This window comes from Paenibacillus sp. FSL H7-0357 (assembly GCF_000758525.1).
In the GTDB taxonomy this organism is placed as follows: domain Bacteria; phylum Bacillota; class Bacilli; order Paenibacillales; family Paenibacillaceae; genus Paenibacillus_AQ.
On the sequence record NZ_CP009241.1, the window covers coordinates 6,919,370 to 6,975,159 of the forward strand.

General features: G+C 47.5%; 71 protein-coding genes, 1 pseudogene and 1 other annotated feature (2 of these 73 running past the window's edge). Of the genes and pseudogenes, 4 read left to right on the forward strand and 68 right to left on the reverse strand.

The window, feature by feature from the left end; genetic code table 11:
• The 3 genes in view from H70357_RS30555 to H70357_RS30565 are tightly spaced (at most 58 nt apart) and all read right to left on the reverse strand, a layout consistent with a single transcriptional unit that may run on beyond the window.
• Window positions 1-849 carry the 5' portion of an ABC transporter substrate-binding protein gene (locus H70357_RS30555; protein ID WP_038597027.1) on the reverse strand. It extends 675 nt beyond the left edge of the window, so only the first 849 of its 1,524 coding nucleotides appear in the window; it begins with the start codon at window positions 847-849; its stop codon lies beyond the left edge, outside the window.
• Window positions 850-907: 58 nt separating this feature from the next.
• Entirely contained in the window at window positions 908-1,792 is an 885-nt protein-coding gene (locus tag H70357_RS30560) for a carbohydrate ABC transporter permease (protein WP_038597029.1), read from the reverse strand.
• Window positions 1,793-1,803: 11 nt separating this feature from the next.
• Window positions 1,804-2,715: an ABC transporter permease gene (locus H70357_RS30565; RefSeq protein WP_231578342.1), complete on the reverse strand. Its 912-nt coding sequence runs from the start codon at window positions 2,713-2,715 to the stop codon at window positions 1,804-1,806.
• Between the two features lie 371 nt (window positions 2,716-3,086).
• On the opposite strand from H70357_RS30565, the pseudogene H70357_RS36820 reads away from it, so the two are divergent.
• Window positions 3,087-3,236: pseudogene (locus tag H70357_RS36820) on the forward strand (IS701 family transposase); the annotation flags it as partial.
• Window positions 3,237-3,487: 251 nt separating this feature from the next.
• Here the strand turns inward: H70357_RS36820 and H70357_RS30570 are convergent.
• The 37 genes from H70357_RS30570 to H70357_RS30745 all read right to left on the reverse strand — a co-directional run bounded on the left by H70357_RS30570 (window position 3,488) and on the right by H70357_RS30745 (window position 24,360).
• Window positions 3,488-4,207 (reverse strand): Pr6Pr family membrane protein, encoded by a 720-nt coding sequence (locus tag H70357_RS30570; RefSeq protein WP_038597034.1) that lies wholly within the window; start codon window positions 4,205-4,207, stop codon window positions 3,488-3,490.
• A gap of 500 nt (window positions 4,208-4,707) precedes the next feature.
• On the reverse strand, window positions 4,708-5,100 hold the full coding sequence (rpsI, locus tag H70357_RS30575) for a 30S ribosomal protein S9 (RefSeq protein WP_025706574.1): 393 nt from the start codon (window positions 5,098-5,100) through the stop codon (window positions 4,708-4,710).
• Window positions 5,101-5,120: 20 nt separating this feature from the next.
• A complete protein-coding gene (rplM, locus tag H70357_RS30580) occupies window positions 5,121-5,558 on the reverse strand; it encodes a 50S ribosomal protein L13 (protein ID WP_038597038.1) in 438 nt (145 codons plus the stop codon).
• Window positions 5,559-5,794: 236 nt separating this feature from the next.
• On the reverse strand, window positions 5,795-6,574 hold the full coding sequence (truA, locus tag H70357_RS30585) for a tRNA pseudouridine(38-40) synthase TruA (protein ID WP_038597040.1): 780 nt from the start codon (window positions 6,572-6,574) through the stop codon (window positions 5,795-5,797).
• A 206-nt stretch (window positions 6,575-6,780) separates the two neighbouring features.
• Window positions 6,781-7,146, reverse strand: coding sequence for a 50S ribosomal protein L17 (rplQ, locus tag H70357_RS30590; protein WP_019908254.1), 366 nt, complete (start codon window positions 7,144-7,146; stop codon window positions 6,781-6,783).
• 42 nt (window positions 7,147-7,188) lie between these two features.
• Window positions 7,189-8,133 (reverse strand): DNA-directed RNA polymerase subunit alpha, encoded by a 945-nt coding sequence (locus H70357_RS30595; protein ID WP_036680585.1) that lies wholly within the window; start codon window positions 8,131-8,133, stop codon window positions 7,189-7,191.
• Between the two features lie 131 nt (window positions 8,134-8,264).
• The gene (gene rpsK, locus H70357_RS30600) at window positions 8,265-8,660 is read right to left on the reverse strand and encodes a 30S ribosomal protein S11 (protein ID WP_020427052.1); all 396 of its coding nucleotides are present in this window, start codon (window positions 8,658-8,660) and stop codon (window positions 8,265-8,267) included.
• Window positions 8,661-8,679: 19 nt separating this feature from the next.
• Entirely contained in the window at window positions 8,680-9,048 is a 369-nt protein-coding gene (gene rpsM, locus H70357_RS30605; protein ID WP_020427053.1) for a 30S ribosomal protein S13, read from the reverse strand.
• Window positions 9,049-9,067: 19 nt separating this feature from the next.
• On the reverse strand, window positions 9,068-9,181 hold the full coding sequence (gene rpmJ, locus H70357_RS30610; RefSeq protein WP_003322638.1) for a 50S ribosomal protein L36: 114 nt from the start codon (window positions 9,179-9,181) through the stop codon (window positions 9,068-9,070).
• A 53-nt stretch (window positions 9,182-9,234) separates the two neighbouring features.
• Window positions 9,235-9,450 (reverse strand): translation initiation factor IF-1, encoded by a 216-nt coding sequence (gene infA, locus H70357_RS30615; RefSeq protein ID WP_018753971.1) that lies wholly within the window; start codon window positions 9,448-9,450, stop codon window positions 9,235-9,237.
• A gap of 2 nt (window positions 9,451-9,452) precedes the next feature.
• Window positions 9,453-9,761 carry a KOW domain-containing RNA-binding protein gene (locus H70357_RS30620; RefSeq protein ID WP_038597045.1) on the reverse strand — a complete coding sequence of 103 codons (309 nt, stop codon included), beginning with the start codon at window positions 9,759-9,761 and terminating at the stop codon, window positions 9,453-9,455.
• A 9-nt stretch (window positions 9,762-9,770) separates the two neighbouring features.
• Complete coding sequence (gene map, locus H70357_RS30625; RefSeq protein ID WP_038597047.1) at window positions 9,771-10,523, reverse strand: type I methionyl aminopeptidase; 753 nt, start codon at window positions 10,521-10,523, stop codon at window positions 9,771-9,773.
• 4 nt (window positions 10,524-10,527) lie between these two features.
• Complete coding sequence (locus tag H70357_RS30630; RefSeq protein WP_038597049.1) at window positions 10,528-11,172, reverse strand: adenylate kinase; 645 nt, start codon at window positions 11,170-11,172, stop codon at window positions 10,528-10,530.
• 97 nt (window positions 11,173-11,269) lie between these two features.
• Window positions 11,270-12,568 (reverse strand): preprotein translocase subunit SecY, encoded by a 1,299-nt coding sequence (gene secY, locus H70357_RS30635; RefSeq protein ID WP_038597052.1) that lies wholly within the window; start codon window positions 12,566-12,568, stop codon window positions 11,270-11,272.
• Window positions 12,568-13,008: a 50S ribosomal protein L15 gene (rplO, locus tag H70357_RS30640; protein WP_020427058.1), complete on the reverse strand. Its 441-nt coding sequence runs from the start codon at window positions 13,006-13,008 to the stop codon at window positions 12,568-12,570. The genes secY and rplO overlap by 1 nt, the downstream gene beginning before the upstream one ends.
• A gap of 40 nt (window positions 13,009-13,048) precedes the next feature.
• Window positions 13,049-13,234 (reverse strand): 50S ribosomal protein L30, encoded by a 186-nt coding sequence (gene rpmD / locus H70357_RS30645; RefSeq protein WP_019908243.1) that lies wholly within the window; start codon window positions 13,232-13,234, stop codon window positions 13,049-13,051.
• A 14-nt stretch (window positions 13,235-13,248) separates the two neighbouring features.
• On the reverse strand, window positions 13,249-13,746 hold the full coding sequence (rpsE, locus tag H70357_RS30650; protein WP_036652980.1) for a 30S ribosomal protein S5: 498 nt from the start codon (window positions 13,744-13,746) through the stop codon (window positions 13,249-13,251).
• 27 nt (window positions 13,747-13,773) lie between these two features.
• Window positions 13,774-14,142, reverse strand: coding sequence for a 50S ribosomal protein L18 (rplR, locus tag H70357_RS30655; protein WP_038597055.1), 369 nt, complete (start codon window positions 14,140-14,142; stop codon window positions 13,774-13,776).
• Between the two features lie 84 nt (window positions 14,143-14,226).
• Window positions 14,227-14,769 (reverse strand): 50S ribosomal protein L6, encoded by a 543-nt coding sequence (gene rplF / locus H70357_RS30660; RefSeq protein ID WP_038597058.1) that lies wholly within the window; start codon window positions 14,767-14,769, stop codon window positions 14,227-14,229.
• Window positions 14,770-14,799: 30 nt separating this feature from the next.
• Window positions 14,800-15,198, reverse strand: a complete 399-nt coding sequence (gene rpsH / locus H70357_RS30665; RefSeq protein ID WP_019908239.1) for a 30S ribosomal protein S8 — start codon at window positions 15,196-15,198, stop codon at window positions 14,800-14,802.
• Window positions 15,199-15,230: 32 nt separating this feature from the next.
• A complete protein-coding gene (locus tag H70357_RS35550) occupies window positions 15,231-15,416 on the reverse strand; it encodes a type Z 30S ribosomal protein S14 (RefSeq protein WP_036589425.1) in 186 nt (61 codons plus the stop codon).
• Window positions 15,417-15,461: 45 nt separating this feature from the next.
• On the reverse strand, window positions 15,462-16,004 hold the full coding sequence (gene rplE, locus H70357_RS30670; RefSeq protein WP_038597061.1) for a 50S ribosomal protein L5: 543 nt from the start codon (window positions 16,002-16,004) through the stop codon (window positions 15,462-15,464).
• A gap of 30 nt (window positions 16,005-16,034) precedes the next feature.
• The gene (gene rplX / locus H70357_RS30675; protein WP_019908235.1) at window positions 16,035-16,388 is read right to left on the reverse strand and encodes a 50S ribosomal protein L24; all 354 of its coding nucleotides are present in this window, start codon (window positions 16,386-16,388) and stop codon (window positions 16,035-16,037) included.
• A gap of 60 nt (window positions 16,389-16,448) precedes the next feature.
• Window positions 16,449-16,817, reverse strand: coding sequence for a 50S ribosomal protein L14 (gene rplN, locus H70357_RS30680; RefSeq protein ID WP_019908234.1), 369 nt, complete (start codon window positions 16,815-16,817; stop codon window positions 16,449-16,451).
• Between the two features lie 39 nt (window positions 16,818-16,856).
• Window positions 16,857-17,123 carry a 30S ribosomal protein S17 gene (rpsQ, locus tag H70357_RS30685; RefSeq protein WP_038597064.1) on the reverse strand — a complete coding sequence of 89 codons (267 nt, stop codon included), beginning with the start codon at window positions 17,121-17,123 and terminating at the stop codon, window positions 16,857-16,859.
• Between the two features lie 43 nt (window positions 17,124-17,166).
• On the reverse strand, window positions 17,167-17,364 hold the full coding sequence (gene rpmC, locus H70357_RS30690) for a 50S ribosomal protein L29 (RefSeq protein WP_019908232.1): 198 nt from the start codon (window positions 17,362-17,364) through the stop codon (window positions 17,167-17,169).
• Complete coding sequence (gene rplP, locus H70357_RS30695) at window positions 17,354-17,788, reverse strand: 50S ribosomal protein L16 (RefSeq protein WP_036652954.1); 435 nt, start codon at window positions 17,786-17,788, stop codon at window positions 17,354-17,356. The genes rpmC and rplP overlap by 11 nt, the downstream gene beginning before the upstream one ends.
• A 2-nt stretch (window positions 17,789-17,790) precedes the next feature.
• On the reverse strand, window positions 17,791-18,456 hold the full coding sequence (rpsC, locus tag H70357_RS30700) for a 30S ribosomal protein S3 (RefSeq protein ID WP_038597067.1): 666 nt from the start codon (window positions 18,454-18,456) through the stop codon (window positions 17,791-17,793).
• Between the two features lie 13 nt (window positions 18,457-18,469).
• Window positions 18,470-18,802 carry a 50S ribosomal protein L22 gene (gene rplV, locus H70357_RS30705; RefSeq protein ID WP_019908228.1) on the reverse strand — a complete coding sequence of 111 codons (333 nt, stop codon included), beginning with the start codon at window positions 18,800-18,802 and terminating at the stop codon, window positions 18,470-18,472.
• Between the two features lie 31 nt (window positions 18,803-18,833).
• Complete coding sequence (gene rpsS / locus H70357_RS30710) at window positions 18,834-19,112, reverse strand: 30S ribosomal protein S19 (RefSeq protein WP_038597069.1); 279 nt, start codon at window positions 19,110-19,112, stop codon at window positions 18,834-18,836.
• Between the two features lie 76 nt (window positions 19,113-19,188).
• Window positions 19,189-20,019 (reverse strand): 50S ribosomal protein L2, encoded by an 831-nt coding sequence (rplB, locus tag H70357_RS30715; protein ID WP_038597071.1) that lies wholly within the window; start codon window positions 20,017-20,019, stop codon window positions 19,189-19,191.
• Window positions 20,020-20,046: 27 nt separating this feature from the next.
• Window positions 20,047-20,340, reverse strand: a complete 294-nt coding sequence (gene rplW / locus H70357_RS30720) for a 50S ribosomal protein L23 (RefSeq protein ID WP_019908225.1) — start codon at window positions 20,338-20,340, stop codon at window positions 20,047-20,049.
• A complete protein-coding gene (gene rplD / locus H70357_RS30725) occupies window positions 20,340-20,963 on the reverse strand; it encodes a 50S ribosomal protein L4 (protein ID WP_038597074.1) in 624 nt (207 codons plus the stop codon). Before rplD ends, rplW begins: the two co-directional genes overlap by 1 nt.
• A 25-nt stretch (window positions 20,964-20,988) precedes the next feature.
• The gene (gene rplC / locus H70357_RS30730) at window positions 20,989-21,612 is read right to left on the reverse strand and encodes a 50S ribosomal protein L3 (protein WP_038597077.1); all 624 of its coding nucleotides are present in this window, start codon (window positions 21,610-21,612) and stop codon (window positions 20,989-20,991) included.
• Between the two features lie 44 nt (window positions 21,613-21,656).
• The gene (gene rpsJ / locus H70357_RS30735) at window positions 21,657-21,965 is read right to left on the reverse strand and encodes a 30S ribosomal protein S10 (protein WP_017692074.1); all 309 of its coding nucleotides are present in this window, start codon (window positions 21,963-21,965) and stop codon (window positions 21,657-21,659) included.
• Window positions 21,966-22,212: 247 nt separating this feature from the next.
• Window positions 22,213-23,484, reverse strand: a complete 1,272-nt coding sequence (locus tag H70357_RS30740) for a globin-coupled sensor protein (protein ID WP_197073631.1) — start codon at window positions 23,482-23,484, stop codon at window positions 22,213-22,215.
• Between the two features lie 243 nt (window positions 23,485-23,727).
• Window positions 23,728-24,360: a Crp/Fnr family transcriptional regulator gene (locus H70357_RS30745; protein ID WP_197073632.1), complete on the reverse strand. Its 633-nt coding sequence runs from the start codon at window positions 24,358-24,360 to the stop codon at window positions 23,728-23,730.
• Window positions 24,361-24,606: 246 nt separating this feature from the next.
• Here H70357_RS30745 and H70357_RS30750 point away from each other — a divergent pair, with 246 nt between their 5' ends.
• Both H70357_RS30750 and H70357_RS30755 read left to right on the forward strand, forming a co-directional pair.
• Window positions 24,607-25,056: a V4R domain-containing protein gene (locus H70357_RS30750; RefSeq protein ID WP_038597084.1), complete on the forward strand. Its 450-nt coding sequence runs from the start codon at window positions 24,607-24,609 to the stop codon at window positions 25,054-25,056.
• A gap of 29 nt (window positions 25,057-25,085) precedes the next feature.
• A complete protein-coding gene (locus tag H70357_RS30755) occupies window positions 25,086-25,433 on the forward strand; it encodes a cupin domain-containing protein (RefSeq protein ID WP_231578343.1) in 348 nt (115 codons plus the stop codon).
• A 137-nt stretch (window positions 25,434-25,570) separates the two neighbouring features.
• Here H70357_RS30755 and tuf read toward each other — a convergent pair whose 3' ends face one another.
• The 25 genes from tuf to H70357_RS30875 all read right to left on the reverse strand — a co-directional run bounded on the left by tuf (window position 25,571) and on the right by H70357_RS30875 (window position 51,870).
• Complete coding sequence (gene tuf, locus H70357_RS30760; protein ID WP_038597087.1) at window positions 25,571-26,761, reverse strand: elongation factor Tu; 1,191 nt, start codon at window positions 26,759-26,761, stop codon at window positions 25,571-25,573.
• 109 nt (window positions 26,762-26,870) lie between these two features.
• Complete coding sequence (gene fusA, locus H70357_RS30765) at window positions 26,871-28,949, reverse strand: elongation factor G (protein WP_038597089.1); 2,079 nt, start codon at window positions 28,947-28,949, stop codon at window positions 26,871-26,873.
• Window positions 28,950-28,997: 48 nt separating this feature from the next.
• Complete coding sequence (gene rpsG / locus H70357_RS30770; protein ID WP_036652908.1) at window positions 28,998-29,468, reverse strand: 30S ribosomal protein S7; 471 nt, start codon at window positions 29,466-29,468, stop codon at window positions 28,998-29,000.
• A 44-nt stretch (window positions 29,469-29,512) separates the two neighbouring features.
• On the reverse strand, window positions 29,513-29,932 hold the full coding sequence (gene rpsL, locus H70357_RS30775) for a 30S ribosomal protein S12 (protein WP_038597092.1): 420 nt from the start codon (window positions 29,930-29,932) through the stop codon (window positions 29,513-29,515).
• Window positions 29,933-30,065: 133 nt separating this feature from the next.
• Entirely contained in the window at window positions 30,066-30,317 is a 252-nt protein-coding gene (locus H70357_RS30780; protein WP_038597095.1) for a ribosomal L7Ae/L30e/S12e/Gadd45 family protein, read from the reverse strand.
• 182 nt (window positions 30,318-30,499) lie between these two features.
• Window positions 30,500-34,111 (reverse strand): DNA-directed RNA polymerase subunit beta', encoded by a 3,612-nt coding sequence (gene rpoC / locus H70357_RS30785; protein ID WP_038597098.1) that lies wholly within the window; start codon window positions 34,109-34,111, stop codon window positions 30,500-30,502.
• A 112-nt stretch (window positions 34,112-34,223) separates the two neighbouring features.
• Window positions 34,224-37,769: a DNA-directed RNA polymerase subunit beta gene (gene rpoB, locus H70357_RS30790; RefSeq protein ID WP_038597100.1), complete on the reverse strand. Its 3,546-nt coding sequence runs from the start codon at window positions 37,767-37,769 to the stop codon at window positions 34,224-34,226.
• A gap of 418 nt (window positions 37,770-38,187) precedes the next feature.
• Window positions 38,188-38,790, reverse strand: a complete 603-nt coding sequence (locus H70357_RS30795; RefSeq protein ID WP_038597103.1) for a class I SAM-dependent methyltransferase — start codon at window positions 38,788-38,790, stop codon at window positions 38,188-38,190.
• 122 nt (window positions 38,791-38,912) lie between these two features.
• Window positions 38,913-39,272, reverse strand: a complete 360-nt coding sequence (gene rplL, locus H70357_RS30800; RefSeq protein WP_038597106.1) for a 50S ribosomal protein L7/L12 — start codon at window positions 39,270-39,272, stop codon at window positions 38,913-38,915.
• A 65-nt stretch (window positions 39,273-39,337) separates the two neighbouring features.
• Window positions 39,338-39,841, reverse strand: coding sequence for a 50S ribosomal protein L10 (rplJ, locus tag H70357_RS30805; RefSeq protein ID WP_038597109.1), 504 nt, complete (start codon window positions 39,839-39,841; stop codon window positions 39,338-39,340).
• Window positions 39,842-39,905: 64 nt separating this feature from the next.
• Window positions 39,906-40,060, reverse strand: a sequence feature (ribosomal protein L10 leader region).
• A gap of 67 nt (window positions 40,061-40,127) precedes the next feature.
• Window positions 40,128-40,820, reverse strand: coding sequence for a 50S ribosomal protein L1 (rplA, locus tag H70357_RS30810; protein WP_038597112.1), 693 nt, complete (start codon window positions 40,818-40,820; stop codon window positions 40,128-40,130).
• An 81-nt stretch (window positions 40,821-40,901) separates the two neighbouring features.
• The gene (gene rplK, locus H70357_RS30815; RefSeq protein WP_020427083.1) at window positions 40,902-41,327 is read right to left on the reverse strand and encodes a 50S ribosomal protein L11; all 426 of its coding nucleotides are present in this window, start codon (window positions 41,325-41,327) and stop codon (window positions 40,902-40,904) included.
• 74 nt (window positions 41,328-41,401) lie between these two features.
• Window positions 41,402-41,935, reverse strand: a complete 534-nt coding sequence (gene nusG, locus H70357_RS30820) for a transcription termination/antitermination protein NusG (protein WP_020427084.1) — start codon at window positions 41,933-41,935, stop codon at window positions 41,402-41,404.
• A 20-nt stretch (window positions 41,936-41,955) separates the two neighbouring features.
• The gene (gene secE, locus H70357_RS30825) at window positions 41,956-42,147 is read right to left on the reverse strand and encodes a preprotein translocase subunit SecE (RefSeq protein WP_038597114.1); all 192 of its coding nucleotides are present in this window, start codon (window positions 42,145-42,147) and stop codon (window positions 41,956-41,958) included.
• A gap of 20 nt (window positions 42,148-42,167) precedes the next feature.
• Window positions 42,168-42,317, reverse strand: a complete 150-nt coding sequence (gene rpmG, locus H70357_RS35555; RefSeq protein ID WP_074086515.1) for a 50S ribosomal protein L33 — start codon at window positions 42,315-42,317, stop codon at window positions 42,168-42,170.
• A 425-nt stretch (window positions 42,318-42,742) separates the two neighbouring features.
• Window positions 42,743-43,387 (reverse strand): RNA polymerase sporulation sigma factor SigH, encoded by a 645-nt coding sequence (gene sigH, locus H70357_RS30830; RefSeq protein WP_020427086.1) that lies wholly within the window; start codon window positions 43,385-43,387, stop codon window positions 42,743-42,745.
• 162 nt (window positions 43,388-43,549) lie between these two features.
• Complete coding sequence (locus tag H70357_RS30835) at window positions 43,550-44,071, reverse strand: NYN domain-containing protein (RefSeq protein ID WP_038597117.1); 522 nt, start codon at window positions 44,069-44,071, stop codon at window positions 43,550-43,552.
• A 2-nt stretch (window positions 44,072-44,073) separates the two neighbouring features.
• Entirely contained in the window at window positions 44,074-44,838 is a 765-nt protein-coding gene (gene rlmB, locus H70357_RS30840) for a 23S rRNA (guanosine(2251)-2'-O)-methyltransferase RlmB (protein ID WP_038597120.1), read from the reverse strand.
• Between the two features lie 33 nt (window positions 44,839-44,871).
• Window positions 44,872-45,309: a Mini-ribonuclease 3 gene (locus H70357_RS30845; RefSeq protein ID WP_038597122.1), complete on the reverse strand. Its 438-nt coding sequence runs from the start codon at window positions 45,307-45,309 to the stop codon at window positions 44,872-44,874.
• Entirely contained in the window at window positions 45,306-46,712 is a 1,407-nt protein-coding gene (gene cysS / locus H70357_RS30850; RefSeq protein WP_038600927.1) for a cysteine--tRNA ligase, read from the reverse strand. Before cysS ends, H70357_RS30845 begins: the two co-directional genes overlap by 4 nt.
• A gap of 52 nt (window positions 46,713-46,764) precedes the next feature.
• Window positions 46,765-47,457: a serine O-acetyltransferase gene (cysE, locus tag H70357_RS30855; RefSeq protein ID WP_038597125.1), complete on the reverse strand. Its 693-nt coding sequence runs from the start codon at window positions 47,455-47,457 to the stop codon at window positions 46,765-46,767.
• A gap of 533 nt (window positions 47,458-47,990) precedes the next feature.
• On the reverse strand, window positions 47,991-49,454 hold the full coding sequence (gene gltX / locus H70357_RS30860) for a glutamate--tRNA ligase (protein WP_038597127.1): 1,464 nt from the start codon (window positions 49,452-49,454) through the stop codon (window positions 47,991-47,993).
• A 50-nt stretch (window positions 49,455-49,504) separates the two neighbouring features.
• Entirely contained in the window at window positions 49,505-49,993 is a 489-nt protein-coding gene (gene ispF, locus H70357_RS30865) for a 2-C-methyl-D-erythritol 2,4-cyclodiphosphate synthase (RefSeq protein ID WP_038597129.1), read from the reverse strand.
• A 2-nt stretch (window positions 49,994-49,995) separates the two neighbouring features.
• Entirely contained in the window at window positions 49,996-50,688 is a 693-nt protein-coding gene (gene ispD, locus H70357_RS30870) for a 2-C-methyl-D-erythritol 4-phosphate cytidylyltransferase (RefSeq protein WP_038597131.1), read from the reverse strand.
• Window positions 50,689-50,781: 93 nt separating this feature from the next.
• Window positions 50,782-51,870 carry a PIN/TRAM domain-containing protein gene (locus tag H70357_RS30875; RefSeq protein ID WP_038597133.1) on the reverse strand — a complete coding sequence of 363 codons (1,089 nt, stop codon included), beginning with the start codon at window positions 51,868-51,870 and terminating at the stop codon, window positions 50,782-50,784.
• Window positions 51,871-52,082: 212 nt separating this feature from the next.
• On the opposite strand from H70357_RS30875, the gene H70357_RS30880 reads away from it, so the two are divergent.
• A complete protein-coding gene (locus tag H70357_RS30880; protein WP_038597135.1) occupies window positions 52,083-52,478 on the forward strand; it encodes a nucleoside triphosphate pyrophosphohydrolase family protein in 396 nt (131 codons plus the stop codon).
• Between the two features lie 137 nt (window positions 52,479-52,615).
• On the opposite strand, the gene pssA is transcribed toward H70357_RS30880, so the two are convergent.
• From pssA to radA, 3 genes are all read right to left on the reverse strand, one after another.
• Window positions 52,616-53,353, reverse strand: a complete 738-nt coding sequence (gene pssA, locus H70357_RS30885; RefSeq protein WP_038597137.1) for a CDP-diacylglycerol--serine O-phosphatidyltransferase — start codon at window positions 53,351-53,353, stop codon at window positions 52,616-52,618.
• 63 nt (window positions 53,354-53,416) lie between these two features.
• Entirely contained in the window at window positions 53,417-54,493 is a 1,077-nt protein-coding gene (gene disA / locus H70357_RS30890; RefSeq protein ID WP_038597139.1) for a DNA integrity scanning diadenylate cyclase DisA, read from the reverse strand.
• A gap of 13 nt (window positions 54,494-54,506) precedes the next feature.
• Window positions 54,507-55,790, reverse strand: partial view of a DNA repair protein RadA gene (gene radA / locus H70357_RS30895; RefSeq protein WP_038597143.1) — the 3' portion only. The gene runs 84 nt beyond the window's last position; 1,284 of the gene's 1,368 nt are visible here — the last part of the coding sequence; the start codon falls outside the window, past its right edge; it ends in the stop codon at window positions 54,507-54,509.

The following is a 55,790-nucleotide window of genomic DNA, read 5'->3' on the forward strand; positions in this document are numbered from 1 at the left end:
GCCCGTTGCGGCATCCTTCAGCAAATATCCGGCTTGATACCATCTTCTCAGAATAGTTAACTGGTCCGCATATTCTTTGGTTTCGAACCAATTGACGACCTGCATGCCATTGTCATAATTGGGAAGTACGCCGATGGAATCGCCGAGCGCATCGAATGTTGAATAGCCAGCGGTAAAGGGTGCTGTTCCCGGATTTTTGGCGACAAGCGGCATGACCTCCGGCTCGTTCTCCTTGATCGTTTGGAAGACGGCATCCAAGTCGTTAATCGTCTTGATTTTGCTTATATCGATATGATATTTGTCCACGAGATCTTTACGCATCATAAGACCATAATAGGCTGCCATATCTCTCACATTGGGAACCGCGTAGTGCTGACCGTTGATTTTGGAAGCCGCGAGTTGATAAGGCTCCAATGATTGCCTTATGCCAGCCCCGTATTTATCCAGCATTTCGTCCAGCGAGTGAAGCTGTCCCTTTGCCACCTGTGTGGCGTAGTTGAACAGAGGTGAGGTGAACATAAGGTCGACTTTCTCGTTGCTTGCAAGCATCAGGTTGGTTTGCTGCGCCCATGCACTGACTCCGATAGGTAAAAGCTTGACAGTAGCATTGAATTTTTCCTTGGTTATTTTGCTCATTTCGTCCTGCACAGCTTGCATATCTTTTTGTTCGTTGCCATAGAACGCGATGACCACCTCATACGGCTTCAGATCTTTGCCCGTCGTACCGGTAGAACCTGCTGTCTCGGACGGGCTGGCTGTGCTGTTCCCGTTCTTGTCGCCACATCCCGCCAATAGCATGACTGTCGAGAGTACGATCGTTAGCATCATTATGAAGCTTTTTCTTTTCATTTTTGAACCTGCCTTCTGTGATTTTTTTTTACTAACCGGCTAAATACCGGAAATAGCCTTACCCTTTTACCGCTCCGACTGTAAGTCCTTTTACGAAGAATTTCTGGAAGAACGGATAAGCGATCAGTATCGGAAGGACGCCTATTACGGCCAATGCCATGCGTACGGATTCCGTCGGAGTATTGGCTGACAGCTCGGTCTGACTGCCAAAATTCGAGCTGGACAAAAACTGAATATCAAGCAAAATTCGGTTAAGCAAATTCTGCAGGCTGTACAGCTTGTCGTCTGTAACATAAACCATCCCGTTAAACCAATCGTTCCAATAATGAATAGTCTGGAACAATCCGACGGTCGCCAGAATGGGCAGCGAGAGAGGCAGTACGATCCTGACGAATATGCGGAATTCTCCCGCGCCATCGATTTTCGCAGATTCGATGACTGCAGCTGGGATAGAGGTCAGGAAAAACGTTCTCATCAGCATGACGAAAAATGCATTCATGAGTAATGAGGGGATGATCAACGCCATCAGCGTATTTTTCAAGTCAAACAATTGCGTGTATACCATGTACGTCGGTACCAGCCCGCCGTTGAACAGCATCGTGAAAAAAACGAACAGTGACCAAAAACCGTTAGATGGCATATCTCTACGAGACAACGGATAGGCAAGAAGCGCAATGATGAATAAGCCGCAAGTCGTTCCGATCAAAGTAATGGCAACTGTAATGCCGTAAGCATGCAAAATCCGCTCGCTATCGTTCCATATAAATTGATAAGCGGCCAAGCTGAATTTCTCCGGAATGATGGCATATCCGTTACGGTAAATAGTCTCTTCGTCGGTAAACGAAGAAGTTACTAGCAGAATGAGTGGAAGAAGGCATATTATCGTTACCATAAGCATCATGGTGTTTACGATGATTTGCCACGCCCGATATTTCTGTTTCAAAACAAGTCCCCCTAGAATATGGCGTTATCTTTGTTTATTTTTCTGACGATGTAGTTTGACAAGAATACAAGCACGCAGCCGACCAACGATTGATAGAGTCCTGCAGCCGATGACATGCCCATATCACCAAGCATCAATAGGGAACGGTAAACGTAGGTGTCAATTACGTTTGTTGTCGATTGCAGAGCGCCCGCGTTCAGGGGAACCTGGTAAAACAACCCAAAGTCAGAGTAGAAAATACGCCCAATCTGAAGCAGCGTCATAACCGTGATGACCGGAATAAGGAGAGGAATCGTAATGCTCCTTATTTGCTGCAATTTTCCTGCACCGTCAATTTCAGCAGCTTCGTAATACTCTTTATCGATACCGATGATCGCCGCCAGATAAATGACGCACAAGTAACCGGCACTTTTCCAAATGTGTACGATCGTCAAAATATACGGCCAGTATTTCGCCTCGCTATACCACGAAATCTCGGAAAGACCCAAAAGAGGCAAGACCGTTTTATTTATAAATCCGGTCTCCAGGCTCAGTAAAGCGAATACGAGGTAACCGACAATGACCATGGAAATCAGGTACGGCAATAATAGAACCGTCTGATAAAACCGCGAAAAAAAACGAGCCTTCACTTCATTGAGCAAAATAGCAACTCCGACTCCGATGACGAGATTCAGCACGATAAAAGCGCCATTATACAAAATCGTGTTTCTCGTAATGATAAAAGCGTCTGTCGTTTTGAACAGGTACTCGAAATTTTTCAGTCCAGACCAGTCGCTTCCGAATATACCTTGCGAATAGTTGTAATCTTTGAACGCGATAATGATTCCGAACAGTGGCAAGTAGTTGTTGATGATTAAATAAGCTATTCCGGGTATCATCATCAAGAAGAGTACGCCGTATTTCCTTGCCCTTTTGATTCTCATGTTTAATCCTAGTTGTGTCATGAAACAGACCCTTTCCTCCAATATTGGAATTCAATTTCACCACCTGTTTACCATGAGGAACTATTAATGTACCACCAGTAAACACCCTAAGTGTACAACCCATTTATTAACGAAAGATCAACCTAGGGTTAAGGTTTTGTAAATGTGTTTTAGAATGATCCATTAAAAGAATCTCAGCCCCCATTTTGGTGATATGACAACCGGGGAAGGATTGGGCGAAAGGTTATCACTTTTTATTAACAAGAGATAACTCAAGACATTCATTGGAGTCGTAGGACTTTCCGAGGGTGAATTAACAAAAATTTATTTTGATGCTGTAAAAGGAGAATATACAGGAAGAATCTCGAATAACGATTGCTCAGAAAACAAAGCCTTCGTCACAGGCCCGTTTTTCTATCAAGCACGCCGGTTTTCATCACTCTCATCTGCTGGGCAAGGTGGTCTGGGGGCATCAGGTGCAGGCTACCGTTCTCGGTTGTTCAGACCGATCCTTGATTCATTCGGATTGACCTACACGTAACTTGGACGAACTTAAGTTTACAAAATATATAAAAGATAATTCAGAATCATTTATTACAACACAAAAAATCACATCATAAGATACTGATGTGATTTCTATGACTTATATTTTTGAATAAATGATCTTTTTAATACGATCGTTGGAAAGACAGAATTGATCAGAGAGTTCATCTATCGTTGAGCCATCGATATATTGTTGACGTATTGCCTCGTTTCTGTGGCTCAAATATTTTCAATTATTTTCTTTGGATATTTTATACTCTTTGCTATTGCGAGGGAAAACGGGTTTTCGAACTTTTCGATCAAGAAAATATGCAATATGTGCAAGAATTAAGAAAAAAATAACCAGGATTAATATATTTAAAAATGCCTTATACCCAATCCTGCTGTAGTCCATAAAAAAATATGGATTGCTCACTTTTGTCCCATTGGGCAAAGTATAGTAAACGTAGCCAAAAAGTCCTGCTATATAAACAAATGGAACATATGCCAGTGGGAAAATCAAAACACAATAAATGTATCTGTATTTTAAGCTTCGTGAACCCACAAACAAAATATAATCTATTAAACATAAAAGAGGGGTAATTAAATGAACGACCACATTGTTAAATCGCCATGGGGTATATTCGTCGTTCATTGAAAAACCAACTGGTACAAGGATAACCCAATAAACTAACAAAGTAAGCAATAAGTCAATCATACAGACCATTTCGAAAGAAGGATAATATCCGTTATTCCCAAAAGCCCCTTTACTTCGCCATTCTCTCACTGTTTTTATTACCAAAATCAAAAAGAGAATAACGCCCAGAGCATTGCTTTGTACGGTATAAAACATCAATTTATCGAGTTCAAACTTGCCTTGAAAAGCGCCTAAGGCACCCAATAAACCTGAAAATGTGAAGACTAATGCGAACAATCTAAAAATAAATGCAAATCTGCGGTCATGAATCATGATTCCATACCCCTTTTGTTTTTCTGAAATTCTTCACAGTTCTGTGCATTTGGCCCGCAATTATATTAAGAGCATTATACTGACACAGGTCGAAATGCTGATAAAATAGTTTGAGGGATGTACATCTTTCTTCCAATTGGTTATTGCTCATGTTAGGACCTCCTAACACTAATGAACTATAAATGAGTAATTTCGCTTCCAGAAAACTGTAAAAATCAAAAAAAAATAGAGACAAAGCGCGCTCCTTGTGGTAAAAAGTAGTCACCACAACCCCAATCTACACAAGGAGACACATGTGCTGAAAACTGTTAAAGAGATCAAAGCGAATCGGTTTGAAAAATTCATGGAATCTGATCCACCGATCACCGGCTCAAATGTGGTCACTCTTCACTCAAATGAATAATATATGGTCAAAATATGGTCACGTATGATTCAGAGGGCAAAATCAAAGCCCCTGACCATAAAGGCCAAGGGCTGAAATCCTTGATGTAATGCGGTTCTTAACGTTTCGAGAACTGAGGCGCACGACGTGCAGCCTTGAGGCCGTATTTCTTACGTTCCTTCATACGTGGGTCACGAGTCAGGAAGCCGGCTTTCTTAAGGGCGCCGCGGTATTCAGGGTCCACTTTGAGCAATGCACGGGAGATCCCGTGACGGATTGCTCCAGCTTGACCAGAAATGCCGCCACCATGTGCAAGAACGATTACATCGTAGTTGCCCAGTGTTTCAGTCAGGTTCAAAGGTTGTTTCACGATCATCTTCAATGTTTCCACACCGAAATATTCGTCCATCTCGCGTTTGTTAATGACAATGCGTCCTTCACCCGGTACAAGGCGAACACGTGCTACCGAATGTTTACGACGACCTGTCCCATAGTATTGTACTTGTGCCATGAAACTGTCCTCCTCTATTCTTATCCGCGAAGTTCGTAAACTTCAGGTTTTTGTGCTGCATGTGGATGCTCGGCGCCTGCATAGACTTTCAATCTCAGCTTCATGTGATCCCCTTGACGAGTCTTAGGAATCATACCGTGAACTGCAAATTCGATCATGCGTTCAGGTTTAGTCTTGATCAGGTCTTCTGCAACAGTGACTTTCAAGCCACCTGGGTGCATCGAGTGACGGTAGTATTTCTTGTTTTGCATTTTCTTGCCTGTCAGGTGAATCTTCTCAGCGTTGATAACAATTACGAAATCTCCAGTATCAACATGTGGAGTGAATTGCGGTTTGTGTTTGCCACGGATCAATGCAGCGGCTTCGCTGGCCAAACGACCAAGTGTCTTGCCTTCGGCATCAATAATGTGCCAAGTGCGTTCAACTTCGTTTGGTTTCGCCATATAGGTGGTACGCATGAATGTTTCCTCCTTGTTCTCGTACGAAAATCATCTGTTTCGTATATCTTGTTTCTCATTGGATTACAATTATGTGAGTTAAAAAAAGCTTATTTGTCGGCATCTTCTTGATCGGGGCTGTGGGATAGCCATCAAGAAAACACAACTTTTATATTACAGCATAAACATGACAAGTGCAAGTGATTTTTAAGCTTATTGACTATAATTTTTCTAAAAAAAGTATAGAACGCTCTCGCCTAAATTCCACCCTCGTCATATTCAACACTCCACAGCGCCAAGCCCTTAGATACGGCCGTTGGTCCTGCCGCCGCCCGATCGCATGCGGCTAGGATATCCGCAACCTTATCCGCATGGTATTTGCCCTCACCCACATGAATCAGCGTTCCCATAATAATGCGAACCATATGCTGCAGAAATCCGCTGCCCGTAATATAAGTGTGAATGACACCCTGGTCTACCGAGTCAGGTCGACACATACTGCGGTCAATCTCCATATGAGCCTCAAAGATCGTCCGGACATGGGAAGTCTTCGTGGACTTCCGTGATGCGAACGAGGTGAAGTCATGGGTACCCAGTAAATGTGTAAGACCTTTCTGCATAGCCGGTATATCGAGCTTCACCGGGTGGTGATGCTGCCAGCGCCGCTGAAACGGATCCGGAAACCGGTTGCCATTAATTGTGTACCGATAGGTTTTGCGCTTTGCTCCTCTACGAGAGTGGAACGATAGCGGAACCTCCCTCGCCTCGGTAACCACGATATCTTGCGGCAACCGGGCATTCAGGGCCAGACACCAGCGTTCAAGCGGGATTTGAGAGGAGGTCATGAAGTTAAACGGCTGTCCATAAGCATGCACACCCGCGTCTGTCCGTCCAGAGGCGGTTATCTTGAGCGCCTCGCCCGTCAGATGGAGTATGGCCTGTTCCAGCCGGTCCTGAATCGTATTGCCCTGAGGCTGGGTCTGAAAGCCATCATAATGGGTCCCGTCATAATTGACTTTCATCAATAGATTGCGCATTCCGTTCTCCTGTCAGTCCATACTTGGTTTTCAAAAAAAAAGAGCCCCGGCGGGAGCTCCTTCTACTCTATACAAGGTGATTCCCGCGGTTAGTTGTACGGCAGGGCCTTATCGCCCCTGCAGCACAATAACGTTTAATACTTTCCTACCCATGCTCCGAGGATCATGGGGGAAAGGGATAATTCCGGAAATCATTACTTGCGTTACTACGCGCGGTCTACCAGTTCAAGATAAACCATAGGCGCAGCATCGCCACGGCGAGGTCCCAGCTTCAGGATACGAGTGTATCCGCCTGGACGCTCTGTGTAACGAGGAGCAATATCAGAGAACAGTTTTTGGATTGCATCTTGTTCACCGTCAACAGTTTCACGACGGACAAATGCAGCTACTTGACGACGAGCATGAAGATCGCCCTTTTTCGCTTTAGTGATCAGTTTCTCAGCGATGGAACGAACTTCCTTCGCTTTGGCTTCCGTTGTCTGGATGCGCTCGTAAAGGAACAGATCCGTTACCATGTCGCGGAACAACGCTTTACGCGCACTGGAATCACGGCCCAATTTTTGGTATGCCATTTGTTTTCCCTCCTTCACTCAAGTACTCAAGCAATCTGTTAACTATTCTTCTGTGCGGAGACCCAAACCAAGTTCCTCGAGCTTCTCTTGAACTTCTTCCAAAGATTTGCGGCCCAAGTTACGAACCTTCATCATATCTTCTTCAGTTTTCGTAGTCAGCTCTTGTACGGTATTAATACCGGCACGTTTGAGGCAGTTGTAGGAACGGACAGAAAGATCAAGTTCTTCGATTGTCATCTCAAGCACTTTTTCTTTTTTGTCTTCTTCTTTTTCAACCATAATTTCGGCGTCTTTCGCTTCGTCCGTAAGTCCTACGAACAATACGAGGTGCTCGTTCAAAATTTTGGCTCCGAGGCTTACAGCCTCTTCCGGTCTGATACTGCCATCTGTCCAAATTTCCAGCGTCAACTTGTCATAGTTCGTCACTTGACCGACACGAGTGTTATCAATGCCGTAATTCACGCGGGAAATAGGAGTGTAGATGGAGTCAACCGGAATAACACCGATTGGCTGGTCGTCGCGTTTGTTCCGGTCTGCTTGGACATAGCCGCGACCACGGCCTGCAAAAATACGCATGTGAAGTCTCGCGCCAGGTCCCAGCGTTGCAATATGAAGATCCGGATTGAGGATCTCAACATCGCTATCCGCACGGATATCACCTGCGGTAACGATGCCTTCACCCTCAGCATCAATCTCGAACACTTTCTCTTCATCTGAATGGATCTTCAGAGAAAGAGCTTTAAGGTTCAGAATGATTTCCGTCACATCTTCCATTACGCCAGGAACGGTCGAGAACTCATGCAAAACGCCGTCAATTTGGACCGATGTTACTGCGGCTCCCGGAAGGGAGGAAAGCAGAATCCGGCGAAGCGAGTTCCCCAGAGTCGTGCCATATCCACGTTCCAGCGGTTCAACTACGAATTTCCCATAGGTTCCTTCATCATTGGCTTCTACGGTCTCAATCTTCGGCTTTTCGATTTCTATCACGAGTGTACCCCTCCTTCAAACGTCGCTCCTATATGAAACTGTCACCCCATCAGGTGCATCATGTAGTATGCCTAAACACCTATTATTAGCAGATGCGTCAGAATTATACCACAATCACAATTCTGATTTCACTATACGCGACGACGTTTCGGCGGACGGCATCCATTGTGAGGAACCGGAGTTACGTCTTTAATGAGGTTTACTTCAAGCCCTGCGGCTTGAAGGGAACGGATGGCTGCTTCGCGGCCCGCGCCCGGTCCTTTAACCATAACTTCAACGGACTTCATGCCGTGTTCCATCGCTGCTTTAGCAGCAGTTTCGGCTGCCATCTGCGCTGCAAATGGAGTCGATTTACGGGAACCTTTGAATCCTTGACCGCCGGAGCTAGCCCAGGAAATTGCATTTCCGTGAGGATCCGTGATCGTAACGATAGTGTTGTTGAACGTGGAACGAATATGTGCCACGCCGCTCTCGATATTCTTCCGGTCGCGACGTTTGGTACGTACGACTTTTTTCGGTTTAGCCATTGTCTCTTATCCCCCCTTATTATTTCTTTTTGTTTGCTACCGTACGACGCGGGCCTTTCCGGGTACGGGCATTCGTTTTAGTGCGTTGACCGCGAACAGGCAATCCACGACGGTGGCGAACACCGCGGTAACAGCCGATCTCAGTAAGACGCTTAATATTCAAGGAAATTTCACGACGCAGGTCACCTTCAACCTTAACTGACTTGTCGATCATTTCACGCAGTTTGCTGACTTCATCTTCCGTCAAATCACGGACACGTGTGTTAACGTCAATGCCTGTTTCATTAAGAATTTTCTGGGAAGTCGTTTTACCGATTCCGAAAATATAAGTCAAGGCGATCTCAACGCGTTTATCACGTGGCAAATCCACTCCAGCTATACGAGCCATTTTACGCTACACCCCCTTCTTAACCTTGTTTTTGTTTGTGTTTCGGATTTTCGCAAATTACCATAACAGTCCCTTTGCGGCGGATGACTTTGCATTTCTCGCAAATGGGCTTCACAGAAGGTCTTACCTTCATGTTAATTACCTCCTCAAAGTTTTGCGAAGCAAAACTTTTGTTGTAGTTCCCATCTATTTACGGTAAGTTATACGACCTTTAGATAAATCGTAAGGCGATAACTGCACGACCACTTTGTCTCCGGTTAGGATACGGATAAAGTGCATCCGCAATTTCCCGGACACATGGGCAAGTATTTGATGACCGTTCTCAAGCTCAACCTTAAACGTTGCATTCGGCAACGGCTCAATGACCGTACCTTCGACTTCAATGACATCTTCTTTAGCCACAGTTAGTCTCCTTTCTCATCTGCACTTATTCCAGCAGGTCCGCCATACTTCATCACTGCAAAACGCAGCTTTCCGTTGGTAACCCGGCCGGTTTCTTCCAAACTGTTCACAACCTCACTGCTGATAAAGGGTATGAGCTCCAGATGTTGAATGTTCTTCTTCTTCGGCCCATCAAACTTCCGTTTGTCCCCATCGGCAATATATACAAATCTGCTATCCACAACTGCGATAACAACGGCAGCCTCTCCGGCATCTTTGCCTTTGAGAATTCTCACCAATTGACCAATCTGCGGGCTGCTCTGAGTATTCATCAAGATCACCTACACATTCAGTTTCGTGAAAATTTCCATGCCGTCCGGTGTAACTGCTACTGTATGCTCGAAGTGAGCACACAATGAACCGTCTACCGTAACGACCGTCCAGTTATCTTCCAGCGTTCTGACATATCTGTCCCCTACGTTCACCATCGGCTCAATCGCGAGTACCATACCCGGTTTCAGACGTGGTCCGCGGTCCGCTATGCCATAGTTCGGAATTTGCGGTTCTTCATGCAGTTTTGCCCCGATGCCGTGACCCACATACTCTCTTACGACGGAGAATCCGGCGTCTTCAATAGTTTGCTGGATCGCATGGGAGATTGTAAACAAGCGCACATCCGGTTTGACTAACGCCAGTCCTGCGTACAAGGAGCCTTCCGTGACGTCCAGCAAGCGCTGAGCTTCATCAGAAATGCTGCCCACTCCGTAGGTCCAAGCGGAATCACCGTGATAACCGCGGTACTCTGCACCGATATCAAGCGTTATTATATCGCCTTCCATCAATTTGCGTTTACCCGGAAATCCATGCACCAATTGTTCGTTGACTGAAGCGCAAATGCTGGCAGGAAAACCGTTGTAACCTTTGAAAGACGGCACAGCACCTTGACTGCGAATGTATTGATCGGCGATTCTGTCGAGCTCTCCGGTTGTGATGCCAGGCTGGATAGCCTCAGCGATCAACCGGTGACTCTCGGCAACAATTCGACCAGCTTCCCTCATAAAGGCAAGTTCCTGCTCGGATTTACAAATGATCATTACATTAACCTCGCAACAAAGATACGATTTCGGAAGTAACGACATTGATTTCGTTTTCTCCGTTTACCTGACGCAAAAGACCTTTATTCTCATAAAACGCAAGCAGCGGTGCTGTCTTGTTATCATACTCATCCAGACGCTTGCCTACGCTCTCTTCGTTGTCATCCGGACGTTGATACAACTCACCGCCATCAATGTCGCAAATGCCTTCTTGCTTCGGCGGGTTGAAAATTAAATGGTAGGATGCTCCGCAAACTCTGCAGATTCTACGTCCCGTAAGACGCGCCATCAGCAGTCCACGGTCTACATTCAAGTTGATTACATGATCCAATGAAATATTGAGGCGGCTTAAGATATCTTCCAGCGCTTCCGCTTGCGAAAGGGTTCTTGGAAAGCCATCCAATAAGAAACCTTTTTCGCAATCGGACTGCTGAAGCCGTTCTTCAACGATCCCAATAGTCACATCATCAGGTACAAGCAAGCCTTGTTCGGTGTAAGATTTGGCCTTCAGTCCAACCGGAGTCCCCTGCTTGATTGCCAAGCGGAAGGCGTCACCTGTCGAAATATGCGGAATGCCAAGCTCTTTAACGATAACTGCTGCTTGTGTCCCCTTGCCTGCCCCAGGAGGGCCCATGAATAGAATGTTCACGATTTCTCTCTCCCCCCAAAAGTTCGCCACCAAGCAAGAAACAGCACAATAGGTGCCGGGAAGTCTGTAAATCTCATGCTTCGCCGGAACCTATCCACTATTTATTGATGAAGCCTTTGTAATGGCGTTTGATCAATTGGCTCTCGATCTGCTTCATGGTATCCAATGCTACACCGATAACGATCAGGATGGATGTACCACCAATCTGAACCGAATCAGGTAGACCGGAGAGCTTCCCGAAGAATACAGGAAGTACGGATATAAACGCCAAGAACAGCGCGCCGGACATAGTCAGACGGGACATTACCTTGGTGAGATATTTCTCCGTTGCTTTACCAGGACGAATGCCCGGGATATAACCGCCATTCTTCTTCATGTTATCGGCCATCTGCTGTGGATTCATCTGAACAAACGTATAGAAGAACGTAAATCCAATAATCATCAGCACATACAGAACCATACCGAGAGGCTCATTAAACTTCAGGTTGCCAGCAACCCATTTCGCCCACTCATGTGTTGACCAGAAGCTGGAGAGTACAACCGGGAATTGCAGTAGAGAAACAGCGAAAATGACAGGAATAACGCCTGCTGCGTTAATCTTCAGCGGAATATGCGTATTCTGTCCACCATACATCTTGTTACCGACTACGCGTTTGGCATATTGCACAGGAATCTTACGAATCCCTTGCTGTACGAAGATTACTCCAACAATAATCGCCGCAACCAAGATCAACACGATAACGACTTTAAGAATATTAAGGAACATCTGATCCGGCTGTATAAAGCTGGACTGAGCCGTAGCCGTGATATGTCCCGGTATGGCAGCGACGATTCCCGCAAAAATCAGGATCGAAATCCCGTTTCCTATTCCCTTTTCCGTGATCTGCTCACCCAGCCACATCAGGAACGATGTACCTGCAGTCAGAATGATCGCGATAAGCAGGTAATCCGCAAAGGTTGCATTCGGAATCATCTCAGTGCTGTAGATCCGGTTGAATCCGATTGAAGTCGCAAACGCTTGAATCAGACCGAGCACTACTGTGCCGTAACGGGTGACTTGCGCCAGTTGCTTTTTCCCGTGCTCCCCTTGTTTAGCCCATTCGGCAAACTTAGGGATAACATCCATCGACAGTAATTGCACGATGATCGATGCTGTAATGTACGGGTAAATACTAATCGCAAAAATCGAGAAGTTTTTGAGCGCTCCGCCCGAGAAGGTGTTCAGAAGACCCATCAAAGCGTCGCCGCTTTGATTTGTTGTTTCCAGTACTTCTTTGTTCACACCAGGAACCGGTACAAACGAACCGAGTCGGTAGATGATCAGAACGAACAGGGTAAACAGGATCTTTTTGCGCAAATCTTCAATATGCCATATATTCTTAAGCGTCTTGAACATTAGATCACCTCGGTTTTACCGCCGGCAGCCTCGATTTTCTCTACCGCAGATTGAGAGAACTTATTTGCTTGTACAGTCAATTTAACGGCTAGTTCGCCGTTACCGAGAATCTTAATGCCGCTTTTGGAATTCTTGACAACACCAGTTTCAATCAGCAACTGTGGAGTCACTTCAGTTCCTTCAGCAAAGCTATTCAGATCTTCCAGGTTCACAATCGCATACTCTTTACGGGTAGGATTGATGAAACCACGTTTAGGCAGACGACGATAGAGTGGGTTTTGTCCACCCTCGAAGCCGGGACGAACACCACCGCCGGAACGGGAGTTTTGACCCTTATGACCGCGACCGGAAGTTTTTCCGTTACCGCTACTAGGTCCGCGACCAACGCGATTGCGTTCTTTGCGGGAACCCGGAGCTGGAGCAAGTTCATGTAACTTCATCGTTTGCACCTCCTTATGTTTGTTAATTTATGCGAGGCGTTTAGCCTTCGATTTCTGTAACGGACAGCAAGTGGCTCACTTTGTTGATCATTCCGCGAATTGCAGGAGTGTCATTGTGAACCACGGACGAGTTAGTCTTACGCAGGCCGAGCGTCTTAACAGTAACACGTTGTGTTTCTGGACGTCCAATTACGCTGCGTACGAGGGTAATTTGCAATTTTGCCATTGACGTTCCCCTCCTTAACCGCGCAATTCTTCGACAGATTTGCCGCGAAGTTTCGCGACCTCTTCAATGCGTTTCAGACGGGAAAGACCCTCTAAAGTTGCATTGACCATGTTCATGGAATTCGAAGAACCCAAAGATTTTGTCAAGATGTCGCCAACGCCTGCCAATTCCAATACCGCACGAACTGGACCGCCGGCAATAACGCCAGTACCTTCCGATGCTGGTTTCAGCAGCACGCGTCCTGCGCCGAAATGTCCAGTAACCAGATGGGGAATCGAAGTTCCTACGATTGGAATGTGAATCAGGTTTTTCTTGGCGTCTTCAATGCCTTTACGGATGGCATCCGGAACTTCGCCGGCTTTACCGATACCAGCACCAACGTAGCCGTTGCCATCGCCCACAACAACAAGTGCACTAAAGCTGAAACGGCGTCCGCCTTTTACAACTTTTGCTACACGGTTAATGTGTACAACTCTTTCTGTCAGCTCTAAACTGTTCGGATCTACACGCAAGTCGTTAACCTCCTTTTAAGAAATATTCTAGAATTCAAGACCAGCTTCGCGAGCTGCATCAGCCAAAGCCTGAATTCGTCCATGGTACAAGTATCCACCGCGGTCAAATACAACCACTGCATAACCTTTAGCTTTAGCACGCTCAGCGATCAGTTGACCTACTTTGCTTGCAGCTTCAACGCTGCCGCCATTGCCGATTGTAGCGCTCAGATCTTTATCAAGTGTCGAGGCAGATACGATTGTAACGCCTGTCACGTCATCGATCAATTGAGCGTAGATGTGTTTCGAAGAACGGAACACGTTCAAACGTGGACGCTCAGTAGTTCCCTGGATTTTTTTACGAACACGCAGGTGTCTTTTGAGACGAGCCTTGTTTTTATCCTCTTTTGTAATCATGACTTCCCTTTCACTCCCTTCAGTTTGCCGTAAACAGCTTCACTTTAAGATGCACGGGGTATCTTACAATGAAGAGTAAGCCGATTATTTCTTCTTACCGGCTTTACCTTCCTTGCGGATGATACGCTCGCCTTCATATTTGATACCTTTACCTTTATACGGTTCTGGTTCACGTACGGAACGGATTTTGGCAGCATAAGCGCCAACGCGTTCTTTATCGATACCTTTAACGATGATCTTCGTGTTCGCAGGAACTTCGAACTCGATGCCCGCTTCCGGTGTAATTTCAACCGGGTGGGAGTAACCAACGTTCAGAACGATTTTATCTCCGGATTTGCTTGCACGATATCCGACCCCAACCAGCTCCAGAGATTTCGAGAAACCTTCAGTCACACCGCTTACCATGTTGTTGACAACGGAGCGGGTTGTGCCGTGAAGTGAACGATGCAATTTGTTGTCCGACGGGCGGACAACGGTGATTTCGTTATTTTCAACTGTAACCTTCATGTCTTTATGAAGCTCACGAGTCAAAGTGCCCTTAGGACCTTTTACTGTAATAACGGCGTTGTCCAAAGTGACATCTACACCGCTAGGTACTGCGATTGGTTTGCGACCAATACGAGACATGTGTTGCACCTCCTTATCTTGTGACGTTTATTACCAAATGTAGCAGACAACTTCTCCGCCCGATTTTGATTGACGAGCTTCTTTGTCGGTCATAACTCCCTTAGATGTGGAGATAATCGCGATTCCTAGGCCGCCGAGTACACGAGGCACTTCATTGCTCTTCGTGTAAACGCGAAGGCCTGGTTTACTGATTCTTTTCAGACCAGAGATAACACGCTCTTGGTTAGGGCCGTATTTCAAGAAGATACGGATAATCCCTTGTTTGCTATCTTCAACGAATTCCGCATCACGGATGAAACCTTCACGCTTCAAGATGTCCGCGATTTGTTTTTTCATAGTAGAAGCAGGCATTTCTACTGTCTCGTGACGCACAGTGTTGGCGTTACGAATACGAGTAAGCATATCTGCAATAGGATCAGACATAGTCATGTGTGTAAACCTCCTTCCCGTTTATAAACTTCTTACCAACTTGCTTTTTTCACGCCAGGGATCTGGCCTTTATAAGCTAACTCACGGAAACAAATTCTGCAAATTTTGAACTTTTGCAGTACCGAATGTGGACGACCGCAACGCTCACAACGTGTATATGCACGTACTTTGAACTTAGGCTCGCGTTGTTGTTTAACTTTCATCGAAGTTTTTGCCACTTTAGCCTGACACCTCCTAAACAGTTTCGGAGAAATGGATGATTCTTACTTAGCGAAAGGCATTCCCAGCTGATTCAGCAGCTCACGGGATTCCTCATCCGTCTTTGCAGTCGTTACGATAACGATGTCCATACCGCGGACCTTATCCACTTTGTCATACTCGATTTCTGGGAAGATCAGTTGTTCTTTAAGACCAAGCGTGTAGTTACCACGGCCGTCAAAGGCTTTAGTGGAAACACCGCGGAAGTCACGTACGCGTGGAAGCGTTACGTTGAACAATTTGTCCAGGAAGTAATACATACGCTCGCCGCGCAGTGTTACTTTAACCCCAATCGGCATATTTTCGCGCAGTTTGAAACCGGCGATGGATTTTTTAGCTTTAGTGATTACTGGCTTTTGACCAGCGATCAGTTGCAAGTCATTAACTGCAGCATCAAGTACTTTGGAGTTCTGAACAGCGTCACCCACACCCATGTTGATGACAACCTTCTCGATCTTAGGTACTTGCATAACAGTTGTATAGTTAAACTTCTGCATCAGAGCAGGTGTTATTTCATTCAAATAACGTTCTTTCATTCTTGCTGCCATGAAGATTTACCTCCTTTCTTTAGGACTGTATTAGTCGATAATCTCTCCGGATCTCTTTGCTACCCGAACCTTCTTACCGTTATCGAGTACTTTGTAACCGATACGAGTAACTTTACCGCTCTTCGGATCGATGTGCATTACGTTGGACACATGAATCGAAGCTTCTTGTTCGATGATTCCGCCTTGCGGATTCAACTGGTTAGGCTTCTGGTGTTTTTTCACCATGTTCACGCCTTCTACCAGGACGCGGTTTTCACGAGGATAAGCAGCGATGACACGGCCTTTTTTACCTTTGTCTTTCCCGCTGATCACAAGTACCACATCATCTTTCTTCACATGCAGTTTATTGTTATGGGATTCCAGAACTTTTTTCACTCTAGGCATTTATTACACCTCCTATGACTAACCTTCTCAGAACTTCACGTTACTTTAGGGGTAACTTTTTTAGATTACTTCCGGTGCCAAGGAAACGATCTTCATGTAGTCTTTATCGCGAAGTTCGCGAGCAACTGGTCCGAAGATACGTGTTCCGCGCGGGCTTCTGTCGTCTTTAACAACAACAGCTGCATTTTCGTCGAATGCGATGTAAGAACCGTCTTTACGGCGCACAGAACGTTTAGTACGAACAACCACCGCTTTAACAACATCACCCTTTTTGACAACGCCGCCTGGTGTTGCTTGTTTAACGGAACAAACGATCAGATCACCGATTGCTGCTGTACGGCGTCCAGTACCACCCAGTACGCGGATACACATCAGTTCCTTCGCACCAGAGTTATCAGCCACATGCAAACGTGTAAATGGTTGAATCATTATTAATTTCCTCCTTCCGGAAAGGCTCTGCTCATTATCTTAGATGATAACCGCTTTTTCAACCACTTCAACAAGTCTCCAACGTTTGTCTTTAGACAAAGGACGAGTTTCCATGATTTTTACAGTATCACCGATTTTAGCAACGTTTTCCTCATCATGTGCTTTGAATTTATTCGTAGACTTGATGCGTTTGTGATACAAATTGTGTTTCTTATAGGTTTCAACAGCAATTACGATGGTTTTATCCATTTTGTCGCTGACTACTTTACCGATCAGCACCTTACGTGCATTACGTTCTTCGCTCATAGTTAGCCTCCTTCCTGATTACGGATCATTAATCCGCCCTCACTTAGCTGATCCCGAGTACTCTTTGATGGATAACGGTTTTAGCACGAGCTATTTCCTTACGCACATCACGAATCCGAGTCGGGTTATCCAATTGGCCAGTTGCCAATTGAAAACGGAGATTGAAAAGTTCTTCTTTGAATCCTGCGATCTTTTGTTCAATCTCGGCAGTGGTTAAGTTGCGAAGTTCATTAGCTTTCATTTGCTTCACCACCCAATTCTTCACGTTTCACAAACTTAGTCTTGATAGGCAGCTTGTGAGCGGCAAGACGCATCGCTTCACGAGCGATTTCTTCCGACACGCCTCCGAGTTCGAACATAATCTTGCCCGGTTTAACTACGGCTACCCATTTCTCAACGTTACCTTTACCACTACCCATACGAACCTCAAGAGGTTTTTGAGTAATAGGCTTATCTGGGAAAATCTTGATCCAAACTTGACCGCCACGTTTGATGTAACGTGTCATTGCGATACGGGCAGCTTCGATCTGACGGTTAGTGATCCAAGACGGCTCCAAAGCTTGCAAGCCGAATTCGCCGAAGTTCAATTCGGTACCGCCTTTTGCCATACCCTTCATGTGACCGCGTTGTTGCTTGCGGTGTTTAACGCGTTTTGGTACCAACATGATTAGTTGCCTCCTTCCTGAGCAGCTTGTTTCTTAGCTGGGGGAAGAACTTCTCCACGGTAGATCCATACTTTTACACCGATACGGCCGTAAGTAGTATGTGCTTCAGCCGTTCCGTAATCGATATCGGCACGAAGCGTATGAAGTGGAACTGTTCCTTCGCTATAACCTTCTGAACGGGCAATCTCAGCGCCGCCAAGACGTCCGCCAACTTGAGTTTTAATTCCCTTTGCACCGGAACGCATAGTTCTTTGAATCGCTTGTTTCAGAGCACGACGGAACGATACACGACGTTCCAATTGTTGTGCAATGCTTTCAGCAACAAGAATTGCATCCAGTTCAGGGTGCTTAATTTCGTTGATGTTGATGTGAACCTTTTTGCCACCAGCGATAGTTGTAACTGCGCTGCGAAGTACTTCTACTTCTGCTCCGCCTTTACCAATTACCATACCTGGTTTAGCAGTGTGAATTGTAACGTTCACGCGGCTTGCCGCTCTTTCGATCTCGATGCGGGAAACAGCGGAATCCTTCAACTTACCTTTAAGGTATTCCCGGATTTTGACGTCTTCCATTAAAAGAGTACCGAAATCTTTGCCTGCATACCATTTAGATTCCCAATCGCGAATAATTCCGACTCGGAGTCCGACTGGATTTACCTTTTGACCCACGTGTTATCCCTCCTTATTTCTCAGATACCACCAAAGTAATGTGGCTGGTACGTTTATTGATCCGACTTGCACGGCCCATGGCGCGTGGACGGAAACGCTTCATCGTAGGACCCTGGTTAACGAAAACTTCGCTAACGAACAAACTGTTCACGTCCATAGAGTAGTTATGCTCAGCATTGGCGATCGCCGAGTTAAGCAACTTCTCAACTACTGGAGAAGCGGATTTTGGAGTGTGGCGAAGAATTGCAATTGCTTCCCCCACTTGCTTGCCGCGAATCAAGTCAACAACCAGTTTCGCTTTGCGAGCGGAAATCCGCACCGATCTTGCATGTGCTTTTGCTTCCATTGTTTTCCCTCCTCTCGAACGAAGACCTTAATTATCTTCTTGTTTTCTTATCGTCACCCGCGTGGCCTTTGTAAGTACGTGTTGGCGCGAACTCGCCCAACTTGTGACCTACCATATCTTCCGTTACGTATACTGGCACGTGTTTACGGCCGTCATATACACCAAACGTATGTCCGATAAACTGAGGGAAAATGGTAGAGCGACGGGACCAGGTTTTAACAACGACCTTCTTATCTGCCTCGTTCAATTCCTCAACTTTTTTCAGCAGGTAGCCATCGATGAACGGCCCCTTCTTTAAACTGCGACCCATGTGTGAATCCTCCCTTCATCCGGTTCTTCAAACCGCGAATCGACGCTTCGCGTTAAGCTAACTTGCCAGAAGCGTCTTATTTCGTGCGGCGGCGAACGATATATTTATCAGATGCCTTGTTTTTCTTACGCGTTTTGTAGCCGAGGGTTGGTTTGCCCCAAGGAGACATAGGCGATTTCCGTCCGATTGGAGCGCGGCCTTCACCACCACCGTGTGGGTGATCGTTAGGGTTCATTACAACACCGCGTACTTCAGGACGTTTGCCCAGCCAGCGACTGCGTCCGGCTTTACCAATCTTGATCAGTTCATGATCACCGTTACCTACGGATCCGATCGTTGCACGGCATACGCTGAGGATTCTGCGAACTTCACCGGAAGTCAAACGAACAGAAACGTATTTTTCTTCTTTACCCAGCAATTGAGCTTCTGTACCGGCAGCGCGTACCAACTGGCCGCCCTTGCCTGGTTTAAGTTCAATGTTGTGGATAACTGTACCGACTGGAATGTTCGCCAGCGGAAGGCTGTTACCAATTTTGATGTCAGCCGCAGGGCCGGACTCAATCTTATCCCCAACTTTAAGGCCTTGAGGAGCGAGGATGTAACGTTTCTCTCCATCGGCATAGTGGATCAAAGCAATATTGGATGTACGGTTCGGGTCATACTCGATCGTAGCAACGCTACCTGGTATGCCGTCTTTTGTACGTTTGAAGTCGATGATACGGTATTTACGTTTGTGTCCGCCGCCATGGTGACGAACTGTAATTTTACCTTGGTTGTTACGGCCCGCATGTTTGAACAGCGGCGCAAGCAAAGATTTCTCTGGCTCATTTGTTGTGATTTCTTCAAACGTAGACACGGACATGTTACGTCTGGCCGGAGATGTCGGTTTGTACTTTTTGATTGGCACTGTATTCCCTCCTTACTTTACAGAGTATTATTCTACCGCTTCAAAGAATTCGAGCGGTTTGCTGTCCGGGCTGAGCTTCACGATGGCTTTTTTCCACTCTGGAGTATATCCGGAGTATTTGCCGTAACGTTTCAGTTTGCCAGGTACGCGCATTGTGTTCACACTAACTACTTTAACTTTGAAAATAGCCTCGACAGCTTTTTTGATTTCGGTCTTGTTAGCACGGATATCCACTTCAAAAGCGTATTTCAATTCGCTCATGTATTCGGATGTGCGTTCCGTAATCACCGGACGTTTGATAATATCACGAGGATCTTTCATTACGCGAACACCTCCTCTACCTTCAGAACTGCTTCTTTAGTGATGATCAGTTTGTCGTACGTCAGTACGTCAAGAACATTGATGCCGTCAGCCGCTACGAATTTCACCCCAGGGATGTTACGAGCGGAAAGTGCCACATTGTCATCATAGCTAGGAGCTACGATCAGGGCTTTGCTGCCTACTTTAAGATTGTTCAGAATCGCCGCGAATTCTTTCGTCTTCGGAGCATTCATTGTCAAGCTATCCAATACGATGATGTCATTCCCGAGTACTTTCGAGGACAACGCGGATTTGATGGCCAAACGGCGAACTTTCTTAGGCAGTTTCCAGGAATAGCTGCGTGGTGTTGGTCCGAAGACTACGCCGCCGCCTTTCCATTGTGGAGAACGAATGGAGCCTTGACGAGCACGACCTGTACCTTTTTGTTTCCAAGGCTTACGTCCGCCGCCACGCACTTCAGAACGTCCTTTTACTTTATGTGTACCACGACGAAGGGAAGCTCTTTGCATAAGCGCAGCTTCGTGCAGAACATGCACATTCGGTTCAATACCGAACACTGTATCGCTCAATTCAACTTCGCCAACTTCGTTACCACTAATATTAAAAAGTGTTACTTTTGGCATTTCATGTTCCTCCTTTCTTCAGTAATTATTTCTTAACGGTTTGTTTAACTTTCACAAAGCTGTTTTTAGGACCTGGAATAGCGCCTTTAACCAGCAATACGTTACGTTCAACGTCTACTCTGATGATTTCAAGCTTTTGAACCGTTACGGTCGTGTGACCCATATGTCCTGGCAGGCGTTTGCCCTTTGGAACACGGTTAGCTTGGATGGAACCCATGGAACCTGGTCTTCTGTGGTAACGCGATCCGTGTGCCATTGGTCCGCGGCTTTGTCCCCAGCGTTTGATAACACCTTGGAAACCTTTACCCTTAGATGTACCTGTTACGTCAACAAATTCGCCTTCAGCGAAGATATCAACCTTCAGCTCTTGTCCAACCTCGAGTGCCCCGAGGTCAACACCGCGAATTTCGCGAACGTAGCGCTTAGGTGTTGCATTTGCCTTTTTGGCGTGACCCTGTTCAGGCTTGTTGGAGCGACTTTCCTTCTTGTCGGAAAAGCCCAACTGCGCTGCTTCATATCCGTCGATATTCAGGTCTTTCTTTTGCAGTACCACACAAGGACCAGCTTCGATAACCGTAACCGCGATTACGTTACCTTCTGGAGTAAACACTTGAGTCATACCGAGTTTTTTTCCTAAGATACCTTTCAATGTTGACACCTCTTTTCTTTTCCTAGTTGCTTTAATAGATAGTATTACAATTTGATTTCGATATCTACACCGGACGGTAGATCCAAGCGCATCAAGGCATCCACAGTTTGTGGTGTTGGGTTCACAATATCGATCAAACGTTTGTGAGTCCGTTGTTCAAACTGTTCACGGGAATCCTTGTACTTGTGTACCGCACGGAGAATAGTAATGATTTGCTTCTCAGTTGGCAGCGGGATCGGCCCGGATACACCAGCACCCGAACGTTTTGCTGTTTCAACGATTTTCTCTGCGGATTGATCAAGAATTCTGTGGTCGTATGCTTTCAAGCGGATACGAATTTTTTGCTTTGCCATTTTAGTCCCTCCTTCTATCGCCCAATTTATTATCGGACATACTCCGTGAAAATTTTCTGACGTCGACCTCATGGCAAAGGGGCCGGGTGTGTCAGTAACCTCTCACATCATCGCAACGTCTCAGAACAACATTTATTATTATATATAATAGGCGGACACTTTGCAAGCGAAAATACAAAACAACTCATGATTTTTTTCACAAGTTGTTTTCTTTCTATATATATGGCACATATGTAGTCGTTCCTAATTAAAGACCCTCTGTAGCTGATCGGAAATACTCCGCTGAGGCGGCAGATTGTGCCGTTGTAGAGCCGATTCCTTCGATAGTTTGAATCAACACTCTTATCTCTTGTTCTACGGTCACAATTTCCTGGGTGCTGGTCTGCATGGAATCCACGATTTCACTAAACAGCCGGCTGGTCTCAAGCGATTGATGTTTACCGCTCTTAGTCAGTTCCTGTACCTTGCGGATCTCTTCAACAACCTGAGAGGTCAGCCTCCCTGATAGATCGGTTAGCTCGCCGATGCGTACAACTGTATTCTTGGTATCCTCGGCTAGCCGGTTGACCTCCTGCGCAACTACGCTGAAGCCTCTACCATGCTCTCCAGCCCTCGCAGCTTCTATAGTAGCATTGAGTGAAAGAATTTTGGTCTGATCAGCAATTTCCTGAACAGCTGCAACAATCTTCTGGATCTGCCGAGATGAGCTGCTTAGTTCATCCACCGACCGTTCCATTTCATTGGTGCTTTCATAAATCAGATGAATTTGACCGGTAAGGCTGTCCAAGTGCTCATGCCCGTCCCTAGCCATCCCCTGAGACTCCTTAGCCGAACTTGCAGTTCGTTGGAACGTACTACTCACTTCGTTACTGCTTGCCACCAGCTGCTCTACAGCAGCGTTAGTATCCATACTGAGATCTATTAGCTCACCGCTGAATTCTGCAATTTTTTGCTTCAGTTCATTTTTTACAATTAAGTACTGCTCTTCCTTCTCTCTGGTGTTTTCCTTCTCATACGCTTCCAGTACCAGCTGTTGTTCCAAATTCAGCAGTTTGGTTATGGTCTGAACCACTTTTAAGGTCTCGTTTTCTTTCAGGGATTGATTATATACAGCTGTAATAAATACATTCTGCAGGTTTTGAAAAGCCGACAAATACCATTTCGGCTCCAGTCCGACTCTCTTATGAATCTTCGCAATGCTGAGACGTTTGGCAATATAATGTTCATCAACGTTTCCATCGAAGATTTCAATAATATGCTGCTTTAAAGTCTTTTTTAACCGTTCAATACTGCTGTGTTCAAGGATAATCGCTTCCAGTTTACCGACTCCAAGCACAGTCTTGTAAAACTGGTCGGTTATGATGTCGATATCTCTTTCTACAACCGGTTTCAATAGACGCAGAAGCGTAAGATCTTCCTCAGTCAAGTCAATCATTCGCATCTGTTCATTGAGTTCCTCATGCCCGTCAAGGGTATGAAAAGACTGTGTGGCAGTGGGTACAAGATTCTTGCTGTCCATTGAGTGCACTTCGGGAGATTCCTCGCTTGTGTTACGTGATGTTAGACCATGCATAAAAGAAAAAGGACATTTCCCCATACTTCCACTCTCCCTGAATTTCCTGAAAATAACATCGCTGATATAGAAATATTTTACTCTATGGATAGAATAATTGTAAAGAATTTTAAGTAATATTTTGTTGAATAATGTTGAAAAATAAGTTATTCGGACCGTTATTTTGTCGTATATTGTCGTTTCTAGATTCTATTCTTTCATTTCTGCCATTTGATTCAGTGCTTTTAGATCTAAAATGTCTACCGTTCTTTTACGGACCGTGATAATCCCCATACTTTCCAGATAATTCAGCTTGCGGCTAAGTGTTTCGGCAGTGGCTCCAATCATAGCGGCGAACTCTTTTTTGGCAGCCGGCAAATCAATGCTGTTACCTTGTACACGGGAGGAATCCTCCGATTGATTTCTGTTATGCAGATAAAGCAGCAACCGGGCGAGGCGTTTTTCTACATCATATATATGCATTGCACCAGCCAGCTCTTCGGCTTGATGCAACTGTTCGCTCATTGACATTAAAAAGCTGAATGCAAGCGCCGCGTTGTTCTCCAATAAAGGAACAAATTGTTTGCGGTGCATCCGGCATACACTTCCACTCTCTACAACTTCGGCTGTTACATAATTTTGTTTGTGGTGCAGCAAAGCAAACTGTCCGAAATAGTCGCCGGGGAACAGGAATCGGAGGATATGCTGCTTGCCTTCTTTATTGCTCTGCGTGAGCTTAATGAGGCCACTCTTCACTACAAAAAGCGAATCTGACTCTTCTCCCTCTCGGAATACAAGACTTCCTTTAGCATAATAGCTCGATTCTACTATCGCTTCTACCATTACCAATTCTTCATCTGATAGATTCTTGAATACGGGCACCTGAGAAACACAAGAATGAGAATTGCATACTGTGCATTCCATTCACTCACCATCCTTTCCGCTATTCTCACCATAACAAGGATCCTAGTGCTGCCCAGTGACTGCCCTCACAACTTTTTTTAAAAAACTTGATCTGCATCAAGGAATATATTATCAATATCCGTCACAATAGGTCCTATAGAGAGATCTAAAGGAGATGGAGTATCTATGCTGCAATATACCTTCGAAGATATGAAAAGTATGGACAGATCTGTGCTTGGCAACATGGTTCCGCTTGAATTATTCCGCACCATCCGCCTTATCGGAATGAACCAGGGTCTCCCCCTTGGCGGTAAAGGAACTACACTTACTGTTGGCCGAAAAATCGGTGAGAGTCTACCAGTGAACACACTCGAGGAGTTACTACAACTATTCGAGGATTTGAAAATAGGGATTCCACGCATCCTGCATGAGGATGACCGCAAGATCAACATCGCGGTGGAGGACTGCTTTTGTAAAGGTCTCCCGACGCTGGAGGAAGAGAAGCTGATTTGTGATTTGGAAGGAGCTATTCTGGAAGGGGCTTTATCCAAAATCATGGGAAGACGGATATCCGTCAGAGAAGTAAAATGCAATGCTGCAGGTCATGAGCATTGTGAGTATGAAGTTAAACTTTAAAACAATAATAAAAACGAAGGTTGGGATTAATGATGGAGAAAAAGACATTAGTAGAGGCAATTCAATATCAGGAGGAACGGTTTACAAAAAAAATCCTGTTTCAAAAAGGCGATAGTGTAATGTTTATGCTTAATTTCATGCCAGACCAACAGCTTCCAGCGCATAAGCATCCCGGAGCAGATGTATTCATCCTTGCTCTGAAGGGAAACGGCATCATTAATGTTAACGATGTAGAGCAGGATCTAGCTGAAGGTGATATTATCCACCTCGCCGGTGATGAATCCTTTTCCTACCGTAACAATGGTCATCAGCCTGCAAGTTTGCATGTGGTAATATCCAAAGTTCCAGGCCCAGCGTACACCCAAGAAATATCCTAATCGTTTCTTTTGAATTCAACTCTATTTCCGGGTCTTTATAAGGAAATAGAGTTTTTTTTATGCAAAAAAACAGGGAATCTTCCGGAGAAGAATCCCTGCCTTTATGGTTCAGCACTATCCTAACGGATAGAACCGAATTATTTTTGGATGGAAGCTACGCTACCTGCTCCAACTGTACGTCCGCCTTCGCGAATGGAGAATTTAGTACCTTCTTCAATAGCGATTGGGGAGATCAGGGAAACAGTTACTGTGATGTTGTCACCAGGCATAACCATTTCAGTACCTTCTGGCAGGTTGATGATGCCAGTTACGTCAGTTGTACGGAAGTAGAACTGTGGACGGTAACCAGTGAAGAATGGTTTGTGACGTCCGCCTTCTTCTTTAGTCAGAACGTAGATCTGAGCAGTGAACTCAGTGTGTGGTTTAACGGAGTTCGGCTTAGCAATTACTTGGCCGCGCTCGATCATGTTACGGTCAACACCACGCAGAAGTGCGCCGATGTTGTCGCCTGCTTGAGCGGAATCCAGCAATTTACGGAACATTTCTACGCCCGTAACTACGGATTTCTTAGTTTCTTCATGAATACCAACGATTTCGATTTCTTCTCCGACTTTAACTGTTCCGCGTTCTACGCGACCAGTTGCCACAGTACCGCGGCCAGTAATGGAGAATACATCTTCGACAGGCATCAAGAAAGGCTTGTCAGTTTGACGCTCTGGAAGCGGAATGTACGTATCAATCGTTTCGAACATCTCAACGATTTTTTGTGCATAATCGCCATCAGGGTTTTGAAGAGCTTCACGAGCAGATCCACGGATGATTGGAGTATCATCGCCTGGGAAATCATATTCGCTCAGCAAGTCGCGAACTTCCATTTCAACCAGTTCAAGCAACTCTTCGTCTTCAACCATGTCGCATTTGTTCAAGAATACAACGATGTAAGGAACGCCTACTTGACGGGACAGCAGGATGTGTTCGCGAGTTTGTGGCATAGGGCCGTCAGCTGCGGATACAACCAGGATAGCTCCGTCCATTTGCGCTGCGCCAGTGATCATGTTTTTAACATAGTCGGCGTGACCAGGGCAGTCTACGTGTGCGTAGTGACGGTTAGGAGTTTCATATTCAACGTGAGCTGTGGAGATAGTGATACCACGTTCGCGTTCTTCAGGAGCCTTATCGATTTGGTCGAATGCTACAGCAGCGCCACCGTATTTTTTGGACAATACAGTAGTGATTGCAGCAGTCAGAGTTGTTTTACCATGGTCGACGTGACCAATAGTACCGATGTTAACGTGTGGTTTGTTACGTTCAAACTTTGCCTTTGCCATTTGAACAGTTCCTCCTTATTGTGGGGTTCCTTATATTTGAGCCGCCGGGCTAGTTGCTTATCTAGGATGACTGATCGGTTGTACCCGGACAGCAAGTTAAAACAGTTAATTATTCTCCGCCTTTGTTCTTAGCAACGATCTCTTCCGCAATGGATTTAGGAACTTCTTCATAGTGAGAAAGCTCCATGGAGAATACGCCGCGTCCTTGAGTACCAGAACGGAGTGTTGTGGAGTATCCGAACATTTCGGAAAGAGGCACCTTCGCACGGATAATTTGCGCTCCACCACGGGAATCCATACCTTCGATCCGACCGCGACGGGAGTTCAGCATACCCATTACATCACCCATATATTCCTCAGGAACAGTTACTTCCACTTTCATGATTGGCTCAAGCAGGACAGGCTTACACTTGTCTTTAGCTGCTTTGAGTGCCATCGATCCGGCAATTTTGAACGCCATTTCGTTGGAGTCAACATCATGATAAGAACCATCAACGATGGTAGCCTTAACGTCAACAAGCGGGAAGCCTGCAATAACGCCGTTTTTCATTTGCTCTTCAATACCGGCAAGTGCAGGAGCGATATACTCTCTAGGAACAGAGCCACCGACTACTTTACTTTCGAACTTGCTGCCAGTACCTGGCTCGAGAGGTTCAAATTCAACCCATACGTGACCATACTGACCGCGACCGCCGGATTGGCGAACGAATTTACCTTCGACACGAGCTGGTGCTTTGAATGTTTCGCGGTAAGCAACCTGTGGTTTACCCACATTGGTTTCTACTTTGAATTCGCGGCGCATACGGTCGATGATAATATCAAGGTGAAGCTCACCCATACCTGCCAGGATCGTTTGGCCTGTTTCTTCATCAGTGTGAGCACGAAGAGTTGGATCCTCTTCAGTCAACTTACCGAGAGCAACACCCAGTTTATCTTGGTCAGCTTTGGTTTTTGGTTCAACTGCGATTTCGATAACCGGATCAGGGAAGTTCATGGACTCCAGAATAACCGGATGTTTCTCATCACAAAGTGTATCGCCAGTACTTGTGTCCTTCAGACCAACGGCTGCCGCGATATCACCAGCGTAAACGATGGAGATTTCTTGGCGGCTGTTCGCATGCATTTGCAGGATACGGCCGATACGCTCGCGTTTGTTCTTAGTAGCGTTAACTACATAAGAACCGGATTCCAGAATACCGGAATACACGCGGAAGAACGTGAGTTTACCTACATAAGGGTCTGTCATGATTTTAAATGCCAGTGCTGAGAATGGTTCTTCGTCCGAAGAGTGGCGAACCGCTTCAGTTCCGTCATCCAGATGACCTTGAATAGCCGGTACATCCAGTGGGGATGGCAGGTAATCAACGACAGCGTCCATCATCAGTTGGACACCTTTGTTACGGTAGGAGGATCCGACAATTACAGGGAAGATCTTAACTTCTACAACGCCTTTGCGCAGAGCAGCTTTGATCTCATCAACTGAAATTTCTTCGCCTTCCAGGTACTTCATAGTCAGATCTTCGTCAAGTTCTGCTACTTTCTCGATCAACTCAAGACGCAGCCCCTCAACTTGTTCCAGATATTCAGCCGGAATGTCCGTTACTTCAATATTTTGACCCAGATCGTCTTTAAACATATGAGCTTTTTGCTCAACCAGGTCAATAATACCAATGAAGTCGTTTTCGGCACCAATTGGCAGTTGAATAGCAACTGCATTGGCTTGCAAGCGATCACGCATGCTGTCGATAACGTTTAGGAAATCCGCACCGATGATATCCATTTTATTTACATATGCGATCCGGGGAACGCCATAACGGTCAGCCTGTCTCCATACGGTTTCAGACTGAGGCTCAACGCCCTCTTTCGCACTGAAAACGCCTACTGCCCCATCCAATACACGAAGGGAACGTTCAACTTCAACTGTGAAGTCAACGTGTCCAGGGGTATCAATGATATTGATGCGGTGACCTTTCCATGCAGCAGTTGTAGCAGCGGAAGTAATAGTAATCCCGCGCTCTTGTTCTTGCTCCATCCAGTCCATTGTAGCAGCACCCTCGTGAACTTCACCGATTTTGTGCGTACGGCCTGTATAGAATAGAATCCGCTCAGTGGTAGTAGTCTTACCAGCATCAATATGCGCCATGATCCCGATGTTGCGTGTATTTTTTAAGGAGAACTCTCTTGCCATGAATTGGATCTCCCTTCAAAATATAAGTTATTTGAACGGCCTTAAATCCTACCAGCGGTAGTGAGCAAACGCTTTGTTTGCTTCAGCCATTTTGTGCGTGTCTTCACGTTTCTTAACGGAAGCGCCTGTGTTGTTGGAAGCGTCGATGATCTCAGCCGCCAAACGCTCTTCCATCGTCTTCTCACCGCGGTTGCGTGAGTAGTTCACGAGCCAACGTAATCCCAAAGCAGTACGTCTTTCAGGTTTAACCTCGATAGGCACTTGGTAGTTAGCACCGCCGACACGACGAGCTTTAACTTCCAATACCGGCATAATATTCTTGATGGCAGCTTCGAAAACTTCCATCGGATCTTTGCCTGTGCGTTCTTGAATCAACTTGAACGAATTGTACAGAATGCTTTGAGCGACACCTCTTTTACCACCCAGCATAATACGGTTGATCAAACGAGTAACCAACTTGCTATTATACAATGGATCTGGCAATACATCTCTCTTAGTAACTGGACCTTTGCGTGGCATGGATATCCCCCTTTCTCAATGTTTATTATTCAGATATTCTTAACTTATTTCTTTGCTTTAGGACGTTTTGCACCATACTTGGAACGAGCTTGCATACGGTTAGCAACGCCTGCTGTATCCAAAGCGCCACGAACGATGTGATAACGAACTCCTGCAAGGTCCTTAACTTTACCTCCGCGCAGCAATACAACACTGTGCTCTTGAAGGTTATGTCCAATACCCGGAATGTAAGCAGTCACCTCAAGACGGTTCGTCAAACGAACACGGGCATACTTACGAAGCGCGGAGTTTGGTTTACGTGGAGTCATTGTGCCTACACGAGTGCACACACCGCGTTTTTGCGGGGCGCTCAAATTTGTAGTCTCACGCTTGAGGGCGTTGAACCCTTTTTGAAGAGCGGGAGATTTGGATTTTTCGATTTTGGCTTGACGGCCTTTACGAACCAGTTGATTAATAGTTGGCATTGTTGTGCCACCCCCTTCCTGAAATAGTAATCTATTTACGAACATTAAGTCCACAGACCCAGGCGGTTCATAAAAAGACAAATGAAAAGTCTTTGTTGCCGAAGTGTACCCCGGTACAAAAACGCTTCTCGTGCTATTGTTTTAAGACGGCTGCCATAGCAGCACCAACTTCTATACCGCAAGCTTTGCCCAAATTCAGCATCGTGTCCACATAAGAGACCTTCACACCTTGTTTGTTACAAAGCATAACAATTCTGGAAGTAAGCCGTTGATCTCCGTCCTCTGCCACATAGACTTCTGCGGCTTGGCCCAACTCTACCGCCTTGACGGTTTGTTTGGTACCGATCTTGACCTGAGCATCCTGCAGTCCTCTATCATCAGTCATGATAAATCATTACCTCCAATGAACAAGAATAACCAGGCTACTCACGCACCTTAGACATATTAGCATTATCAGTAGATGATGTCAAGAGAATCGGCAATAAATTTATTAATATTCACAGCAGGCAGCAGCGCCACGTCTATAAATAGCCGTGGCATAATCAACTGCCCGCCATGATTATTTAACTATTCAGCAGGAACCGTTTCTAAAGCTTCTTGCGAGCTTTCGACATTCGGATCACTCAGCTTCACATTACGGTAACGATTCATGCCAGTACCTGCAGGAATCAACTTACCGATAATAACATTTTCTTTGAGTCCAAGCAACTTATCTACTTTACCCTTAATTGCAGCATCAGTCAAGACGCGGGTAGTTTCTTGGAAGGAGGCCGCAGACAGGAAGGAATCTGTCTCCAGGGATGCCTTAGTAATACCGAGCAGTACCGGTTTGGCAACTGCAGGCTCATTACCAGAAAGAATGGCTTCCTTATTCGCAGCTTCGTATTCATGAATGTCCGCAAATGCACCTGGCAAGAGATTCGTATCACCAGCATCGATAATACGGATTTTGCGCAGCATCTGCTTAATCATAACTTCAATGTGCTTATCATTGATCTCAACGCCTTGGTTACGGTATACACGCTGTACTTCTTGCAGAATGTAGTTTTGTACCCCGCGGATCCCTTTGATGCGCAACATTTCTTTAGGGTCGATCGAACCGTCAGTCAGCTCATCGCCAGCTTCAATCTCCTGGCCTTCACTGACACGCAAACGCGAACCGTAGGTGATGGAATAAGTCTTAGATTCAGCTTCACCTTGAACCTCGATTTCGCGGCGGTCCTTGGTTTCGCGGATTTCCTTGATTACCCCGTCAATTTCACTGATTGTAGCCTGACCTTTAGGGTTACGGGCTTCAAACAACTCCTGGATACGCGGCAAACCTTGCGTGATGTCATCACCGGCAACACCCCCGGTATGGAACGTACGCATTGTAAGCTGGGTTCCCGGCTCACCGATGGATTGTGCCGCGATAATACCGACAGCTTCACCGATTTCCACGAATTTACCTGTTGCCAGGTTACGTCCGTAGCATTTCTTGCAGACACCGTGACGCGCACGGCAGCTCAGCACAGAACGGATCTGCAGTTTGGTCACACCAGCGTTAACAATCGCCTCAGCTTTGTCGGAGTCAATTAGATCGTTGCGGTGAACGAGGATTTCCTTCGTTTCCGGATGACGTACAGTTTCAAAGGAGTAGCGGCCTTCAATACGGTCGTACAGATCTTCGATAACTTCCTTGCCATCTTGAATACGGCTGACGGTGAAGCCTTTATCGGTACCACAGTCTTCTTCACGGACAATAACGTCTTGGGCAACGTCAACGAGACGACGGGTCAAGTATCCGGAGTCGGCTGTACGCAGCGCTGTATCGGCCAGACCTTTACGCGCTCCGTGAGTGGAGATAAAGTACTCGAGGACGGTCAGACCTTCACGGAAGTTCGCTTTGATTGGCAATTCGAAAATCCGTCCCGATGGTGTAGCCATCAGTCCGCGCATACCACCCAGCTGGGTAATCTGCGATTTGTTACCACGCGCTTTGGAGTCAACCATGAGCATGATGGAATTGAAACGGTCCATCGATTTCAACAACACGTTGGTAAGATCATCCTTCGTCTTCGACCAGATCTCAATAACACGGTCATACCGTTCGTCATTGGTGATCAGACCACGGCGATATTGGTTGGCAACCACATCGACCTTAGCCTCGGACTCTTTCAGGATTGTAGCTTTTTCCTCCGGAACGATAACGTCCGATACGGCAACCGTAACACCGGAACGTGTGGAGTACGTAAAGCCGAGTTGCTTGATTTTATCCAAAATCACAGACGTTTTGGTCGTGTGATAGGTTTCGAAGCAGCGGGCAATAATCAGACCCAGGTATTCCTTACCTACAGCACTTGCTTCCGGAGCATTCATAATCAGCTCACGGATGTCCGCGCCTTTTTCATAGATAAAGTATTTCTCTGGTGTGCCTTGCAGCAGGTTTGTTTTGGTCGCTTCATTGATATAAGGGAAGCTGCTAGGATAGATCTCGTTAAAGATGATCTTTCCGACCGTAGTAATCAGCATTGCGCCTTGTTGCTGTTCTGTAAAGCAGGTTTTACCCAGAGCCTTAACAGGAATAGCTACACGGGCGTGCAGACCTGCGGTTCCACGCTGGTAAGCTGAAACAGCTTCGTTCACGGTGCGCAGAATCATACCCGTACCCTTTTCTTCCTTGTTGTCCATGGTCAGGTAGAACGTACCGAGGACCATATCCTGGGAAGGAGTAACAACCGGTTTGCCGTCCTTAGGGTTCAGGATGTTACCGGAGGCCAGCATGAGCAGACGTGCTTCCGCTTGAGCTTCTGCAGACAGAGGAACGTGCACCGCCATTTGGTCACCGTCAAAGTCGGCATTGTAAGCCGTACATACGAGCGGGTGAAGACGGATAGCATGACCTTCTACCAGAATCGGTTCAAAAGCTTGAATACCGAGACGGTGAAGTGTAGGGGCACGGTTCAGCAGAACCGGATGCTCTCTGATTACTTCTTCAAGCACATCCCATACTTCAGGACTTACACGCTCAACTTTACGTTTTGCGCTCTTGATGTTATGGGCCAAGCCCTTGTTCACCAATTCTTTCATAACAAACGGTTTGAAGAGTTCAAGCGCCATTTTCTTTGGAAGTCCGCATTGGTACATTTTGAGATACGGTCCTACAACGATAACGGAACGTCCGGAATAGTCAACCCGTTTACCGAGCAAGTTCTGACGGAAACGTCCTTGTTTACCTTTCAGCATATGGCTGAGCGATTTGAGCGGACGGTTACCAGGACCCGTTACAGGGCGGCCGCGACGGCCGTTGTCGATAAGTGCATCGACAGCTTCCTGAAGCATCCGTTTCTCATTCTGCACGATAATATCAGGAGCACCCAGATCAAGCAGTCTTTTCAGACGGTTGTTCCGGTTGATTACGCGACGGTAGAGGTCGTTAAGGTCAGACGTAGCAAAACGGCCACCATCCAATTGAACCATCGGGCGAAGCTCCGGAGGAATAACCGGAAGCACATCCATGATCATCCAATCAGGCTTGTTGCCGGAGTTGCGGAACGCTTCAATAACTTCCAGACGTTTGATCGCCCGGTTGCGGCGTTGGCCTTGGGCGGTGCGAAGCTCTTCCTTGAGGAATTCCAATTCCTTCTCGATGTCGATATCCTGAAGCAGCTTCTTCACAGCTTCGGCACCCATGCCGGCTTGGAAACCGTAGCCGTATTTCTCACGGTAGCTGCGGTATTCTTTCTCGGACAGCAGTTGTTTCTTCTCCAGCGGCGTTTCACCTGGATCGGTTACAACATAAGATGCAAAGTAGATGATCTCTTCAAGCGATCTCGGGGACATATCGAGTGCCAGACCCATACGGCTTGGAATACCTTTGAAATACCAGATATGAGATACAGGAGCCGCCAGTTCAATGTGGCCCATACGTTCGCGGCGAACTTTAGCACGGGTAACTTCCACGCCGCACCGGTCGCACACTACGCCCTTATAACGGACGCGTTTGTATTTACCACAGTGACATTCCCAGTCTTTTTGCGGTCCGAAGATACGTTCGCAGAAAAGACCTTCTTTTTCCGGCTTCAATGTACGATAGTTAATGGTTTCCGGTTTTTTCACTTCTCCGCGGGACCAAGAACGAATCTTCTCCGGAGAAGCAAGCCCGATTTTCATGAATTCAAAATTGTTAACGTCCAACAAGGAGCAACCCTCCTTAACCTATATCCTGATTTAGTACCGGAGGCCCTCCCTTGACGGTTAGATCAAAAGAGGGCACGGTCCTTTTTAAATGAAATTGATTCTTACAGTTAAATTACTCTATTCCGACTTCTGCGCCTTCCAAATTGAGGCTCAGCTTGTCGCCTGACGTCTCATCCTCATCATCCAGTTCCTTCATTTCAATTTCCTGCTCGTCGCCGCTGAGGATCTTAACATCCATACCAAGCGACTGCAGTTCCTTGATGAGTACTTTGAACGATTCCGGAACACCTGGTTCTGGAACATTCTCACCTTTGACAATGGATTCGTACGTCTTGACACGGCCGACCACGTCATCGGACTTCACAGTTAAAATCTCTTGAAGTGTATATGCAGCACCGTAAGCTTCAAGCGCCCAAACTTCCATCTCCCCGAAACGCTGTCCACCGAACTGGGCTTTACCGCCGAGTGGCTGCTGTGTAACGAGAGAGTAAGGTCCTGTGGAACGGGCATGAATCTTATCGTCAACCATGTGCGCCAGTTTGATCATGTGCATAACGCCGACAGTAACTTCACGCTCGAAGCGTTCACCTGTACGGCCGTCATAAAGCACAGTCTTACCATTACGCTGCATGCCGGCTTCTTCCATCGTATCAAATACGTCGTTCTCACGCGCTCCATCAAATACTGGAGTAGCTACGTGAATACCGAGCTGCAGGGCAGCCATACCGATATGAACTTCGAGCACCTGGCCGATGTTCATACGGGAAGGAACGCCCAGAGGGTTCAGGACAACCTGTACCGGTGTACCATCAGGAAGGAATGGCATATCTTCTTCAGGCAGGATACGGGCAACGACACCCTTGTTACCGTGACGTCCGGCCATCTTGTCACCTTCAGAAATCTTACGTTTCTGAGCGATGTAGACACGAACCAGCTGATTTACACCCGGAGGCAGCTCATCGCCGTTCTCGCGTGTAAATACTTTAACGTCAACGATAATACCGTCACTACCATGAGGAACGCGCAGCGAAGTATCGCGCACTTCGCGGGCTTTCTCACCAAAGATAGCGTGCAGCAGGCGTTCTTCGGCAGTCAGTTCAGTTACACCCTTCGGAGTAACTTTACCTACCAGAATATCACCAGCGTTGATTTCCGCACCGATGCGGATGATGCCGCGCTCATCAAGATTGCGCAACGCTTCTTCACCGACATTCGGAATATCACGCGTAATCTCTTCAGGTCCCAGCTTGGTGTCACGAGCCTCGGATTCGTATTCCTCGATATGAATCGAAGTGTATACATCTTCCTTAACCAGTTTCTCACTCAGCAGGATCGCATCCTCGTAGTTGTAACCTTCCCAAGTCATGAACGCAACAACTACGTTGCGGCCAAGAGCAAGTTCGCCCATTTCCGTGGATGGTCCATCTGCCAGAATGTCGCCTTTCTTAACAATGTCGCCTCTTTTAGCCAGCGGACGTTGATTAATGCAGGTACCCTGGTTCGAACGCATAAATTTGTGTAATTTATATTTAACGATATCGCCTTTAACTTCCTTGCCTTCGACAGCTTCAACGCGGCGCAGCCAAATTTCGTTGGCCGACGAGCGTTCAATAATACCGTCATACTTGGAAACAATACACACGCCCGAATCCTTAGCGGATTTATGTTCCATTCCTGTGCCGACCAGCGGCGCTTTAGGAATTAGAAGCGGAACGGCCTGACGCTGCATGTTCGATCCCATCAGTGCGCGGTTGGAGTCATCGTTCTCAAGGAACGGAATGAGCGCCGTAGCGACCGATACAACCTGTTTCGGCGATACATCCATGTAATCCACGCGATTACTTGGCATTGTTGTAATGTTGTCTGAATCTTTGTTGTAACGAACGATAACCATGTCTTCTTTGAAGGAGCCCTCTTCGTCGATCAGTACGTTAGCCTGAGCAACTACATAGTTATCTTCTTCATCGGCAGTCAGGTAATCGATCTGCTCGGTCACCTTGCCAGTCTTCGGATCCACCCAACGGTACGGCGCTTCAATAAAGCCGTATTCATTGATGCGGGCAAAGGTGGACAAGGAGTTGATCAGCCCGATATTCGGACCTTCCGGCGTTTCAATTGGACACATACGGCCGTAGTGACTGTGATGGACGTCACGAACCTCAAAGCCCGCGCGTTCACGAGTCAGACCGCCGGGTCCGAGTGCCGATAGACGGCGTTTGTGCGTCAGTTCAGCCAGCGGGTTCGTCTGGTCCATAAATTGGGACAGCTGCGAACTACCGAAGAACTCTTTAATCGACGCGATAACCGGACGAATGTTGATCAAAGCCTGTGGCGTAATCGCATTAGCATCCTGAATCGACATTCTCTCACGCACTACGCGTTCCATACGGGACAACCCGATACGGAATTGGTTCTGCAGCAGTTCACCTACAGAACGCAAGCGACGGTTACCCAAGTGGTCGATATCATCGGTGTTGCCGATGCCGTGCAGCAAATTAATAAAGTAGCTGATTGAGGAGATAATATCAGCCTGAGTAATATGCTTCACTGATTTGTCGATATTGCCATTGGCAATCAGCTTGATAACCCGTCCTTCTTCAATCGGCGAGAACACGTCGATCGTTTGCAGAGGGATATCAATACTGTCCATAACCCCACCGCTTACACGGTAGTTTTTGGCAGCAACATTCTTCTCGAAATAAGGGATCAGCTCATCAAGCAGACGACGGTCAACCATTTGGCCGGATTCCGCCAGGATTTCACCTGTGGACTCATCAACCAGAGGTTGAGCCAAACGCTGATTGAACAGACGATTCTTAATGTGCAGCTTTTTGTTGATCTTATAGCGGCCTACATTGGCCAGATCATAGCGCTTCGGATCAAAGAAACGTGCAACCAAAAGGCTCTTGGCATTATCAAGTGTCGGCGGTTCGCCCGGACGCAGACGCTCGTAGATTTCGATAAGCGCCTTTTCCGTAGAGTCCGTGTTGTCTTTATCCAGCGTATTGCGAATATATTCATCATTGCCAAGCAGTTCCAGAATCTCGGCATCACTGCCGAACCCGAGAGCACGCAGAAGCACGGTAACCGGGATCTTACGAGTCCGGTCGATGCGGACATACATAATGTCCTTAGCGTCGGTCTCAAGTTCCAGCCAGGCTCCGCGGTTAGGAATTACTGTGGCGGTGTAGGTTTTTTTACCGTTCTTATCCACTTTTGTGCTGAAATAGACGCTTGGAGAGCGAACCAACTGGCTGACAATAACCCGTTCCGCACCATTGATAATAAAAGTGCCGGTCTCCGTCATCAGCGGGAAATCTCCCATGAACACTTCCTGCTCTTTGACCTCACCGGTCTCCTTATTAATGAGCCGTACTTTCACCCGCAGAGGAGCCGCATATGTTACGTCCCGCTCTTTAGCGTCGTCAACCGTATATTTCGGTTCACCCAGGCTGTAATCAATGAACTCAAGTACCAAATTCCCTGTGAAATCCTGGATCGGCGAGATGTCCTGGAACATTTCCCGCAATCCTTCCTCCAAAAACCAATCATAAGATTTTTGTTGGATCTCGATCAGGTTCGGGACCTCGAGTACCTCGTTAATTCTCGCATAGCTCCGCCGAGTGCGTCGACCATACTGAACAAGATGTCCTGCCAACTTTACTCACCCCTCATGTCTACTCACTTAAAAATTGATTGCGAACCCTTGTTTGGACCATTATAATGGAACCATAACACAAGGATTCAGCCACAAATAGAGAAAAGCCCTTATCGAAATCTTTCGAAAAAAGAGCGCATCTATCCATGACCAAAATACTCCTTATCCAGTAGATTTGCCCAAAACGTACGTATTATACGTCACCAAGCAACAGTTTATGCGCTATTATCTATTTCCCCGGCGACCTTCGCCGTGGCAGTAACATAGAGAACTGAATTCGCACAAACTTGCCGTACGGCATGCGCTTGCCGGGCGACAATATATTACTTGACATTTCAGCAAACTAAAGACATGGAGCCTAGCTTAATACTGACATTTTATAATAATACCACTATCTATATCACAAGTCAATGACTAATCAACTATTTTTTTGCGCCCTGATAATACGATAGCCTTTGTCTTTCCCCACTTCTTCCACAACCGGAAACAAGCTTTCGAGTTTGGCTGCCGCTGAAGGTGCCCCCTGTTTCTTCTGGATTACAATCCACAGACTTCCACCCTCATTCAAATGCTCATACGCCTCTTCAAAAATACGATGCACTACCGCTTTGCCGGCACGTATAGGAGGATTCGTAAGTATGACATCATACTTTTGTCCCTTTACTGCAGACAACACATCGCTTTCCATAACCGTAACATTGCGGATTCCATTATGCTGGGCATTCTCGCGAGCCAGTTCGACCGCACGGCTGTTAATATCAATCATCGTAACATGGCCGCCCGGGGTCAGAAACGCTGCACTAATGCCAATCGGTCCGTACCCGCAGCCTACGTCAAGCACTGCAGATCCATCTGGAATGTCCATAGCCTCAATTAGAACACGGCTGCCATGGTCGATATCTCCTTTGGAAAAAACACCGGCGTCGCTGGTAAACCGCAGGGTTTTCCCTCTCAGAACCGTGCTTAGGGTACGTCTGTCATGACGCGCTTCCGGCTGCTGCGAGTAATAATGCTGCGACATAAGATCCTCCCTTTCATTTTGTTCTTCCTATTGTATACAGCAACCCCCTTGAACAAGTTCAAGGGGGTTGCAAGAACCGGAAAGAGAAGATTCTCCCCGGGGCATTACCTTATTGAAGCGAATTACTTCACTTCTACAGCTGCGCCTGCTTCTTCCAATTTTGCTTTGGTAGCATCGGCTTCTTCTTTGCTTACTTTTTCTTTGATTGGTTTTGGAGCGTTGTCTACGAGGTCTTTAGCTTCTTTCAAGCCCAGGCCTGTGATTTCGCGAACGATTTTGATAACGTTGATTTTGGAAGCGCCAGCGCCTGTCAAAATTACGTCAAACTCGGATTGTTCTTCTGCTACTGCTGCTACTGCGCCGCCAGCTGCTACTGGAGCTGCTGCAGTTACGCCGAATTCTTCTTCGATTGCTTTAACCAGGTCGTTCAGTTCCAATACGCTCATGCCTTTAATTTCTTCCAAAATTGTTTCTTTGCTCATGATTGAACCTCCATTTTATATTTAAATTTATTTGTGGTATTGATTATGATGCTAGAGACAAAGGCTTACGCGCTTTGTTCTTCTTTCTCAGCGACTGCTTTAACTGCAAGCGCGAAGTTGCGCACTGGAGCTTGAAGCACGCTAAGCAGCATGGACAGCAAACCATCGCGGGATGGAAGCTCAGCCAGTGCTTTCAGTTGGTCAGCGTCGATAACTTTACCTTCTACAACGCCACCCTTCAGTTTCAGAGCGTCGTTCTTCTTAGCGAAGTCGTTCAAAATCTTGGCTGCTACTACCGCATCAGTTTCACTGAATGCTACTGCTGTAGGACCAGTCAGAACTGCGTCCAACTCAGTCAAATCAGACGCCGCAGTTGCACGACGCACCAAAGAGTTCTTCAGGACTTGAAAATCAACGCCAGCTTCACGAAGCTGCTTACGCAGTTCGGTCACTTGCGAAACGTTCAATCCACGGTAGTCCGCAACAACAGTGGAAACACTGTTCTGCAGTTTGCTTGTTACAACATCAACCGCTTCCTGTTTAGCTTGGATTACTTTTGCATTTGCCATTTGTATACACCTCCTGAAAATTTATGTGACGACGATTCTTCCGGAAAATTCTCGTCGTTCCTACGCAGGCATTAGAAAAGCCTCCGCAGATTCACGAAGGCTTGATAAAACGTAAGTTACACAGGCATGCACCCGGCACTTCTTGTTTCTATCACAACACCTCGGTAGGAAATTAAGCCCTACGGCACCTACTGTCTACGGTAAGCATATTCAAGTTGAAGAATGATCACCTTAAAGTTCACAACTGTTATAGATTATCAAAGATGACTCTAGGAGTCAACCCCTATTATCTGTAAGAAGTTGTATTTACACGAGCACTCGGTCCCATAGTAGACGAAATAGCAATGTTCTTCAGGTAAACACCTTTAGCAGCAGCCGGTTTCGCACGGTTCAGAGCGTCGATGAGGGATTTAAGGTTTTCGTTCAATTGTTCAGCATTAAAGGACACTTTGCCGATAGGCGCGTGAATTTGACCGGCTTTATCAAGACGGTATTCGATCTTACCGGCTTTGATTTCTTGCACAGCCTTGGTAACGTCGAAAGTAACTGTGCCAGCTTTAGGGTTAGGCATGAGGCCTTTACCACCGAGCAGACGACCCAGTTTACCAACTTCACTCATCATATCAGGTGTAGCTACGCAGACATCAAATTCAAACCAGCCCTGTTGGATCTTGTTGATCATATCCTGATCGCCTACAAAATCCGCGCCAGCAGCTTCTGCCTCTTTCGCTTTTTCACCTTTTGCAAATACAAGCACGCGTTGTGTTTTGCCTGTGCCGTGAGGCAGGACAACAACACCACGAACAGCTTGATCTTGTTTACGCGGGTCTACACCCAGACGAACTGCTGCTTCAACGGTTTCGTCGAATTTGGCAGTTGCCGCCTTTTTCACAAGCTCTACAGCTTCTGAAGGCTCGTAAGTTGCTTCGCTGTCGATCAGCTTAGCAGATTCCATGTATTTCTTACCATGTTTAGCCATGAAAATGTTCCTCCTTTGTGGTGTTAGCGGAAATTCCTCCCACATATTGCGGTCATGAATGACCGGTGCATCGAATACATATTAGTCTTCGATTGTGATACCCATACTGCGGGCAGTACCTTCAACCATACGCATTGCAGCTTCGATAGATGCAGCGTTCAGGTCGGGCATTTTTGTTTCAGCGATTTCACGAACCGCTGCGCGGCCGAGCTTCGCTACTTTTTTCTTGTTTGGTTCACCGGATCCTTTTTCTACTTTAGCAGCGATGCGAAGCAGAACGGCAGCCGGAGGAGTTTTAGTGATGAAGGTAAACGAACGGTCTTCAAATACTGTAATTTCAACCGGGATGATCAGGCCAGCCTGGTCGGCAGTACGAGCGTTGAATTCCTTACAGAATGCCATGATGTTGACACCTGCTTGACCTAACGCCGGACCTACTGGAGGCGCTGGATTCGCTTTCCCTGCAGGAATCTGCAGTTTCACCATTTTAATAACTTTTTTAGCCATGAGTGACACCTCCTTGCGTAAATAGTGGTATTCGAACGCTTAAAGCGTTCTCCCACAAGAAACCCTTGACACTGTTATATTTTCTCCACTTGAGTGAAATCCAACTCCAGCGGGGTTTCCCGTCCAAACATGTTAACATGCACTTTGATCTTGCTCTTGTCAGCCAAAATCTCTTCCACGGAGCCCACAAAATTCGCAAAGGGACCAACCATAATACGTACGGATTCCTTAATTTCGAAATCAATCTTCGCTTTAGGTTCAACCATGCCCATATGCTTCAGAATTTGTTCAACTTCTTCCGGAAGCAGAGCGGTAGGTTTGGATCCGGAACCTGTCGAACCAACAAATCCGGTAACGCCCGGCGTATTGCGGACAACATACCAAGAATCATCAGTCTGAACCATTTCGACCAAAACATAACCAGGGTAAACTTTACGCATGACAGTTTTTTTCTTGCCATCCTTGTTTACCAGTTCTTCTTCCATAGGAACAAGAACACGGAATATTTTGTCTTCCATGCCCATGGACTCAACGCGTTTTTCCAAATTGGCCTTAACCTTATTCTCATACCCGGAATAGGTATGAACAACATACCATCTTTTTTCCATACAAGCCACCTGGGACCTCTCTAAATAATCGTTTCGATCAGAGCGGAAATACCGATGTCCAGAACCCAGAAGTAAAGCGCCATAACTACAATTGTACCGAGAACGATCAATGAATAGTTTTTCAACTCTTTACGGCTAGGCCAGCGAACTTTTTTGAGCTCGCTCCAGCTCTCAGTGAAAAAGGAAAACAATGACTTGAAACTACGTTTCACGCCGACTACACCTCCAAAGACTATCTGGTTTCGCGATGAGGAGTTTGCTCGTTACAGAACTTGCAAAATTTCTTCATCTCCAAGCGGTCGGGGTGATTTCGCTTGTTTTTGGTTGTCGCATAGTTTCTTTGTTTGCAACTTGTACAAGCCAAAGTGATAATTACCCGCATGATATGCACCTCCCGAAGACGTACTTCTAATCTTATAATTAGAAGACGCAAATATTGATCCTAAAAAAAACCCGCGAATTTAGGCCTACCTAAAACACTTTAGCATAATGTCAAGCTCTGTGTCAACGAAAGAATTCCCCATCGCACTGGGTAATTTCGGGTAATGTAGCCGTGTTCCATTCATTGTCTTGCTCTTGTCTTTCCCAGCTGTTCGCTGCCTTGTGTAAGGTCGTCATGAATGACTTCACGGACGGAATTCCTCGATAGAACATCGATAGGCACTATTCTTACCATTATGGAGCAATCCGACTGTGAATAAACCTCTTTAGCAACGGCAATCAACTAAAATCCTGTCTTATCCATCAAAACTTGCATAAACACTAAAAAAAGACTCGATGACCGAGCCTTTCCTGTCCATTATATCATTAATTGTCACGCACTTCCAGATATCTTTCCAATTTACGTTTCACTCGCTGCAAAGCATTGTCAATCGACTTCACATGCCGCTTCAAATCTTCCGCAATCTCCTGATAGGACCTGCCGTCCAGATACAGCATCAGAACTTTGCGTTCGAGATCACTGAGGATCTCCGCCATCTTATCCTCCAGGCCGATAAATTCCTCCTGGTTAATAATCAGTTCTTCCGGATCCAGCACCTGGGTTCCGCAAATGACATCCATCAGCGTCCGGTCGGAATCTTCATCGTATATAGGCTTGTCCAAAGAGACATACGAATTAAGCGGTATATGCTTCTGGCGGGTAGCCGTCTTAATGGCAGTTATAATCTGACGGGTAATACAGAGTTCGGCAAAGGCCTTAAACGAAGACAGCTTATCGCCCTTGAAGTCACGAATTGCCTTATAAAGGCCAATCATGCCTTCCTGTACGATATCTTCACGATCCGCTCCAATCAGAAAATAAGAACGGGCCTTGGCACGTACGAAATTACGGTACTTGTTAATCAAGTGCTCCAATGCGCCACTGTCGCCACCACGGAAGATCTCGACAATTTCTTCATCACTTATGAAATCATACTCAGACAGCATTAATTCCTTGAGGTCGACACTCACCAAGAATCCCCCCGGCTGCAACGCAAGACACATCGTCACTTCTCGAAATATAGGATCAGTATATATTATGTTACCTTACACCGTCAACCGCATTTGTCCAAAAACAATCTTCTATAACAATTTTTGGTATTTAATCAAATGATTACGGGTTTCCGGATGCTTTCATTGCCGCCGCCAATCCTCCAGGCGTTTCCGCATCTCCGGTGGAAGTTTCTCTTCCAGGGAATGGCGCTGGGAGCTGATACCCTGCGGATCGATAGCTTTCTTAACCTGCTTTTGATTTTCTTCGATCTCCAGCCGCAGTTCTCTGGCAGAAATCCGCAACGCGCCTTGCGCAAAGATTACATGCTGCTCCACAAAATCGCTGGTTGCCACATAAATCTGCCGGCGGCGGTGAGCGAATTCTCCAACCAGCCGCTCAATGCATTCGTCCGCGGTTTCTTTTTCCTTAGTGAAAAAGACCTGTACCTTCCCCTGCACAAAGGAACGGCCAAGTCCCGGAACACGGTAAGCATCGAATACGGCAATGACGCGCCGCCCGGTGAATGCCTGATAATCGGCCAGCATATCCAGCAGCCGGTCGCGTGCTCCCTGCATGCCTGTCTCGGACAGTGCCGAAAGTTCCGGCCAGCCGCCGATCATGTTGTATCCATCCACAAGCAGCACATCGCGCCAGTCTGCCATAGCTATCCCTGTACTTGCCGGCGCCGCAATACCTCATACATAATGACGCCGGCCGCAACTGAGGCATTCAAAGAGTTGATCTTACCGGCCATTGGCAGCTTCAGCAGTACATCGCACTTTTCACGGATCAAGCGGCCCATTCCCTTGTTCTCATTGCCAATAACAACAGCTACCGGACCGGTGAAAATATCCGATTCATACAGGTTCTGATCCGTAGCAACATCTGTTCCGACCACCCAGACGCCCAGCTCCTTAAGCCGGTCTATAGTCTGGCCAAGATTGGTGACCCGTGCTACGGGAACATATTCTACAGCTCCGGCTGAGGTTTTGGACACAGTGGCCGTAATTTGCGCAGAGCGCCGTTTGGGCACAATCACCCCGTGTACGCCGGTGCAGTCAGCTGTCCGTAGAATGGAGCCCAAATTATGGGGATCTTCAATCTCATCCAACAGGATAAGAAAAGGCGGCTCCCCTTTGGCCTCGGCCGCAGCCAGAATATCGGCAACTTCCGCATAAGCGAACGGCGCAGCCTGAGCCACTACTCCCTGATGCTGCACTCCGGGTGCAAGCTGGTCCAGCTTCCGCTTGTCTACATGCTGGATCACAATCCCCGCTTTACGCGCTTCAGCAACGATCGGTGCAGTTAAATGCTTTTGCGCTGTTTCGGCGATCCAAATCTTGTTCAGTGTACGGCCGGCACGAAGCGCTTCAAGCACCGAATGCTTACCGGCCAGTATTTCTTCTTCTGTCTTTATTTCTTCTTCCATGTTCATGCCTCCTGTTCTATAAGTTTTATGGCCTCACTTGGGCCGGTTCATCATGTACTCTATACTACTGTGGACGAGTTCTTGTATTCTCTCCTGCTGCCCTGTGTAATACAGGTGCCCGATCAGGCATTCAAAAGCGGTGGCATGGCGGTATTCCAGCACATCCGCATTTTTGGGGATCGTCCCAGACTTAGCGTTCCGTCCTTGCCGGGCGACATCCTTCTCCTCATCCGTGAGCATCGGGTCAAGAAAGGCAAGAATGGTGCTTTGCGCCTTAGCCGAGACCAGTCCTGTTGCCGTGCGGTGCAAGTGATTCGGACGCAGATTCGGCAGCGAGATCAGATATTGGCGGACAGCCACTTCATAAATCGCGTCTCCCGCATAAGCGAGCACGATTGGCGAGAGCTGCCGGACCGGCTTGGAGGGTTCGTACGGGAACCAAGCGTTGTTCACATTGAACTCCCCGCTCATTTACGACGCCACCGCATTCCTTGTGGAGTGTCTTCAAGCAGGATGCCCAAACTGTTCAACTCGTCGCGGATTTCATCGGACCGTCCCCAGTTCTTATTCTTGCGCGCTTCTGCCCGCTCTGCGATCAGCCGCTCCACATCTTCACTTGCGACCTCTTCTTCAAGCTCGGGAGCAAGGCGCAGAACCGCATTCATCTCCGCAAAAGCCTTCAGCAGCGCCGCAAAATCCGCGGATTTCGCCTCGTTGTTCGCAAGCGTAAGATTCGCAAGGCTTACCCAGTCGAATACAGCAGTGATCGCATCCGGGGTATTGAAATCATCCTGCATTTTAGCATGGAAAGTCTCCAGTATATTCGTCAGGCGATCCACGGTCTCTGCGCTCGCTGCTTCCCCAGCCCCTTCAGGAGCAAGTTCCAGACGATGCTTCACATTACTCTCTGCCAGCGCGATCCGCTCGGCGCTTTTCTCGGCAGACAGCAGCGCTTCTTCCGAAAAGTTCAGCGGATTGCGGTAATGGGTGGAGAGCATGAAATAGCGGATCGTTCCGGCTTTGAAACGCTGGCGGATATCCTTAACCAGCAGCCCGTTGCCGAGCGATTTCGACATTTTCTCGTCTCCGATGTTGAGAAATCCGTTGTGCATCCAATAGTTCGACAGCGGCTTGCCGGTCAGCACTTCCGTTTGTGCGCATTCGCATTCATGATGCGGGAACTGTAGATCCTGCCCCCCGCCGTGGATATCAATAGTATCGCCCAAATATTCACGGACCATGGCCGAGCACTCGATATGCCAGCCGGGACGTCCATTCCCCCAAGGACTATGCCAATGGATTTCCCCCGGTTTGGCCGCTTTCCACAGCACAAAATCCTCGGGCTTCTCCTTGCGCGAGTCTACTTCCACACGAATGCCGAATTGCAGTTCCTCGAGATTCTGGCGGGACAGCTTGCCGTAATCGGCAAATTTGCCCGTGCGGTAATACACATCGCCGCCGTTCTCATAAGCATAACCTTTGTCTTCAAGCTCCTTGATGAGCTCAATGATCAGATCCATACTTTGTGTAACCCGCGGATTCATCGTTGCCGGCTTTACGCCCAGACCGGCAAGATCTTCACCGTAGGCAGCGATAAAAATTTCAGCGACTTCAGCTACTGTAGTATTCATTTCCTCCGCTTTGCGGATCAGCTTGTCATCGACATCGGTGAAATTGGTAATATATCGCACCTCATTGCCGATTGCCTCTAAATAATTGCGGACCGTATCAAAAACGATAACAGGTCTGGCATTTCCGATATGCATATAGCCGTAGACGGTTGGTCCGCATACGTACATTTTTACCTCGCCTGATTTCAGAGGCACAAACTGCTCCTTGCTGCGACTCATTGTGTTGTAGATTTGCAAAGCCATGCTGTTCCCAATCCTTTCTGATGTTCCGGCATTCACTGGAATACCGGGATGCTTAAATTTCATAGTCCCCTATATATTGCTGGCTCTCCAGCCGCCGCTGCTCGGCTTTCTGCTTATCCTCGTTCCCGAGCTGTTCCCGGATTTCCTCAATCTCCTTCTGCAGGAAACGCAGGGAATCTACCAGCGGATCCGGCATCTTGGTATGGTCGAGACGGTCGGATACCCGTTCCCCGTTGCGCTTGACTACTCGGCCGGGATTGCCTACCACAGTGCTGTTATTGGGCACTTCACGCAGTACGACTGCGTTGGAGCCGATATTGGAATTATCGCCGATCCGGAACGATCCCAGTACTTTCGCACCGGAACCAATTACAACATTATTGCCGACAGTAGGATGGCGTTTCCCTTTTTCTTTACCGGTCCCCCCAAGCGTAACCCCTTGATAGATAATAACATCATCACCGATTTCACAAGTTTCGCCAATGACTATCCCCATGCCATGGTCGATAAACAACCGATCCCCGATACGGGCGCCGGGATGAATTTCGACACCGGTCATAAACCTGCTGATCTGTGAAACGATGCGCGCCAGCGTAAACCAGCGCCGTTTGTAAAAAGAGTGGGCCATCCGATGACCCCAAATGGCGTGAAGTCCGGCATAAGTGAAGACAACCTCGAATCTGCTGCGGGCTGCGGGATCGTTGTCGAATACTGCCCGAATGTCCGACTTGATATGCTTAAACATCACGGTTCCCCTCTTCTTGGCTTCCCCGCCTCCTGTTTACAGGTACGCATAAGGAAGGTATTGGCGCAGCCCACTATCTATCTCTCTACACGTTTGTCGCGGGCTTAGGCTTGGTCAGAAATCCATCTTTATGTCCAAAGAATCTGCTCTCCTATTTCAACAAAAAACGCCTCTGCAGCTTAAAGCTGCAGAGGCGTGTAACCGCGGTTCCACTCTGCTTGGATGATTGCATATTGCCCAGCCCAACATTCTGGCCTCTGGATGCAACATCCCTCTTGCGTCGTTAACGGCAACGTTCCCGGCACAGTCTAACGTCCCTCAAGGGAACGCTCAACCCTGCAGCTCACAGGCGCATGTTCAGCGGCGGACAAATGAATAACTTCCAGCCTCTTAAGGAAGTTCCTTACGAGGTTATTCTCTCTGGCAATTGTCCTTATGCGCGTACTTTTCCTGATCACAGCTATTACAATATTCTTCTATCTTAGCGAAAAGATAAGGGACTGACAAGAGGTTTGCCCCCAGGCCATCAAAGCTTAGGCCCCTTTGATTTGTGATTTCAAACGTTCAATGACACGGTTCCGGCCCAGCAGGGCAATCGTCACATTCAGATCACGGCCATGAGTCTGGCCGGTCAAAGCGACACGGATTGGCATAAACAGCGCTTTTCCTTTGTGGCCCGTCTCTTTCTGCACTTCTTTAATCAGAACAGCCATATTGCTGGCAGTGAAATCTTCAGCACCTTCCACCTTGGCCAGAAAAGCGGAGAGAACTTCAGAAACCTGGCTCTCAGCCAGAATCTGAGCCGCTTCCGTTTCGAGCTCCACATGGCTGCGGAAGAACATTTCGGACAGCCCGACAATATCCGATGCAGCCGTCAGCTGCTCCTGATACAGTGCAACAAGTGTTTCCGCCCAGGTCTGCTGTTCGTCATTAAGCTGAGCCGGCAGTCTTCCCGCCTTTTGCAGATGAGGAATGGCCAGTGCTGCAATCCGCTTTGGATCCGCATGCTTAATGTAGTGATTGTTCAAATGAGCCAGCTTGTTCGTGTCGAACACAGCGGGACTCTTGGACAGGCGCTCAGCGGTAAAGATCGAGATCAGCTCTTCTTTATTAAAGATTTCCTCTTCACCTTCCGGAGACCAGCCAAGCAAGGAGATGAAGTTAAAGAGCGCTTCCGGCAGATAGCCGAGCTGATCATACTGCTCGATGAATTGAATAATGGATTCGTTCCGTTTGCTCAGCTTCTTGTGGTCATCACCGACAATCAGCGTCATATGGCCAAAGAGCGGCGGTTCCCAGCCAAGTGATTCATAAATCATCAGCTGGCGCGGCGTATTGGAAATATGGTCTTCCCCGCGCAGCACGTGGGAGATTTCCATCAGATGATCATCTATCGCTACAGCAAAGTTATAGGTCGGAATTCCGTCCTTCTTCACGATTACAAAATCGCCCATTTCTTTAGTAGTAAAAGAAATGCTGCCTTTTACGATGTCCTCAAAGGTATATGTGCGATCTTCCGGCACCCGGAAGCGGATGCTGGCAATACGTCCTTCCGCTTCAAACGCGAGGCGTTGTTCCTCTGTCAAATCGCGGTGCTTGCCGGAATAACGCGGAGTTTCGCCGCGGGCCGTCTGTTCCTCACGTTCCGCTTCCAGCTCCTCTTCGGTGCAATAGCAGCGGTAAGCCAGACCGCGGTCCAGCAAATCCTGCCAGTAGATACGATACAAATCAAGGCGTTCAGTCTGGCGGTAAGGGCCGTATTCTCCGCCAACGTCGACGCTCTCGTCCCAGTCTACTCCCAGCCATTTCAAATATTTCAGCTGGCTTTCTTCCCCGCCGGCGACATTGCGCTTTACATCCGTATCTTCGATCCGGATAATGAATTTCCCGCCCAGATTACGGGCAAATAAATAATTAAACAGTGCTGTTCTGGCATTTCCGATATGTAAATGTCCCGTAGGGCTCGGTGCGTAACGCACCCGGACTTGATCCGCCATAGTATTCCCTCCGCTTCATAATGGTTAAAATTAGGTCACTTGCAGCCATCTCAAGATGATATCACATCTTGGAGCAGGCAGACAATAGATTGTGCCGCAATTCCTTCGCCGCGTCCGGCAAAACCGAGCTGTTCGGTAGTGGTCGCTTTTACATTCACTTTCGAGGTTTCCGCTCCCAGCGCGCGGGCAATGATCTCAGTCATCTGCGGGATGTACGGAGCCATCTTTGGCTTCTGGGCAATAATGGTTGAGTCGATATTGCCGAGCTTATAGCCACGCTCACGGGCAAGACTCCATACCTGCTCCAGCAGCTTCAGGCTATCCGCATCCTTGAAGGCCGGATCGGTGTCGGGAAAATGCCTGCCGATATCGCCAAGCCCAAGCGCCCCCAGAATAGCATCACTTACCGCGTGCAGCAGCACATCCGCATCGGAGTGCCCCAGCAGCCCTTTTTCATAAGGAATGGTGACTCCGCCAATAATACACGGTCTTCCCTCTACCAGCTGGTGTACATCAAAACCTTGTCCTACAGCTATCATGCTTAACCCTCTCCCCTGTTTCTTTCTGTAAATTCGGCAAAATCGAGGTCTTCCGGCGTTGTGATCTTTATGTTCCTGTAGCTTCCCTCCACCACAGATACCGGAATCCCGCTGCGCTCGGCCAGGCTGGAGTCATCGGTGCCAATAAATCCTTCCCGCTCCGCCGCGGCATACGCCGCAAGCAAATCAGACAGACGAAAAGTCTGCGGGGTCTGAATCGCCCACAGACTTCGCCGATCCGGCGTAGACAGCACCTTGCCATTACCGTCCACCTGCTTGATCGTATCCTTTACCGGCACTGCAAGTACAGACGCGCCGACCGCTCTGGCCCGTTCGTAGCAAGCATCAATCTCACTCTCCTGCACGAATGGACGTACACCGTCATGCACCATGACCCAGTTGGTGTCCAGCTGCTTTAGCCCCAAATGTACGGAGTGCTGACGTTCGGAGCCTCCGGGAACGACAGCCTTCACTTTATCCAGCTTATAGGCCTCTACCCATTCCCGGCAGCGTTCTATGTCCTCCTGGCCAGTGACCAGTACAATTTCAGAGATAAGCTCATGCTGCTGGAACACCTCCAGCGTATGCACGATAATGGGTTTGCCTTGAAGCAGCAAATATTGCTTGCTCTCGGCGGTCCCCATCCGTGTTCCTCTGCCTGCCGCCACAATCACGGCGCCCACACTGTTCGACATTCTTTTTGCTCCTGTCTTTCACGTATATCCCCATCATAACGTGTTTGGCGGTCATTTCCAACCCAAAAGACATTTTGCGATATGGCTTCTTGCTTATTGCGCTTTTTCCAGCAGCTTCGGTTTGGCGAAAATCATTCTGCCGGCTGAGGTCTGCAGCACGCTTGTAACCAAAACCTCCATTGTCGTGCCGATGTACTCACGTCCGCCTTCAACGACAATCATTGTTCCATCATCGAGATAGGCTACCCCTTGTCCATGCTCCTTGCCGTCTTTAATGACCTGTACGATAATCTCCTCTCCCGGCAGAACAACCGGTTTTACCGCATTTGCCAGATCGTTGATATTAAGTACGGAAACCCCCTGCAGCTCACAGACCTTATTGAGATTGAAATCATTGGTTACCACCTTGCCGCGCAGCACTTTGGCGAGCTTGACCAGCTTGCTGTCCACCTCGGAGATCTCTTCGAAATCGCCTTCGTAAATCAGTACCTTCACATCCAGTTCTTTCTGGATCTTATTGAGAATATCTAGACCGCGCCGGCCACGGTTGCGTTTCAGCAGATCGGAGGAATCGGCGATGTGCTGAAGCTCTTCCAGAACAAACTCAGGGATGACAATCGTCCCCTCGATAAATCCCGTTTTGCAGATGTCGGCAATCCGCCCGTCAATAATGACGCTGGTATCGAGAATTTTATGCTCCTCCAGTCCGCGGCCCTCCGGTTCAGCCGATTGTCCAAAGCGCCCGGTTGTCCAAAGCGAGGCCAGCTCCTCTTTCTTCTCCAGACCGATCCGCAGCCCCATATAACCCAGAGCTAGCGTGGCAGCCACCTGCACCAGCTCACCTGCCTTCCCCAGCCAGTCCATGGCCGGATGGAGCAGCAGGGACAACAACAGCCCTCCCGTAAGTCCTGCGGCACCTGCGGCCAATTCATTCATCGGAATTCGCGAGCAGTACAGCACCGCCTCACGCAGCTTTGAACCTGCCCACTCCGCGCATAAAGTCCCCGCAAACAAAAAAATAATGGCACCCAGCACCGTAAATAAAATGCTTCCTTCCACAGGCAGATTTTCCCCCAGCTTTCCCATTCCCTCCGGGAACCCTTTTTCTGCCGTATGGTATAGCGAAAAACCGGACCAGGCTCCGCATAACCCGGCAAGCGTCAACATCACTTTTTTCCACATAACCTTAAGCACCTCCTTTTATTCATCCTAAAATGATCTATACCTCACCAGTATGTTCCAATTTTCAGGACGGTAATCGGGGGTTGCTTATTTTTTCTCATACTTTTACCTTACCGCTTCTGTAAAGATTCCCAGGAACTCCTATTCCCGTTGAAAACAGGGGGGCCCTGGCATATAATGAACTCAATTACGAACCCAGGGGTGAATGAAAAATGAGCGCACCAAGTTTACAGGCCTTTCAGGATCAAGTCTCCGAACTGCTGCTCCGTCACCGTAGTCTTCTGGATGTAATGTCCAAGAACGGGCAGAGCAGCGCATCCGTCAACCGTGCCGTTGTCAAGGCCATTACCGAATGCGGCTGTATTCAGCTGCATGCCACCAAACAGGTGTTCGAGCCCGCTTTGGGACTTGAACAAGCCAAGGAACTCGCAGGAACTCATCTTGAGGGCCAACTGTGCGAGAACTGCCGTGAAGTTGTCGCTTCCGAGCTGGGGCGGGAATTGTTCTATATGTCCGCACTGTGCAATCTGCTTGACATTAATATGGACGAGGTTGTGGTGAAGGAATCGCAGAAATGCGCTACGCTCGGTTTGTTCAACCTATCCTAATCATGACTGCAGACGCTCTTGTATGCTTTCTTCATACGTTCAGCCGAAAAAGGCTTTGCCGTCCACTGAGGTCAGGGAGGGCAAAGCCTTTTTCGGTATATATAAAGGAATGATTATCTAGAGGAATAACTTGCAGGCTACCCGTTCTTGGAGTGATAGATCTTGTCTTCCGAACGTCTTCTGCGGCGGTGACGGCGACGTGCCGTGAGCCGGTCAATATTATGCTTAAATCCGTACAAAGCATACAGCGCGAGCAGTCCAAAGATCATCTTGGCAATCTGCTCCGGGAACACAACTGCTACTGCTACCGCCACAATAATCACTAACGGCGCACCAACGACCGCTTTTTTGGGCAGTCCGATCTTCTTGAAGTTAGGGTATTTGACTGTGCTGACCATCAGATAAGATAAGAGCAAAGTGGCAACAATCATGAATGGAGCGGAAACATCTTTATGAAAAAGGGCCAGTGTGGCGAGCACGCCACCTGCAGCAGGAATAGGCAAACCGACAAAATATCCGGGGATTCCCGGGCGGACATTAAAACGGGCCAACCGCAGCGCCCCGAATACCGGGAATATTGCTGTTACAGTCCAGCCGAGCGCAGAACTCAAATCCTGCAGGCTTGTAAGATACATAATTAGCGCAGGTGCCACACCAAAGGATACGACATCGGATAGGGAATCCAGCTCTTTGCCAAATTCGCTCTCGCAGCCCAGCGCCCGCGCTACACGGCCATCTAGTCCGTCAAGCAGCATAGCGATAATCACCATGATAGCGGCCATGCTAAGCTTGCCGTCAAACGCCATCATGATACCAAACATTCCAAGCATCAGGTTACCAATGGTAAAAAGACTCGGAATTGATTTTTGTATCATTTCTTCACCTCTATTTTATTACTTTGAGCCTAACTTCTTCAATATTACGTGATTGTATGTTATTTACATTTGCCTGTCAATAAGAACTTGTTTCTGCAGGCGTTTAAGTCCGTCTTGGATATTTCGTGCCCGAACCTCTCCGATTCCATCCACCTCATCGAGTTCCGCGATGCTCGCGGTCATCAGATTCGGCAGCATTTCGAAGCGCTCCACCAGATTGTGGATGATCACATTCGGCAGGCGTGGAATCTTATTAAGCAGCCGGTACCCGCGCGGAGTAACGACTTCCTCGGAGGCAATCGCTGTAGAGGAATAACCAAGCAGACGGGCAATATGATTGTCATCCATCAGTTCATCGTCGCTGGAACGTTTGAGTCCGGCAATAATTTCGCGGATTTTGTCCTCCTGTTCCTCTCTTGCATAGTCTCTGTACAGAAGCCATGCTTCTTCCTCTGTATTTCCAACCAGTTCTTCCATCTGCATGCTGATCAAGCGCCCTTCGTTACCGAGTTCGTTGATATAGCGCTTGATTTCCATTTTAATGCGCAGTACCATCTCCACCCGCTGGATCACCCCGACAACTTCAGCCACGGTAACGATGCCTTCATATTCAGAAGCGGAAAGGTTCGTTAAACCCTGGGTAAGTACTGCTTTGTACTTCTCCAGGGTTTGTATGGCCTGGTTGGCCTTGGCGAGAATTGCCCCAATCTCCTTAAGCGCATAACGAATGGAACCTTGATACAAGGTAATGATGTTGCGCCGCTGGGAAATGGATACCACCAGCTTGCCCGTCTGCTTGGCGACACGCTCTGCAGTGCGGTGGCGGATCCCTGTCTCAATGGATGAGATGGAGGAATCGGGAATGAGCTGCGTATTTGCGTACAGTATCCGTTTCAAATCCTCGCTCAGAATAATGGCTCCGTCCATTTTAGCTAATTCATATAAATAATTGGGTGAAAAATCGCAGTTAATGGAGAATCCCCCATCGACAACTTCCATCACCTCCGGGCTGTATCCGACAACAATCAAAGCTCCTGTCTTTGCACGCAGCACATTCTCCAGACCTTCCCGGAAGGGAGTCCCGGGTGCCGCCATCCTCAGCAGATCATTCATATTATCTAATTGATTATATTCTTTCATCTTCCTATGCCCCCTAATCTAACGCGACCGATAGTGCATCTGCTACGGTACTGACGCCAATAATCTGGATATCCTGCGGATGTTTCCAGCCTTTCATGCTCTTCTCTGGCATAATCACTCTCCGGAAGCCAAGTTTAGACGCTTCCTTCACCCGCATTTCCGCGCGTGAGACCCCCCTGACCTCACCGGTGAGACCGACTTCACCAAAGAAGACATCATAAGGCTTGGTTGATATATCGCGGAAGCTGGAAGCTATGCTGATAGCTACAGCCAAATCTACTGCCGGTTCATCCAGCTTTACCCCACCGGCAACGTTCAGATAAGCATCCTGGTTCTGCAGGAACATCCCCATCCGCTTCTCCAGCACCGCAATAATAAGCGCCATCCGCTGGTGGTCCATACCTGTGCACATCCGGCGGGGGGAAGGGAAATGAGTTGCAGCGACAAGTGCCTGAAGCTCAACAAGCACCGGTCTGGTTCCTTCCATACTCGCCACTACTGCTGAACCCGCTACACCTAGCGGACGTTCGGACAAGAACAGCTCGGAGGGATTCTCCACTTCTGTAAGCCCGATCTCCCCCATCTCAAAGATACCGATCTCATTGGTTGAACCGAAGCGGTTTTTGACTGCCCGGAGCAACCGGTACGTATGATGCCGCTCTCCTTCAAAATAGAGCACGCAATCCACCATATGCTCCAGCATTCGGGGCCCGGCAATCGCGCCTTCCTTGGTGACATGACCAACAAGTACTGTTGCGATCCCGCGGATTTTGGCGATACGCATAAATCTTGTCGTACATTCCCGAACCTGTGTCACGCTGCCAGGTGCACTGGTTACTTCCGGCATGAATACCGTCTGGATGGAGTCAATGACGAGGAACTGAGGTTTGATCTGTTCAATGGCTTCCTCGATGCTTTCCATATTCGTTTCGCATAGTACATACAGCTCTGCCGACAACGCCCCGAGGCGATCGGCACGGAGTTTCGTCTGCCGAACCGATTCTTCTCCCGAGATGTACAGTACTCGTAAACCTTGAGTAGTCAATGCATGCGAGGTCTGCAGCAGCAGGGTTGATTTCCCGATGCCGGGGTCGCCTCCAACCAGCACCAGCGAACCCGGCACAATACCTCCGCCGAGAACCCGGTTAAGCTCACCGATGCCTGTCAATATACGGGGCTCTTTGTCACTTTCTATATTTATGATCGATTGCGCCTTTTCTTTACTCTGAAAAATAGGTGCATTCATTCCTTGTGTTTTGACTACGCTTTCGGTCTCCTCAACCATGGAGTTCCATGC

Coding starts and splice junctions, on each gene's coding strand:
- H70357_RS30565 (WP_231578342.1), bottom strand. CDS start 2,715: ATGAGAATCAAAAGGGCAAGGAAATACGGCGTACTCTTCTTGATGATG.
- H70357_RS30570 (WP_038597034.1), bottom strand. CDS start 4,207: ATGATTCATGACCGCAGATTTGCATTTATTTTTAGATTGTTCGCATTA.
- rpsI (WP_025706574.1), bottom strand. CDS start 5,100: ATGGCACAAGTACAATACTATGGGACAGGTCGTCGTAAACATTCGGTA.
- rplM (WP_038597038.1), bottom strand. CDS start 5,558: ATGCGTACCACCTATATGGCGAAACCAAACGAAGTTGAACGCACTTGG.
- truA (WP_038597040.1), bottom strand. CDS start 6,574: ATGCGCAATCTATTGATGAAAGTCAATTATGACGGGACCCATTATGAT.
- rplQ (WP_019908254.1), bottom strand. CDS start 7,146: ATGGCATACCAAAAATTGGGCCGTGATTCCAGTGCGCGTAAAGCGTTG.
- rpsK (WP_020427052.1), bottom strand. CDS start 8,660: ATGGCTAAACCGAAAAAAGTCGTACGTACCAAACGTCGCGACCGGAAG.
- rpsM (WP_020427053.1), bottom strand. CDS start 9,048: ATGGCTCGTATAGCTGGAGTGGATTTGCCACGTGATAAACGCGTTGAG.
- rpmJ (WP_003322638.1), bottom strand. CDS start 9,181: ATGAAGGTAAGACCTTCTGTGAAGCCCATTTGCGAGAAATGCAAAGTC.
- H70357_RS30620 (WP_038597045.1), bottom strand. CDS start 9,761: ATGAATACTCAGAGCAGCCCGCAGATTGGTCAATTGGTGAGAATTCTC.
- map (WP_038597047.1), bottom strand. CDS start 10,523: ATGATCATTTGTAAATCCGAGCAGGAACTTGCCTTTATGAGGGAAGCT.
- secY (WP_038597052.1), bottom strand. CDS start 12,568: ATGTTCAAGACGCTTAAGAATATATGGCATATTGAAGATTTGCGCAAA.
- rplO (WP_020427058.1), bottom strand. CDS start 13,008: ATGAAGTTACATGAACTTGCTCCAGCTCCGGGTTCCCGCAAAGAACGC.
- rpmD (WP_019908243.1), bottom strand. CDS start 13,234: ATGGCAAAATTGCAAATTACCCTCGTACGCAGCGTAATTGGACGTCCA.
- rplR (WP_038597055.1), bottom strand. CDS start 14,142: ATGATTACAAAAGAGGATAAAAACAAGGCTCGTCTCAAAAGACACCTG.
- rplF (WP_038597058.1), bottom strand. CDS start 14,769: ATGTCTCGTATTGGTCGCAAACCAATCGCAGTACCTAGCGGTGTAGAT.
- rpsH (WP_019908239.1), bottom strand. CDS start 15,198: ATGACTATGTCTGATCCTATTGCAGATATGCTTACTCGTATTCGTAAC.
- rplE (WP_038597061.1), bottom strand. CDS start 16,004: ATGGCAGCAAGAATGAAAGAACGTTATTTGAATGAAATAACACCTGCT.
- rplX (WP_019908235.1), bottom strand. CDS start 16,388: ATGCCTAGAGTGAAAAAAGTTCTGGAATCCCATAACAATAAACTGCAT.
- rplN (WP_019908234.1), bottom strand. CDS start 16,817: ATGATTCAACCATTTACACGTTTGCATGTGGCTGATAACTCTGGTGCG.
- rpsQ (WP_038597064.1), bottom strand. CDS start 17,123: ATGAGCGAAGAACGTAATGCACGTAAGGTGCTGATCGGTAAAGTAGTC.
- rpmC (WP_019908232.1), bottom strand. CDS start 17,364: ATGAAAGCTAATGAACTTCGCAACTTAACCACTGCCGAGATTGAACAA.
- rplP (WP_036652954.1), bottom strand. CDS start 17,788: ATGTTGGTACCAAAACGCGTTAAACACCGCAAGCAACAACGCGGTCAC.
- rplV (WP_019908228.1), bottom strand. CDS start 18,802: ATGGAAGCAAAAGCACATGCAAGATCGGTGCGGATTTCCGCTCGCAAA.
- rpsS (WP_038597069.1), bottom strand. CDS start 19,112: ATGGGTCGCAGTTTAAAGAAGGGGCCGTTCATCGATGGCTACCTGCTG.
- rplW (WP_019908225.1), bottom strand. CDS start 20,340: ATGAAAGATCCTCGTGATATTATCAAACGTCCGGTGATTACGGAACGC.
- rplD (WP_038597074.1), bottom strand. CDS start 20,963: ATGCCAAAAGTAACACTTTTTAATATTAGTGGTAACGAAGTTGGCGAA.
- rpsJ (WP_017692074.1), bottom strand. CDS start 21,965: ATGGCAAAGCAAAAAATTCGTATCCGCTTGAAAGCATACGACCACAGA.
- H70357_RS30740 (WP_197073631.1), bottom strand. CDS start 23,484: ATGGACAGCAAGAATCTTGTACCCACTGCCACACAGTCTTTTCATACC.
- H70357_RS30745 (WP_197073632.1), bottom strand. CDS start 24,360: ATGGTAGAAGCGATAGTAGAATCGAGCTATTATGCTAAAGGAAGTCTT.
- H70357_RS30750 (WP_038597084.1), top strand. CDS start 24,607: ATGCTGCAATATACCTTCGAAGATATGAAAAGTATGGACAGATCTGTG.
- H70357_RS30755 (WP_231578343.1), top strand. CDS start 25,086: ATGATGGAGAAAAAGACATTAGTAGAGGCAATTCAATATCAGGAGGAA.
- tuf (WP_038597087.1), bottom strand. CDS start 26,761: ATGGCAAAGGCAAAGTTTGAACGTAACAAACCACACGTTAACATCGGT.
- fusA (WP_038597089.1), bottom strand. CDS start 28,949: ATGGCAAGAGAGTTCTCCTTAAAAAATACACGCAACATCGGGATCATG.
- rpsG (WP_036652908.1), bottom strand. CDS start 29,468: ATGCCACGCAAAGGTCCAGTTACTAAGAGAGATGTATTGCCAGATCCA.
- rpsL (WP_038597092.1), bottom strand. CDS start 29,932: ATGCCAACTATTAATCAACTGGTTCGTAAAGGCCGTCAAGCCAAAATC.
- H70357_RS30780 (WP_038597095.1), bottom strand. CDS start 30,317: ATGACTGATGATAGAGGACTGCAGGATGCTCAGGTCAAGATCGGTACC.
- H70357_RS30795 (WP_038597103.1), bottom strand. CDS start 38,790: ATGTCGCAGCATTATTACTCGCAGCAGCCGGAAGCGCGTCATGACAGA.
- rplL (WP_038597106.1), bottom strand. CDS start 39,272: ATGAGCAAAGAAACAATTTTGGAAGAAATTAAAGGCATGAGCGTATTG.
- rplJ (WP_038597109.1), bottom strand. CDS start 39,841: ATGGCAAATGCAAAAGTAATCCAAGCTAAACAGGAAGCGGTTGATGTT.
- rplA (WP_038597112.1), bottom strand. CDS start 40,820: ATGGCTAAACATGGTAAGAAATACATGGAATCTGCTAAGCTGATCGAC.
- rplK (WP_020427083.1), bottom strand. CDS start 41,327: ATGGCTAAAAAAGTTATTAAAATGGTGAAACTGCAGATTCCTGCAGGG.
- nusG (WP_020427084.1), bottom strand. CDS start 41,935: ATGGAAAAAAGATGGTATGTTGTTCATACCTATTCCGGGTATGAGAAT.
- rpmG (WP_074086515.1), bottom strand. CDS start 42,317: ATGCGGGTAATTATCACTTTGGCTTGTACAAGTTGCAAACAAAGAAAC.
- H70357_RS30835 (WP_038597117.1), bottom strand. CDS start 44,071: ATGGCAGACTGGCGCGATGTGCTGCTTGTGGATGGATACAACATGATC.
- rlmB (WP_038597120.1), bottom strand. CDS start 44,838: ATGGAAGAAGAAATAAAGACAGAAGAAGAAATACTGGCCGGTAAGCAT.
- H70357_RS30845 (WP_038597122.1), bottom strand. CDS start 45,309: ATGAGCGGGGAGTTCAATGTGAACAACGCTTGGTTCCCGTACGAACCC.
- cysS (WP_038600927.1), bottom strand. CDS start 46,712: ATGGCTTTGCAAATCTACAACACAATGAGTCGCAGCAAGGAGCAGTTT.
- cysE (WP_038597125.1), bottom strand. CDS start 47,457: ATGTTTAAGCATATCAAGTCGGACATTCGGGCAGTATTCGACAACGAT.
- gltX (WP_038597127.1), bottom strand. CDS start 49,454: ATGGCGGATCAAGTCCGGGTGCGTTACGCACCGAGCCCTACGGGACAT.
- ispF (WP_038597129.1), bottom strand. CDS start 49,993: ATGATAGCTGTAGGACAAGGTTTTGATGTACACCAGCTGGTAGAGGGA.
- ispD (WP_038597131.1), bottom strand. CDS start 50,688: ATGTCGAACAGTGTGGGCGCCGTGATTGTGGCGGCAGGCAGAGGAACA.
- H70357_RS30875 (WP_038597133.1), bottom strand. CDS start 51,870: ATGTGGAAAAAAGTGATGTTGACGCTTGCCGGGTTATGCGGAGCCTGG.
- H70357_RS30880 (WP_038597135.1), top strand. CDS start 52,083: ATGAGCGCACCAAGTTTACAGGCCTTTCAGGATCAAGTCTCCGAACTG.
- pssA (WP_038597137.1), bottom strand. CDS start 53,353: ATGATACAAAAATCAATTCCGAGTCTTTTTACCATTGGTAACCTGATG.
- disA (WP_038597139.1), bottom strand. CDS start 54,493: ATGAAAGAATATAATCAATTAGATAATATGAATGATCTGCTGAGGATG.